Source organism: Candidatus Providencia siddallii (assembly GCF_964026685.1).
In the GTDB taxonomy this organism is placed as follows: domain Bacteria; phylum Pseudomonadota; class Gammaproteobacteria; order Enterobacterales; family Enterobacteriaceae; genus Providencia_A; species Providencia_A siddallii_A.
Window position 1 is genome coordinate 1 of sequence record NZ_OZ034688.1, and the last position, 57,671, is coordinate 57,671.

The 57,671-nt window shown below is 21.5% G+C and carries 34 protein-coding genes, 1 rRNA gene and 3 pseudogenes (1 of these 38 running past the window's edge); 22 read left to right on the top strand and 16 right to left on the bottom strand.

Annotated features, from left to right (window positions below):
* The first annotated feature begins 182 nt into the window (after positions 1-182).
* From mnmG to glmS, 3 genes are all read left to right on the top strand, one after another.
* Positions 183-2,072: a tRNA uridine-5-carboxymethylaminomethyl(34) synthesis enzyme MnmG gene (gene mnmG / locus AAGD61_RS00005; protein WP_341765005.1), complete on the top strand. Its 1,890-nt coding sequence runs from the start codon at positions 183-185 to the stop codon at positions 2,070-2,072.
* Positions 2,073-2,617: 545 nt separating this feature from the next.
* Positions 2,618-3,988: a bifunctional UDP-N-acetylglucosamine diphosphorylase/glucosamine-1-phosphate N-acetyltransferase GlmU gene (glmU, locus tag AAGD61_RS00010; RefSeq protein WP_341765006.1), complete on the top strand. Its 1,371-nt coding sequence runs from the start codon at positions 2,618-2,620 to the stop codon at positions 3,986-3,988.
* 105 nt (positions 3,989-4,093) lie between these two features.
* Positions 4,094-5,929 (top strand): glutamine--fructose-6-phosphate transaminase (isomerizing), encoded by a 1,836-nt coding sequence (gene glmS, locus AAGD61_RS00015; protein ID WP_341765007.1) that lies wholly within the window; start codon positions 4,094-4,096, stop codon positions 5,927-5,929.
* 42 nt (positions 5,930-5,971) lie between these two features.
* Here the strand turns inward: glmS and glyA are convergent, their stop codons facing one another.
* The 4 genes from glyA to tadA all read right to left on the bottom strand — a co-directional run bounded on the left by glyA (position 5,972) and on the right by tadA (position 13,690).
* Positions 5,972-7,228 (bottom strand): serine hydroxymethyltransferase, encoded by a 1,257-nt coding sequence (glyA, locus tag AAGD61_RS00020; protein ID WP_341765008.1) that lies wholly within the window; start codon positions 7,226-7,228, stop codon positions 5,972-5,974.
* 140 nt (positions 7,229-7,368) lie between these two features.
* Positions 7,369-8,988 carry an NAD+ synthase gene (locus AAGD61_RS00025; RefSeq protein WP_341765009.1) on the bottom strand — a complete coding sequence of 540 codons (1,620 nt, stop codon included), beginning with the start codon at positions 8,986-8,988 and terminating at the stop codon, positions 7,369-7,371.
* 114 nt (positions 8,989-9,102) lie between these two features.
* Entirely contained in the window at positions 9,103-12,984 is a 3,882-nt protein-coding gene (gene purL, locus AAGD61_RS00030) for a phosphoribosylformylglycinamidine synthase (protein ID WP_341765010.1), read from the bottom strand.
* A gap of 220 nt (positions 12,985-13,204) precedes the next feature.
* Positions 13,205-13,690, bottom strand: a complete 486-nt coding sequence (gene tadA / locus AAGD61_RS00035; protein ID WP_431307846.1) for a tRNA adenosine(34) deaminase TadA — start codon at positions 13,688-13,690, stop codon at positions 13,205-13,207.
* A gap of 610 nt (positions 13,691-14,300) precedes the next feature.
* Between tadA and AAGD61_RS00040 the strand changes: the two genes are divergently transcribed.
* Entirely contained in the window at positions 14,301-15,629 is a 1,329-nt protein-coding gene (locus AAGD61_RS00040) for a TerC family protein (RefSeq protein ID WP_341765012.1), read from the top strand.
* Positions 15,630-15,821: 192 nt separating this feature from the next.
* Here AAGD61_RS00040 and dcd read toward each other — a convergent pair.
* Positions 15,822-16,386, bottom strand: a pseudogene (gene dcd, locus AAGD61_RS00045) (dCTP deaminase).
* A gap of 376 nt (positions 16,387-16,762) precedes the next feature.
* On the opposite strand from dcd, the pseudogene metG reads away from it, so the two are divergent.
* The 4 genes and pseudogenes from metG to bioH form a co-directional block, all read left to right on the top strand.
* Positions 16,763-18,400, top strand: a pseudogene (gene metG, locus AAGD61_RS00050) (methionine--tRNA ligase); the annotation flags it as partial.
* 584 nt (positions 18,401-18,984) lie between these two features.
* Positions 18,985-20,022, top strand: a complete 1,038-nt coding sequence (gene nlpD, locus AAGD61_RS00055) for a murein hydrolase activator NlpD (protein ID WP_341765013.1) — start codon at positions 18,985-18,987, stop codon at positions 20,020-20,022.
* A gap of 365 nt (positions 20,023-20,387) precedes the next feature.
* A complete protein-coding gene (gene recB / locus AAGD61_RS00060) occupies positions 20,388-23,939 on the top strand; it encodes an exodeoxyribonuclease V subunit beta (protein ID WP_341765014.1) in 3,552 nt (1,183 codons plus the stop codon).
* Positions 23,940-24,188: 249 nt separating this feature from the next.
* Positions 24,189-24,950 carry a pimeloyl-ACP methyl ester esterase BioH gene (gene bioH / locus AAGD61_RS00065; RefSeq protein WP_341765015.1) on the top strand — a complete coding sequence of 254 codons (762 nt, stop codon included), beginning with the start codon at positions 24,189-24,191 and terminating at the stop codon, positions 24,948-24,950.
* 150 nt (positions 24,951-25,100) lie between these two features.
* Here bioH and rplY read toward each other — a convergent pair whose 3' ends face one another.
* The 3 genes from rplY to purH form a co-directional block, all read right to left on the bottom strand.
* Positions 25,101-25,385: a 50S ribosomal protein L25 gene (gene rplY, locus AAGD61_RS00070; RefSeq protein ID WP_341765016.1), complete on the bottom strand. Its 285-nt coding sequence runs from the start codon at positions 25,383-25,385 to the stop codon at positions 25,101-25,103.
* Between the two features lie 258 nt (positions 25,386-25,643).
* Positions 25,644-26,915: a phosphoribosylamine--glycine ligase gene (purD, locus tag AAGD61_RS00075; protein WP_341765017.1), complete on the bottom strand. Its 1,272-nt coding sequence runs from the start codon at positions 26,913-26,915 to the stop codon at positions 25,644-25,646.
* Positions 26,916-26,934: 19 nt separating this feature from the next.
* The gene (purH, locus tag AAGD61_RS00080; RefSeq protein WP_341765018.1) at positions 26,935-28,527 is read right to left on the bottom strand and encodes a bifunctional phosphoribosylaminoimidazolecarboxamide formyltransferase/IMP cyclohydrolase; all 1,593 of its coding nucleotides are present in this window, start codon (positions 28,525-28,527) and stop codon (positions 26,935-26,937) included.
* A 542-nt stretch (positions 28,528-29,069) separates the two neighbouring features.
* Here purH and ftsB point away from each other — a divergent pair.
* The 6 genes from ftsB to asd all read left to right on the top strand — a co-directional run bounded on the left by ftsB (position 29,070) and on the right by asd (position 36,692).
* A complete protein-coding gene (ftsB, locus tag AAGD61_RS00085; RefSeq protein ID WP_341765310.1) occupies positions 29,070-29,372 on the top strand; it encodes a cell division protein FtsB in 303 nt (100 codons plus the stop codon).
* Positions 29,365-30,084, top strand: coding sequence for a 2-C-methyl-D-erythritol 4-phosphate cytidylyltransferase (ispD, locus tag AAGD61_RS00090; RefSeq protein WP_341765019.1), 720 nt, complete (start codon positions 29,365-29,367; stop codon positions 30,082-30,084). The genes ftsB and ispD overlap by 8 nt, the downstream gene beginning before the upstream one ends.
* A complete protein-coding gene (ispF, locus tag AAGD61_RS00095) occupies positions 30,075-30,557 on the top strand; it encodes a 2-C-methyl-D-erythritol 2,4-cyclodiphosphate synthase (RefSeq protein WP_341765020.1) in 483 nt (160 codons plus the stop codon). Before ispD ends, ispF begins: the two co-directional genes overlap by 10 nt.
* A gap of 675 nt (positions 30,558-31,232) precedes the next feature.
* Positions 31,233-33,188 (top strand): DNA helicase II, encoded by a 1,956-nt coding sequence (uvrD, locus tag AAGD61_RS00100; protein WP_341765021.1) that lies wholly within the window; start codon positions 31,233-31,235, stop codon positions 33,186-33,188.
* 373 nt (positions 33,189-33,561) lie between these two features.
* Positions 33,562-35,096, top strand: a 16S ribosomal RNA gene (locus AAGD61_RS00105).
* Positions 35,097-35,579: 483 nt separating this feature from the next.
* The gene (gene asd / locus AAGD61_RS00110; protein ID WP_341765022.1) at positions 35,580-36,692 is read left to right on the top strand and encodes an aspartate-semialdehyde dehydrogenase; all 1,113 of its coding nucleotides are present in this window, start codon (positions 35,580-35,582) and stop codon (positions 36,690-36,692) included.
* 123 nt (positions 36,693-36,815) lie between these two features.
* Here the strand turns inward: asd and gyrB are convergent, their stop codons facing one another.
* The 3 genes from gyrB to dnaA form a co-directional block, all read right to left on the bottom strand.
* Positions 36,816-39,224: a DNA topoisomerase (ATP-hydrolyzing) subunit B gene (gene gyrB / locus AAGD61_RS00115; protein ID WP_341765023.1), complete on the bottom strand. Its 2,409-nt coding sequence runs from the start codon at positions 39,222-39,224 to the stop codon at positions 36,816-36,818.
* A 164-nt stretch (positions 39,225-39,388) separates the two neighbouring features.
* Complete coding sequence (dnaN, locus tag AAGD61_RS00120) at positions 39,389-40,489, bottom strand: DNA polymerase III subunit beta (protein WP_341765024.1); 1,101 nt, start codon at positions 40,487-40,489, stop codon at positions 39,389-39,391.
* Positions 40,490-40,493: 4 nt separating this feature from the next.
* Positions 40,494-41,876: a chromosomal replication initiator protein DnaA gene (dnaA, locus tag AAGD61_RS00125; RefSeq protein WP_341765025.1), complete on the bottom strand. Its 1,383-nt coding sequence runs from the start codon at positions 41,874-41,876 to the stop codon at positions 40,494-40,496.
* Between the two features lie 415 nt (positions 41,877-42,291).
* Here dnaA and rpmH point away from each other — a divergent pair, with 415 nt between their 5' ends.
* From rpmH to mnmE, 5 genes and pseudogenes are all read left to right on the top strand, one after another.
* Positions 42,292-42,435 (top strand): 50S ribosomal protein L34, encoded by a 144-nt coding sequence (gene rpmH / locus AAGD61_RS00130; protein ID WP_341765026.1) that lies wholly within the window; start codon positions 42,292-42,294, stop codon positions 42,433-42,435.
* Between the two features lie 12 nt (positions 42,436-42,447).
* Positions 42,448-42,797: pseudogene (gene rnpA / locus AAGD61_RS00135) on the top strand (ribonuclease P protein component).
* On the top strand, positions 42,770-43,024 hold the full coding sequence (gene yidD, locus AAGD61_RS00140; protein ID WP_341765027.1) for a membrane protein insertion efficiency factor YidD: 255 nt from the start codon (positions 42,770-42,772) through the stop codon (positions 43,022-43,024). Before rnpA ends, yidD begins: the two are co-directional and overlap by 28 nt.
* A 5-nt stretch (positions 43,025-43,029) precedes the next feature.
* The gene (gene yidC / locus AAGD61_RS00145; protein WP_341765028.1) at positions 43,030-44,661 is read left to right on the top strand and encodes a membrane protein insertase YidC; all 1,632 of its coding nucleotides are present in this window, start codon (positions 43,030-43,032) and stop codon (positions 44,659-44,661) included.
* A complete protein-coding gene (gene mnmE / locus AAGD61_RS00150) occupies positions 44,642-46,045 on the top strand; it encodes a tRNA uridine-5-carboxymethylaminomethyl(34) synthesis GTPase MnmE (RefSeq protein ID WP_341765029.1) in 1,404 nt (467 codons plus the stop codon). Before yidC ends, mnmE begins: the two co-directional genes overlap by 20 nt.
* A 243-nt stretch (positions 46,046-46,288) precedes the next feature.
* Here the strand turns inward: mnmE and AAGD61_RS00155 are convergent, their stop codons facing one another.
* From AAGD61_RS00155 to hldE, 3 genes are all read right to left on the bottom strand, one after another.
* Positions 46,289-49,345, bottom strand: coding sequence for an inverse autotransporter beta domain-containing protein (locus AAGD61_RS00155; protein ID WP_341765030.1), 3,057 nt, complete (start codon positions 49,343-49,345; stop codon positions 46,289-46,291).
* 457 nt (positions 49,346-49,802) lie between these two features.
* Entirely contained in the window at positions 49,803-50,453 is a 651-nt protein-coding gene (ribB, locus tag AAGD61_RS00160; RefSeq protein WP_341765031.1) for a 3,4-dihydroxy-2-butanone-4-phosphate synthase, read from the bottom strand.
* A 217-nt stretch (positions 50,454-50,670) separates the two neighbouring features.
* Positions 50,671-52,104, bottom strand: a complete 1,434-nt coding sequence (gene hldE / locus AAGD61_RS00165; RefSeq protein WP_341765032.1) for a bifunctional D-glycero-beta-D-manno-heptose-7-phosphate kinase/D-glycero-beta-D-manno-heptose 1-phosphate adenylyltransferase HldE — start codon at positions 52,102-52,104, stop codon at positions 50,671-50,673.
* A 772-nt stretch (positions 52,105-52,876) separates the two neighbouring features.
* Between hldE and AAGD61_RS00170 the strand changes: the two genes are divergently transcribed.
* A complete protein-coding gene (locus tag AAGD61_RS00170; protein WP_341765033.1) occupies positions 52,877-53,146 on the top strand; it encodes an accessory factor UbiK family protein in 270 nt (89 codons plus the stop codon).
* 623 nt (positions 53,147-53,769) lie between these two features.
* Complete coding sequence (locus AAGD61_RS00175; RefSeq protein ID WP_341765034.1) at positions 53,770-55,005, top strand: multifunctional CCA addition/repair protein; 1,236 nt, start codon at positions 53,770-53,772, stop codon at positions 55,003-55,005.
* Between the two features lie 161 nt (positions 55,006-55,166).
* Here AAGD61_RS00175 and AAGD61_RS00180 read toward each other — a convergent pair whose 3' ends face one another.
* On the bottom strand, positions 55,167-55,898 hold the full coding sequence (locus AAGD61_RS00180) for a 1-acylglycerol-3-phosphate O-acyltransferase (RefSeq protein ID WP_341765035.1): 732 nt from the start codon (positions 55,896-55,898) through the stop codon (positions 55,167-55,169).
* A gap of 753 nt (positions 55,899-56,651) precedes the next feature.
* Here AAGD61_RS00180 and pyrE point away from each other — a divergent pair.
* Positions 56,652-57,299 (top strand): orotate phosphoribosyltransferase, encoded by a 648-nt coding sequence (gene pyrE, locus AAGD61_RS00185; protein WP_341765036.1) that lies wholly within the window; start codon positions 56,652-56,654, stop codon positions 57,297-57,299.
* Between the two features lie 40 nt (positions 57,300-57,339).
* Here pyrE and dut read toward each other — a convergent pair whose 3' ends face one another.
* On the bottom strand, positions 57,340-57,671 hold the 3' portion of the coding sequence (dut, locus tag AAGD61_RS00190) for a dUTP diphosphatase (RefSeq protein ID WP_341765037.1). 121 nt of this gene lie beyond the right edge of the window; the window shows 332 of its 453 coding nt (coding positions 122-453); its start codon lies off the right edge, out of view — the gene reads right to left on this strand; it ends in the stop codon at positions 57,340-57,342.

Consider the following 57,671-nt stretch of genomic DNA (forward strand, 5'->3'; position numbering starts at 1 on the left):
TTATACTCAATTATATAACTAATAATTAACAATATATAATTAACTATATAATTATGATATTTATCATTAAGATTTACTTATCCACAAAAAAAATACAAATAATAAAAATAATATAAATAAATATTAATTAATATTATTAATATATATAATAAAAACATAAATTTAATTTTTAAAGGTTAGATATGTTTCATTATCAATACTTCGATGTCATAGTAGTAGGCGGCGGGCATGCTGGGATAGAAGCATCAGCAGCTGCAGCAAGAATTGGATGTAAAACTTTATTATTAACTAATAATATAGATACAATAGGACATATGCCTTGTAATCCAGCAATTGGTGGTATTGGTAAAGGACATTTAGTTAAAGAAATTGACGCTCTTGGTGGATTAATGGGGATAGCAGCAGATAAATCCGGAATACAATTTAGAACATTAAATTCAAGTAAAGGTTATGCTGTTAGATCAACTCGTGTGCAAATAGATCGTTTTATATATAAACAATCTATTAGAGAACTATTAGCAAAACAATCTAATTTAACAATTTTTCAACAAATTGTTGATGATTTAATTATTAAAAATGATTCTATAGTAGGAGTAAAAACTAAAATTGGAATAAAATTTAAATGTAAATCAATTATCCTAACTGTAGGAACATATCTTAATGGTTTAATTTATATTGGTTTGAAAACTTATAAAGGGGCTAGAATAAATGATGTATTATTAAATTCTTTATCACGTAATTTAAAAAAATTACCTTTACGTGTTAATAGATTTAAAACAGGTACGCCACCAAGAATTGATATAAAAACTATTGATTTTCATAAATTAACAAAACAATTTGGTGATAACCCTATACCTTTTTTTTCGTTTTTAAATTTTAAAAATAAACACTTACAACAATTACCATGTTTTATTACAAATACAAATGAAAAAACACATGAAATAATTATAAAAAATATTAAATATAGTCCAGTGTATACTGGTATCATCGAAGGAATAGGACCTCGTTATTGTCCATCAATTGAAGATAAAATAATACGATTTTCTAATAAAAAATCTCATCAAATTTTTTTAGAACCTGAAGGTTTAATAAACAATGAAATTTATCCAAATGGGATTTCAACAAGTTTACCTTTAAATATACAATTTCAAATTGTTCAATCTATAAAAGGTATGGAAAATGCAAAAATTACTCGTCCTGGATATGCAGTAGAATATGATTTTTTTAATCCATGTGATTTAAAACAAACTCTTGAAAATAAATTTATAAAAGGTCTTTTTTTAGCTGGACAAATTAATGGTACAACTGGTTATGAAGAAGCAGGAGCTCAGGGTTTATTAGCAGGGATTAATTCTGCTCAATATGTAAAAAATTTAAAAAGTTGGTTTCCAACTAGAGATCAAGCATATATAGGAGTTTTAGTAGATGATCTTTGTACGATTGGAACTAAAGAACCATATCGTATGTTTACTTCTCGTGCTGAATATAGGTTAATGTTAAGAGAAGATAATGCTGATATACGTTTATCAGAAAAAGCATATCAACTTGGATTAATTGATGATTTACGTTGGAAACGTTTTAATCGTAAAATTGAATTGATTGAAAAAGAATGTAAACGTCTAAAAAATACTATTATACCTAAAAATATAGACGATTTAAATAAAATTAATAAAATTTTAAATATAAAATTATCTAAAAAAACAAATGCAAAAGATTTACTGCGACGTCCTGAAATAAATTATCAACTTTTAACAACTTTAAAATGTTTTGAATCAAAAATTAAAAATTTTCAAATAGCTCAACAAATTGAGATTCAAATAAAATATGAAGGTTATATTCTTCGACAAAAAATTGAAATTGAAAAAAATAAAAATAATGAAAATATATTTTTACCTATTAATATTGATTATAAAATAATTAAAGGTTTATCAAATGAAGTAGTTACAAAATTAAATGATCATAAACCAATATCAATAGGTCAAGCTTCGCGTATACCTGGTATTACTGCAGCAGCAATTTCAATTTTATTAATATGGTTAAAAAAAAATAAAATATTTTATTTAAATCAATAAATTAATTTTTAATTAATTTAAAAAATAACATAAATACTTTATATAACTTGTATTATTTTTTTAAAAAAATATTTTTAAAAAAACATATTTTTATAAGAGATATGTTAATTATATTAGTATATTATTTTTTTTAAAAATTAATATTTATTCTATAAATATTAATTTTTTAATAATTTAAATAATTATAAATATATATTTGTTATTTATAAAATTTTATATAATTATTTAATTAATCACATAGTTTTAATTTATTTGCTAATATACAAAATGTAAATCTTAAATATTAGTATTTTTTTATATAATATTTTATATAAAATAAATTAAAAATATTTATATAATTAAATATAAATTAACAAAATTATTAACAAAAATATTTAATTTTATATAAATTTTATATATTATATTAACTTTTAGTTAAATTTAAAAATATAAAAAATTTTAAATTATTTATTTTTTAAAATATTTTTTTAAAAAAAATAAATAATCAATTTTTAATAATTTAACATTAATTTAAAACTATAATAATTTAGTTCATTTTAAAAAATATGATTTCACAAAAAAAAAGCGTTGTTATTTTAGCCGCAGGTATCGGTATAAGAATGCGTTCAAAAATACCAAAAGTATTTCATTTTTTAGCTGGAAAACCAATCATTCAATATGTTATTGAAACTGCTAAATCTATAGTTACATCAAAAATTTATTTAGTACATGGACTTAATGGAGATTTTTTTAAGAAAAAATTAAAAAATGAAACTTTAAATTGGATTTTACAAAAAAAACAACTTGGAACAGGGCATGCTATGCAACAAGTTGCTCAAAATTTTCAAGATGATGAAGATATAATCATATTATATGGTGATGTTCCTTTAATTACAAAAGAAATTTTAGAGCGTTTGATTAAAATAAAACCTAATGGTGGTATAGGTTTATTAACTGTTATATTAGATAATCCTACTGGTTATGGTAGAATTATTAGAAAAAACAATAATGTTATTAGTATAATAGAACAATCAGACATAACAGAAGAATATTGTAATATAAAAGAAGTTAATACAGGAATCATGGTTGCTAATGGAAAAGATTTAAAACGTTGGTTAAAAAAAATAAACAACAATAATTTTCAAAAAGAATATTATCTTACTGATATAATAAATATATCTTATAGAGAAGGTAATAAAATAATGACTATTCATCCTAATAATATTAGTGAAACTTACGGAGTAAATAGCAAATTAGATCTTACTATATTAGAACGTATTTATCAAAAAGAACAAGCTGAAAAATTATTATTAAATGGGGTTATGTTAATTGATCCTAATCGAGTAGAAATCCGTGGTAAATTAACACATGGAATAGATGTTACTATTGATATTAATGTTATTATAGAAGGTAATGTTATTTTAGGAAATAATGTTTATATTCAACTCGGGTGCATTTTAAAAAATTGTATTATTGGTGATAATACAATAATAAAACCATATACAATAATAGATTCTTCTGAATTATCTGAAGAATGTGTTGTAGGTCCTTTTGCACAGTTACGTCCTGGTACTAAATTAGCTGCTAAATCATATATTGGGAATTTTGTTGAAATAAAAAATTCTTCACTTGGTTTATCTTCAAAAATAGGACATTTAAGTTATATAGGAGATGCACAAATTGGTAACAATGTAAATATAGGAGCAGGTACAATAACTTGTAATTTTGATGGGGTGAATAAACATAAAACTATAATAGGTGATAATGTATTTATTGGATCAGATAGTCAATTAATTGCTCCAATTTCAATTTCAAAAGGAGCAACAATTGGTGCTGGTACAACTGTTGTTTGTGATGTAAATAATCCAGAATTAATTTTAAGTAGAACAAAACAAATACATATAAAAAATTGGAGACGTCCAATTAAAAAAAAATAATTTTATATAAAAATATTTAGTAATTGATAAATTGTAATCTATGTTTTTTATAAAACTTTAAAAATTAATTTAAAAATATTGATGTTATTTTGGAAAATTTAAATTATGTGTGGAATTATTGGTGCAGTTGCACAACGTGATATTGCAGAAATCTTAATAGAAGGACTTAGACGTTTAGAATATCGTGGTTATGATTCGTCTGGTATGGCAGTTATTGATAATAATGGTTCTTTAAAAAGATTACGTGAAGTAGGAAAAGTTCAAATACTTGCAGAAAAAGTAAAAGAAAAATATATTCCAGGTGGGACTGGAATAGCTCATACAAGATGGGCTACACATGGCGTTCCATGTAAACGCAATGCACATCCTCATATATCAGATCATATAGCAATAGTACATAATGGTATAATTGAAAATTATTTAGAAATAAAATCTGAACTTAAACAATTAGGATATATTTTCAATTCTGACACGGATACAGAAGTTATTGCTCATCTTACTAATTATGAATTTAAAAAATGTAATAATTTAATTATCGTTATTCAACGTGTAATTAATAAATTACGCGGTGTTTATAGTGCAGTTATTATGAGTAGTAAATTTTCAGAATTGTTAATTGCTGTTTGTTCTGGTAATTCATTAGTTATTGGTTTAGGTGTTGGTGAAAATTTTTTATCATCAGATCAATTAGCATTATTACCTGTAACAAGACGTTTTATATATCTTAAAGATGGAGATATTGCAAAAGTTACTCGTCGTTCTGTACAAATTTTTGATAAAAATGGAGAAATTGTAACACGAAAATATATAGAATCAAATATTAATTTTGATATTTTTAACAAAGGTATTTATAGACATTATATGCAAAAAGAAATATATGAACAACCTATAGCTATAAAGAAAGCTTTTGAAGGACGTTTTAATAAAGATGGTTTAATTGATTTTACAGAAGATTTAGGTATAAAAGCAATACAAATTTTATATCAAGTTGAACATATACAAATTGTAGCATGTGGCACTTCTTATAATGCAGGAATGATAGCAAGTTATTGGTTTGAATCATTCTCTAATATTCCTTGTAATGTAGAAATTGCTTCTGAATATCGTTATCGTAAACATGCATATCGTAAAAATAGTTTGATAATTACTATTTCCCAATCTGGTGAAACCGCAGATACATTAGCTGCTTTACGTTTGTCTAATACATTAAAATATTTAACTTCTTTAACAATATGTAATGTTTCAGAATCTTCTTTAGTTCGTGAATCTAGATTTTCGTTAATAACAAAAGCTGGTATTGAAATTGGTGTTGCATCTACAAAAGCATTTACTACACAATTAACTGTATTATTAATGTTAGTTGCTTATATTGGACGTTTAAAAGGAAATAAAATATGTATTGAAAAACGTATAATTAATGCACTTTATAGATTACCATCTTATATTGATTGGATGTTATTACAAGATAAAGTAATTGAAAAATTAGCAGAAGATTTTTTAGATAAAGAACATTCTTTGTTTTTAGGTAGAGGAGTTCAATTTCCTGTTGCTATTGAAGGAGCTTTAAAATTAAAAGAAGTTTCATATATTCACGCAGAAGCATATGCTGCTGGAGAATTAAAACATGGTCCATTAGCTTTAATAAATTCTAATATACCAATAATAGTTATTGCTCCTAGTAATAAATTATTAGAAAAACTAAAATCTAATATAGAAGAAGTTAAGGCTCGAGGGGGGTTATTATATATTTTTACTGATAAAAATTCAGGCTTTGTTTCAAGTGAAAATATGAAAGTTATTTATTTACCATATATTGAAGAGTGTATATCACCTATTTTTTATATAATTCCATTACAATTATTATCATATCATGTTGCTTTATTAAAAGGAACAGATGTTGATCAACCTAGAAATCTTGCAAAATCTGTAACAGTTGAATAATATTTATTTTTAATAAAATATTTATTAAAAAATATTTTATTTTTAATTTTTATATACAGGATATTTTTTACACAATACTGCTACTTTTTCCTTTATATCATTAATAATTTTTTTATTATTAGGATTATCTAATATATCACATATGAATTTAGTTAATTCTGTCGTTTCTTTTTCTTTAAAGCCACGACGAGTAATTGCTGGAGTACCTATACGTATACCTGAAGTAATATATGGATTTTTTTGATCATTTGGTATACAATTTTTATTAACTATAATGTTTGCTTTACATAATAAATTTCCAGCTTCTTTACCAGTAATTTTTTTATTTATTAAATTTATTAAAAATAAATGATTTTCAGTTTTATTTGAAATAATTTTATAAGAATGTTGTTGAAAAATTTTTACCATATTTTTTGCATTATTAATAACTTGTATTTGATAACTTTTAAATTTTGGTTCAATTGCTTCTCTAAAAGAAATCGCTTTAGCTGCAATAACATGTAATAAAGGTCCGCCTTGTATTCCTGGAAAAACTGCTGAATCGATTTTTTTATATATTTCTTTATCTTGTCCTTTTGCTAAAATCATACCTCCACGTGGTCCACATAAGGTTTTATGTGTTGTTGTTGTTACAATATGTGCATATTGAATAGGATTTGGATATAAACCAGTAACAACTAAACCAGCTACATGAGCTATATCTGCTAATAAAAAAGCATTTACATTATCTGCAATTTCACGCATTTTTTTCCAATTAATTATACATGAATACGAAGAAAAACCACTAACAATCATTTTAGGTTTATATTTTTTTGTTTTATAAAAAATATCATTATAATCTATCTCATTATTTTCATTTAAACCATACGAAATTATATTATATAATTTACCAGAAAAATTCATTGGTGAACCATGTGTTAAATGTCCTCCACATGTTAAATTCATTCCTAATATTGTATCACCTGGTTTTAATAATGCCAAATAAACTGCAGCATTAGCTTGTGATCCTGAATGAGGTTGAACATTTGCATAATCTGCATTAAATAATTTTTTGGCTCTATCTATAGCAAGTTGTTCAATTAAATCAACATATTCACATCCATTGTAATAACGATTATTTGGATAGCCTTCAGCATATTTGTTTGTTAATTTAGATCCTTGAGCTTTCATGACTTCTAAGCTTGCATAGTTTTCAGATGCAATTAATTCAATACATTCTTCTTGACGTTGTTCTTCATTTTTTATGATATTCCATAATTCTAAATCGTAATTTAAATTTTTATCTTTGTTATATAGCATCTATTATTCCTTAATTTAAAATAAATAATATAATTATATATAATATTAATAATTTAAAATTATAAATAAACGAAAATTATTAACTAAAAATTAGTTTTTTAAAAAAATTGTTTTTAAAAAGATAATTATTTTTATATTTTTTATATTATTTTGTTCTTAAAACCTGAAGTAATTGGGTATCTTCTATCTTTACCAAAATTTCGTACGGTAATTTTAGGACCTATTGGTGATTGACGTCGTTTATATTCATTATTATCAATTAAATCTATAATTTTATAAACTATTTTTTTGTTAAAACCAAGTTTTATTAATTCATTTTTAGATAAGTTGTTTTCTATATATTCTTTTAATATTTTATCTAAAACACTATATGGTGGTAATGTGTCTTGATCTAATTGTCTAGGAGCTAATTCTGCTGATGGTGCTCTATTAATTATGTTTTTTGGTATAATTGTAGATATTGTGTTACGATATTTAGCTAATTTAAAAACTAATGTTTTTGATATATCTTTTAATATATTAAAACCACCTGCTAAATCACCGTATAAAGTAGAATAACCGACAGCAGATTCACTTTTGTTGCTTGTAGTTAATACTAATTTATTATATTTGTTTGATATAGCCATTAATATAATTGCGCGACAACGTGCTTGTATATTTTCTTCTACAACAGTATATTTTATATCTTTAATTATTGGTTTTATTAATTTTATAAATTCATCAAATATTGAATTTATATTTATAATATTAATTTTAATTCCTAATAATTTAGCTTGTATTTTTGCATTTAAAATGCTAATTTTTCTAGTATAACGAAAAGGCATCATTATAGCTTGTACTCGTTCTTTTCCAATTGCATCTACGGCAATTGTAACTGTTAAACTCGAATCTATTCCACCTGATAAACCTAAAATTGCTCCGTTAAAATTATTTTTATTAATATAATCATAAGTTGACATAACTAAAGCTTTGTAAGTTTGTTCAATGTATGATGTTTTTTTATTTTTTTTATTTTTATTTATTAATGTTAAATTTTTAAAATAAACTGTGGCTATTTGTTCTTTAAATTCATTTAACTGATAAATTTGTTTTCCTTTATTTGCTAATATTATTGAGTTACCATCAAATATTAATTCATCTTGTGCTCCAACTTGATTGAGATATATAATTGGAATATTAAATTTTTTACAATGATAAAATAATAAATTATTACGAATTTTTTGTTTATGTATTTCAAAAGGAGATGCATTGATTGTTAATAACATCTCTGCTCCAGCATTTTTTATTGAATTAATAATTTTATTATTCCAAATATCTTCACAAATTAATAATCCTAAACGATAATTTTTAAATTTAACTATACAATTTTTATGTACTGATGTAAAATAACGCAATTCGTCAAAAACACCATAATTTGGTAATGACTGTTTAAAATATCTAGAAATTAATTTTTCCTTGTAAAAAAATGACAATGCATTAAAAATTTTATTTTTTTCATACCATGGATGACCTAAAATAATTGCAGTATGTTTACTAGCTTTCTGTATTCGTTTTAATTGAATTAAGCAGTCTTTTTTAAAGTCTGAACGAAATATTAGATCTTCTGGGGGGTATCCAGTTAATGATAACTCTGAAAATATAATAATATCTGAATATTTATCATATTTTTTTACAATTTTTAAAATACGTTCAGAATTTCCTTTGATATCGCCAACTAATAAATTTAATTGTGCTATTGATATACTTAATGTTCGATTCATATTTTTATGTTATTAAAATATAAAATATAATTTTATATTTTATATTTATTTAATAATATATTGTTTATTTTTTATAAAAAATTTTTTAATTTGTAGTTAATTAACAATATAAGATTAATTTATTTGTTTTCTAGCATTATGAAAAATACGCATTCATGGACTATGTTCACCCCAATTTTTTGGATGCCAAGAATTATTTATAGTACGAAAAACTCGTTCTGGATGTGGCATCATAATTGTTGATCGTCCGTCTATTGATGTTACTGATGTAATTCCATTAACTGATCCGTTTGGGTTAGCTGGGTATTGTTCAGTGATTTTACCATAATTATTTACAAAACGCATTGTAACAAGATTATGAAATTCTAGTTGTTGTAATTGTTCTATAGAATGTATATCTACTCTTCCTTCAGCATGTGAAACAACAATCGGTATACGTGATCCTTCCATATCTTTTAAAAAAATAGATGGGCTTTTTTGGATTTCTACTAAACTAAATCTTGCTTCAAAACGTTCTGATTTATTTCGTGTAAAATATGGCCAGTAATTAGTACCAGGAATAAGCTCTCGTAAATTAGACATCATTTGACATCCATTACAAACTCCTAAAGATAATGTATCTGATTTATTAAAATAAGATGAAAATTTATCACGTACTTTATTATTTAATAAAATTGTTTTTGCCCATCCATTACCTGCACCTAATGTATCTCCATAAGAAAAACCACCACAAGCTACAAGAACTTTAAAATCATCGAGCAATATATTATCATTTAATAGATCAGTCATATGTACATCGACAGCATCAAAACCTGCATTGTAAAATGCTGCTGCCATTTCAGTATGAGAATTAATACCTTGTTCTCGTAATATTGCTACTTTTGGACGAATTTTTGATAAAATAAAAGGAGCTGCAATGTTTTCTTCTATATTAAATAATAAATGAACGTTTAATCCTGGATCATGTTTATCTTGTTTTGATTTATATTCTTGATCTGCACATATACAGTTATCTCGTATACGTTGTATTTGCCATGTTGTTTCACCCCACCATTTTCTTAATATGGTACGAGAATTTTTATAAATTATTTTATTATTTTTGTTTATTATTATTTCATCATTATATGTTGCAGTACCTAAATAATGAGTGTAATTACTTAGTCCTGCGTTAAATATGCATTTTTCAACATATTTTTTATCTTCATTGCGAATTTGTATTACAACACCAAGTTCTTCATTAAATAAAACTGATAATATATCGTCATTTAATGAATTTATATTTATATTGACTCCACAATGACCTGCAAATGCCATTTCTATTAATGTAACAAATAATCCTCCATCTGAACGATCATGATATGCTAGTATTTTTTGTTTAAAAATTAATTTTTGTATTACTTTAAAAAAATTAATTAATAAATTAACATCACGTATATCTGCTGATCTATCTCCAAGTTGTCTGTAAACTTGAGCTAATGCAGTTCCACCTAAAGCATTATTATTTTTTCCTAAATCAATTAAAAGTAATATATTATTGTAATTTTTTGTTAATTCAGGTGTAACAGTTAATCGTACATCTTCTACACGACCAAATGCGCTAATTACAACAGATAATGGTGATGTCATTATGTTTTTTTTATTATTTTTTTTCCAACATGTTTTCATTGACAGTGAATCTTTTCCTACTATAATTGCAAGATTTAATTTAGAACATAATGTAGTAATAGATTTTACAGCTTCATATAACCCAGCATCTTCTCCTTTGTGATTTGTTGCAACCATCCAATTTGCTGATAGTTTAATATGTTTTAAATCTTTCACATATGAACAGGATAAATTAGTTAATGCTTCTCCTACTGCCATGTTTGCAGATGAGCTAAAATTTATTAATGAAATAGGAGCTTTTTCGCCAATTGATATTGATTCACCATAATAATCATTAAAACTAGTAGTTGTTACAGCACAGTTTGAAATTGGTATTTGCCATGGTCCTACCATTTGATCACGAGAAACCATTCCTGTTATACTTCTATCACCTATTGTTATCAAAAATGTTTTTTCAGCTACAGCTGGAAATCTTAAAATTCGTTTGATTGCATCTTCTAAATTTATAATTGTTTTGTTTAATTTTTGAAGATTTTTATTAAATGTTTTTACATTTTTAAGTGTTTTTGGTGTATTATTTAAAAAAGTTTTTACAGGTAAGTTAATTGGTTTGTTTTTAAAATATGAATCATTTAAAATAAAATTAGGTTGTTTTATTATTTTTCCTATTATTGAAAATGGTGTTCGTTCACGTAAACATATAGATTCAAATAAAGTAAGTTGTTTTTGTTTAATTGCTAAAATATATCGTTCTTGTGATTCATTACACCATAATTCTAATGGAGTCATTTGTGGTTCATCATTAGGAATTTTTCGTAATTCAAAATAACCACCATATCCAGATTCATTAACTAATTCAAAGATTGCATTAGATAAACCACCTGCTCCAACATCATGAATAAATAAAATTGGATTATTTTCGTTTAATTGCCAGCATTTATTTATAACTTCTTGGCATCTTCTTTCCATTTCAGCATTTTCTCTTTGTACAGATTTAAAATCTAAATCTTTATTTAATTCACTTGATATAGATGAAGATGCTGTTCCTCCTCCTACTCCTATATTCATTGATGATCCGCCAATCACGATTATTTTTGTACCTATAGGTATTTTTTCTTTTTTTATATGTTTATGACAAATATTTCCTATACCGCCAGCTAACATTATTGGTTTATGATAACCTTTTAATTCTTTTTTATTATAAATATTGACGTTTTCTTCATATGTACGAAAATATCCTAATAAGGTAGGACGTCCAAATTCATTATTAAATGTTGCACTTCCTAGAGAACCATTTATTAAAATGTCAAGTGCACTAGCAATATGTTTTGGTTTACCAAAAAATTCTTCTCAAGGTTGTTTAAAATCTGGAATATGTAAATTAGATACTGAAAAACCAACAAAACCTACTTTTGGTTTTGCTCCACGACCAGTTGATCCTTCATCACGAATTTCACCGCCTGAACCTGTTGCAGCTCCTTGCCAAGGAGCAATTGCTGTTGGGTGATTATGAGTTTCTACTTTTATTACAGTATGTGTATTTATTTTATGATAACAATAACTTTTATTTTGTTTTGGAAAAAAACGATCAACTAAGTAACCTTTTATTATTGCTGCATTATCTTTGTATGCAGATAATACATGATCAGGAGTATTTTTAAATGTATTTTTAATCATATCAAACAATGATTTTGTTTGTTTTTTTTTATTAATAATCCAATTTGCATTGAAAATTTTATGACGACAGTGTTCTGAATTTATTTGAGCAAAAGAATATAATTCAACATCTGTTGGGTTTCGTTGTAGTTTTAAAAAAACGTTTAATAAATATGTTATTTCATCTTCTGAATATCCTAATCTTATTTTTTTATTAATATTTTCTAATTCAACACGGCCATTATTAATAACATTTATTGTTTTCATTGGTAGTGGTTTATGTTTTTTGAACATTAATTTTATTTCTTCAAAAGAAGTAAAAATATTTTCTGTCATTTTGTTATGTAAAATTATTTTTATATAATTTAATTCTGAAGATGATAATGATGTTGCTTTTATATAATATGCTATACCACGTTCAATACGGTTAATTTTTAAAAGATTGCAATTATAAGCAATATTTGTTGCTTTTGATGACCATGATGAAATAGTTCCTAATCTAGGAACAACTATTATTAGTTTTTCAATTATTTTTTGTTTTTTTAAGTTAAAATCATATTTTAATAATTCATTTAATTTGTTTTTTTCATTAGAGGTTAATGGTGATAATAAATCAATAAAATAGATATATTTTGTATAGATATTTTTTATATGAATATTTTTTTTTATAAAAATAGATAATAAATTATTAATACGAAAATCTGATAAAGCTTTTGGTCCATATAAAATTTGCATAATGATTTTCTCTTTTTATGTTTTTAATTAAATTTTAAAAACATTAATAAAAAAATTTTAATTTTTATTGTCACTATTAATTTTTATTTAAAATATTTATATTTTACAAAATATAAATATAATTAAAAAATAAATTTTTTAAAAAAAATATATTTTTATAAAATAAAAAATATACTTTTTATTTTTTTTGTAATTTTATTGTTAAAATTTTTTTATTATGTTATTTTATGTTTTTAATATTTTTTTTTCTTAATGTTTTAAAAAAAGTTTTTAATATTAAAGTACAATCTTTTTCTAAAACCCCACTTACAATATTTATATTACAATTTTCTATATTAATATATTTTTTAAATTTAATTAATGAATTATAAAAATTTGTTTTATTGTTTTTTGTACCATATACTAATCTGTTAATACGACTATGAATAATTGCGCTCATGCACATTATACAAGGTTCTAATGTAACATAAAGAGTAGTATTTGTTAAACGATAATTTTTTAAAATTTTACCTGCTTGTTGTAAAACAAGCATTTCTGCGTGTGCTATAGGGTTATGATCGATAATAGATCTATTTAATCCTGTTGAAATTAATTGATTATTTTTTATTAAAATTGCACCTACAGGTATTTCACCTAAATTTTTTGCTTTTAAAGCAAGTTTTATTGCTTTTTTCATTCAATATTTATCAATTTTTATTTGTGTCATTTTATTTAATATATATTAAAAATAATTCATTTTTTTTATATTTAATTTTCAATTTAAATAATATTTAAATAAAATAGTTTATAAAGTAAATATAAAAAATATATTTATATTATATTTATTTGTTTTTAATTATTTTTAATATATTTTATATTTTTATATATTAAATAATATTGATATTATTTAATATATGTGAAATATTTAGTTTTATCAATTTAATTAGTTTTTATATTATTTTTTTAGATTTTGATTTTTATACAAAAATATTATTTCTTAGTTAAGATGTTTTTATATATATTGTGGTTGAATATATTATAAATTTATTTTTTTGATAAAAATAAATATATAAAAATTTTTTAAGTTATATGTAATTTTTAAAAAAAATACATATAATATAAATATTAGTTATTTTGTTTTAAAAATAAATATTTTTTTAATATATAAATTTTTATTAAAAAATATTATAAATTTTAAATTTATTTATAATTAAACATGTAATTTTTTGTTTTTATTATATTAATAATATAATTATTAATATTTATAATAAATAAAAAATTTTAATTTTTTTATTAAAAGTATTAAATGATATATATAGGAGATTAAATTAAATTGTATGGCATGAATTATAGATCCTTCAATTTTAGTTGGATTTGTTACTCTTATTATTTTAGAAATTGTTCTTGGTATTGATAATATTGTTTTTATTACTATTCTATCTGATAGATTACCGTATAAAATACGAGAAAAAGCTCGTATTGCAGGTCTTATTCCTGCTTTGATAATGAGGATTATTTTATTATTTAGTTTATCATGGTTAATTACACTTACTAAACCTATTTTTATTTTATTTGGTCATAAATTTAGCGCTAGAGATTTAATTATTTTAATTGGTGGGGTTTTTTTGTTATTGAAAGCTATAATTGAACTTAATGATAGATTAGAAGGAAAAGATTTTTATAATAATACACAAAAAAAAACATCAAATTTTTGGGCTGTTGTAATACAAATTATTATTATTGATGCAGTTTTTTCAATAGATTCTTTGATTACTGCTGTTGGAATAGTTGATCATGTTGGTATTATGATTGCTTCTTTAATTATTTCTATGTTATTAATGATATGGGCAAGTAAATTTTTATCAGATTTTGTTAATAATCATCAAATTATTATTGTTTTATGTCTTAGTTTTTTACTTATGATAGGTTTTACATTAGTTGCTGAAGGTTTAGGTTATAAAATCCCGAAAGGATATTTATATGTTGCAATTGGTTTTTCTATAATGACTGAAACTTTAAATCAATTTATACAATTTAGTCGACGTAAGATACTTATGAATTCTAGATACTTAAAAAAGTGTACTTCTGAGATGGTATTACGTATTTTAAGTACTAAATATGAAAATTATGAATTAAATGATTATATATTTGATTTAATTAACGATCAATCAATTTTTAAGTTTCAAGAAAAGTTAATGATATCACGTATATTAGGATTAACTCATCGTAATGTAGGTAGTGTAATGACATCTCGATATAATATTGATTATTTAGATATTAATAAATCAACTAGTGAACTTTTGAAATTTATTGATAAAAAACCATATTCACGTTTAATTGTTATTGATAAAACTATAAATAATGAACCAATTGGTATTATTCATATGTTATGTTTAATTAAACAACAATTAAGCGGAAAAAGTTTAAATTTACGTTCTTTAATTACTAAACCATTAATTTTTTCTGAAGGGATATCGCTTTTAAAAGCTATTGAACAATTTAGAAATACACAAACACATTTTGCTTTTGTAGTGGATGAATTTGGTTTAGTTGAAGGTATTGTTACTTTAACTGATGTTATAAAAACAATTGCTGGAAATTTATTTGTATGTAATAAAAAAGAAGATTTTTGTTATGATATTCAAAAAATAAAAAATAATATTTAAATAGTAAATGGTGTTATGATATTAAAGGATCTTGTTTTTATTTATACTAATTGAATTAGATTAAAAATGTTAGTATGAAATAATTGTTGGATTATTAATGAAGTATTTTTAAATAGTTTTTAAAATTAAAGAATAAATTAAATATAATTATTTTATTTAATGAGGTTTTTTTTGATTTTAAAAAAATAAATTTTATTTTAAAATTTTATTTTGATTTTTATATTTAGCATTTTTTCTTTTGTTATATGGGCGAATAGCATATCCAGATAATATTTCAAAACTTAGAGCACCAATAATCATTCCTGGACGCAATGCTAAAGTAAGTTTACCTGAATTATAAAATTCTAAAACAATATGTCCATTTCAACCTGGATCTATGCGATGTGATGTAACGTGTACCATTAAACCTAATCTAGCTAATGATGATCTTCCATCTAACCATCCAACTAAATTATTAGGAATAGTTACTGATTCTAATGTAATAGCTAAAGCTAATTCATTTGGTTGTAAAAAAAAAAAAATTATTTTTATCTATATTGATTTCATCACTCATAATTGTATTCAGTAATTCATTGATTTTATCTTCAGTATTACTTAAATCAACAAAAGATGATTTATATCCTAAAAAAATTCTAAATTTATTTCCTAAACAAACATCAACAGTTACCCCATTTATTCGTTCAATAGGTGGTTTAGGATTAAATATTAATTTATTTTTATTCATTAATTTAATTATATCATTATCACATAAACGCATATTAATTCCTATTTACATTATAAATACTATTTATAATAATATATAAAATTATGTTTACAAGTTAATAAAAAAATAAGCATATCACTATATATTTAATATTTAATTTTTGTCAATATAATTAATAATTAAATTATTTTTTAATATAAGTAATTTTATTATTAATAATATTGATATTTTAAAAAAAATAATTTTATTTTTTATTTTTTAAAAAAATATTGCATATAATAAATGTTATAATTAATAAAATAATATATAAATTACATACAAAATTTTATTAAATAAAGTTTTCTTTTTAATAAAATTCTGTATATAATTTATATATTGTCTGATTAATTATAACGTTTTAAGTTAGTTTTAAAATGTTTTGCTAAATAAAATGTGCGAAATACCTGATAAATTATTAGTAACATGTGCTTTTCCATATGCTAACGGTCCAATACATCTTGGTCATATGCTCGAACATATTCAAGCAGATATTTGGGTTCGTTATCAACGAATGCGTAATAAAATTGTTTATTTTATATGCGCTGATGATGCTCATGGAACACCAATTATGATAAATGCTAGAAAATTAAATTGTAATCCTGAAGAAATAATAATAACTATTAATAATGAACATCAAAACGATTTTTCTAATTTTTTTATTAGTTATGATAATTATTATTCAACTCACAGCGAAGAAAATAAATTTTTTTTAGAATTAATTTATAATAAATTAAAAAAAAAAGGATTTATTAAAAAGCGTATAATTTCTCAATTTTTTGATTTAGAAAAAAATATTTTTTTACCAGATCGTTTTATAAAAGGAACTTGTCCAAAGTGTAAATCTAAGGATCAATATGGAGATAATTGTGAAGTTTGCGGTATAACTTATAATCCTACTGAACTTATTAATTTACGTTCTGTTATTTCTAATTCAATTCCTATTATTCGAAATTCAGAACATTTTTTCTTTGATTTACCTTTTTTTAGTAATATATTGTTATTATGAATTAATTCTGGTGTTATTCAAAAACAAGTAGTTAATAAAATAAAAGAATGGTTTGATTCTGGTTTGAAAGAATGGGATATTACACGTGATGCTCCATATTTTGGTTTTAAAATTCCTGATACCATTGATAAATTTTTTTATGTTTGGTTTGATGCATCAATAGGTTACATGTCTACATTTAAAAATTTATGTGATAAAAAGAATATAAATTTTGATGAATTTTGAAATAAAAATTCAAAGTTAGGAATTTATCATTTTATTGGTAAAGATATTGTATATTTTCATAGTTTATTTTTACCATCAATATTAGATGGAAGTGATTATCGCAAACCAACAAAATTATTTGTTCATGGTTATCTTACTATTAATGGTAAAAAAATGTCTAAATCACGTGGTACGTTTATTACTGCTAGTTTTTATTTAAAATATTTTGATCCTGATTGTTTACGTTATTATTTTGCAACAAAACTTTCTTCAAATATTGAAGATATTGATCTTAATTTCAATGAATTTATTTATCGTATAAATAGTGATATAGTAAACAAAGTCGTTAATCTTGCTTCTCGAACTGCTAATTTTATTTCAAAATATTTTAATGGTTTTTTATCTTCTAATTTAATTGATCCAGTTTTATATCAAGATTTTATTAATAAAGAAAAAATTATTGGTGAATATTATAGCAGTCGAAATTATAGTAAAGTAATTCGTGAAATAATAAATTTAACTGATATTTCTAATAATTATATTGATAAAAAATCTCCTTGGAAAATTTTAAAAGAAAAAGGAGAAGTTCAAGAATTACAAGATGTTTGTACAATGGGTATAAATTTTTTTCGTGTATTATCTACTTATTTAAAACCTGTTTTACCGGGTTTAAATAAACGTATTGAATTATTTTTAAATATAGAATTATTATGGGATGAAATTAATTTTCCATTATTAAATCATAAAATTAATAAATTTAAACCATTATTTAATAGAATTAATATTTTTCAAATAAATAAAATATTTAATACATCAAAAAATATATAAATATTTTTTGATTTTTAAAAAAATATTATGTTATTAATTTTTAATTTTTAAATTAATTATATTTTATATATTAAATATAATTAATTTATAATTTTTTTATAAAAAATAAAAAAATGTTTTTATTATATATAATATATTAAAGTTTGATTTTATTTTTTTTATATATATTAATTAATTTTATCAAAAAATTACAAATAAAATAAATATTATAGAATAATATTAAATAATTTTATTATTAAATAATTAAATTATTTAATAAAATAAATTTTAATATGTAATATATTTATATATAATTATTTTTTTATATATTATGTAAATTATTATATTTATTAATAAATATATTTTTAATTTATTCTTAATAATATATTATTATTTATTTTTAGTTATTATATATTAATGTTAACATATTAATTTTTCATGAATTAATTTATATTTAATAATTATTTTAATAATTATTTTATTTTTATAGTATATATGTTATTAATAAAATTTATTTTTTTAAATAAATAAAATTTTATTTTATTTTTTTTTTTTTTTTTTTTTTTTTTTTTTTTTTTTTTTTTTGGAGAAACAGCATGAAAATTGTTGATTCTATTAATAAGATTAATTTTATATTTATCTTTTTATGTTTATTTTTTTATGGATGTTCAACTGAATATTATTTTGATAATTCATTTTTTAATGCAAATGAAAAAAAAAATGAGATTAAAAAAAACGTTTTTAAAAAAAATAATATAGATTTATTATTAAATATAAATATGCCTTTTTTAAATCAGAATTCGTCTAAAAGTATACAATATTCATCAATAATATTTTTAAATAATAAAAAAGTAAAATTTACTCGTGATTATAAAAAAATTAATAAAGGTAGTTATGAAAAAAAATTTTACAAAGTAAAACATGGAGATACATTATTTTATATTTCTTATATAACTGGTACTGATTTTTATGATTTAGCTTATAAAAATAATATTTTAGCACCTTATAGAATAAATGTAGGTCAAATAATAAATGTTGATTGTTCACAAAAAAATAATAATAAATCGGTTGAAAAATTAATAAAATTAAATAAAAAAGATATTGAATCAAATTCATCAAATTTATTTATAGATACTAAGAATAATAATATTATTAATGATAATACAATAAATAATAAAAAATCACTTTTACAAGTTCAAACAGAAAAAACTAATAAAATTATAAAAGAAAATTCAAATGATATAGCTAATTCAAGTAATTTATTTATTAAATGGCAATGGCCTACTGATGGTAAGATTATTGAAAAATTTTCTAATACATCTGGTGGAAATAGAGGGATAGATATTTCTGGAATACGTGGACAACCAGTTTTAGCATCTGCTTCAGGAAAAATTGTTTATGCTGGAAATGGATTACGTGGATATGGAGAACTTATAATTATAAAACATAATAGTGAATATTTAAGTGCATATGCTCATAATGAAAAATTATTGATATCAGATCAACAAGATGTTATAAAAGGACAAAAAATAGCTATGATGGGAAGCACTGATACTAATTCTGTTAGATTGCATTTTGAAATTCGTTATAAAGGAAAACCAGTAAATCCATTAAACTATTTGCCTAATAAATAAATTTTTGTATAAATAAATATTTAATTTGATTAAAAAAATTTACGATATTTTGAATAATTTTAGTTAAAATATTTAAATTTAATATTTTTATTAATATTTATATTTATTATAATTTCGTATTATTAATTTTATTAATATAATTAATTATTTTATATATATCTAATAATATATAAAAATATTTGTTTATAATTTTTTATTAAATAACTTATATTTATTTAAATATAATATGATATATGTTTTTTATGATTTATTTGATAATGTAACATATATTAATTAATTATACATTTTTATAACATTTTAATTATTTAAAAAAAATTATTTTTTATAACTATAAAAAATAATTTAAAATTAAAGAAGAACATTTTATGTTTGATATTTTTTCTTTTCCCTTAAAAGGAATATCATTAATAGAAGCATCAGCTGGTACTGGTAAAACTTATACTATAGGAATTTTTTATTTACGTCTTTTATTGGGTTTATGTATAAAAAACGTAATATCAAAACCATTTAGCGTTAAAGAAATTTTAGTTGTTACATTCACTGAAGCTGCTACAAATGAGTTACGTAAACGTATTCGTCAACGAATACGTGAAATGTATTTAGTTTGTTTAAGAAATGGTATTGGTTTTGAATCTAAACAAGAATATATGATTTTATTTAATGAATTACGTAATACAAAAAATATAAATTTGGCTATAAATTTATTATCAATAGCAGAATATTCAATAAATGAAGCTTCTATATATACTATACATAGTTTTTGTAAACGAGTTTTAACAACTAATGCTTTTGAATTTGGTCTTTTATTTAAAAATTCTATAATTAAAAATGAATCAATAATTCAAAAACAGGCTGTTGAAGATTTTTGGCGTTGTAATTTTTATAAATTAAATTATTCGATAACAAAAGTTATATTTTCCAATTGGAAAAATCCTGATGATTTATTTCGTGAAATACATCCTTTTTTAAAAAATAATTTTAAAATAATTTTGAATTTGTATAAAAATAAAGAAACTTTAATAGAAAGACATAATCGTTTAATTTCTATTATTAAAAATATAAAAAAAATATGGATTTTAAATGTTTGTGATTTTGAAAAAGTTTTTATTAATTCAAATATAAATAAAAGAATATATAGTTCTAGGTTTTTACCTTTTTGGTTAAAAAAAATAACTAAATGGGCTAAAGAAAAAACTGAAGATTATTTTTTAGATAAAGATCTTATACGTTTTTCTCAAAACGAATTAGATAAAAAATCAAAAAGTAATTATGGACCTAAACATATAGTTTTTGAACAAATAGAAAAATTATTTCTTGAGTTGTTTACTATTAAAGATATAGTAATACCTATGGCAATAAAACAAGTAAAAAAAAATATTGATTATGAAAAATATAATAGATCTGAAATAGGTTTTGATGATTTAATATCTGTTTTATATAAAATTTTAAATGTTAATAATAATAAAATATTAGCAAAATTAATTAATAAAAATTTCCCAGTAGCTATGATTGATGAATTTCAAGATACTGATTTACAACAATATTATATTTTTCAAAAAATATATAAGGGATTTAACGATACAATATTAATTTTTATTGGTGATCCAAAGCAATCTATATATTCATTTAGAGGCGCAAATATTTTTACATATTTTAAAGTCAAAAAACAAGTAGGTAATTGTTATACGTTAGATACTAATTATAGATCATCAAAAGATATGGTTAAAGCTGTTAATTATATCTTTTTTCGTTGTGATACACCATTTATTTTTGAACAAATTCAATTTAAACCTATAAATTTTTCACAAAATAATATATATAAAAAATTAATACATAATGGAAAAGAAGTTAAAGCACTTACTTTTTGGTATCTTGATGTAAAATCTGTTTCAGTTGCTGAATATGAACAAGCTGTTATAAAAAAATGTACATCACAAATTGTTGAATATTTAATTGGTGGTTTTAAAGGGACAAGTTATTTTTTTGATAATAAAGAAAAAAAAACTTTTATTTCCGGATCAGATATAACAGTGTTAGTTAGAACTCAACGTGAAGCATTATTAATATATAATGCATTAAGTGAACTCAATGTTTGTTCAATATTTAAATCAAATCAAGAAAGTGTTTTTTCAACTAAAGAAGCAAAAGAATTATTAATATTATTAAAAGCGATAATAAATCCAGAAAAGCATAATATATTGCGTAATGCATTAGCAACTAGTATTTTAAATTTAAATTTTGAAGATATTGAAAAATTTAATAATAATAAAGATTTTTTAATAAAAATAGTTAATGAATTTTATAATTATGCAATTATTTGGGATAAATATGGTTTTATGTATATGTTTAATTCATTAATGATAAAAAGAAATATTGTACAAAATTTTTTATTTGATGTTTATGATAATAGACGATTAACTAATATAATGTATATTATTGAATTATTACAAGAAGAATCATTTCATTTTGAAAATAAACATTCACTTATACGATGGTTAACTAGACAAATTTATGATCAAAATAAACGATTAAATACAGAACAAATTTGTGTTGAAGATGATAAAAATTTAGTTAAAATTAATACTATTCATAATTCTAAAGGATTAGAATATAAAATAGTTTTAATCCCGTTTGCTAGTAATTTTTTATTTAGATCAAATGGATTCTATTATGATCGTAAAGATTTTACTGTAAAGTTAGATTTATATAAAAGCGAAAAAACTAATATTTTAGCTGATGAAGAACGTTTATCAGAAGATTTACGTTTATTATATGTAGCATTAACTCGTTCAATTTATCATTGTAGTATAGGTATTGCTCCATTAATTAAAAATAACAAAAAAAATAATAAAAATACAGATTTGCATTTATCTGCTTTAGGTTATTTAATACAAAAAAAACAAGTTGGTAATTTTGAGTTTTTAAAAAATTCATTATTAAATATTAAAAATAAAAATATAGATATTAGTTTTATTGATTTATTTGAACCTAAAAAAAAATTAATTATAAAAAATGATAAAAATAATTTTTCAAAAAAAATATTTAATTATAATTATTATGATAATTGAAAAGTTATAAGTTATTCAGATTTAAATAAAAATAATTTTAAAAAAAAATATGGTTTTATATCAAAAATTGATTTTATTGATTCAAGATTAAAAAAAAATATAAATTCTAAATTAAACATTAATTTTTTACAAAATTTTAAAACAATAAAAATACCTTATAATTTTCCAAAAGGAATTATATCTGGAATTTTTTTACATAAAATAATGGAAAAAATTAATTTTTCTAAAAAGATATCATTAAAATGGTTAATTGAAGAATTAAATTATTTTGGTTTTGATGATGAATTAGTTTTTGAATTACAAAAGTGGTTGTATATTATTACTAATGTTTCATTAAATAATAATGGTTTATCATTGTCTGTTTTAAATAAAAAAGATTATATAAAAGAATTGCGATTTTATTTATCTATTAAAAATAAAATAGAATCAAAAGATATAGATAAAATTACTCATAAATATGATGAGATTTCTAAGTGTTGTTGTAAATTAAATTTTGAAAAGATACATGGAATGTTAAAAGGTTTTATAGATTTAGTATTTTTTTGAAAAGGTAAATTTTATTTATTGGATTATAAAACTAATTATATAGGTGGAAATTCTTCTTTTTATTCATCTATATATATAAAAAAAACAATAGTTAATCATCGATATGATTTACAATATCAGTTATATTCTCTTGTATTGCATCGTTATTTAAAACAAAAATTAATTAATTATAATTATAATGTTCATTTTGGTGGTATTTATTATTTATTTTTAAGAGGTATTGATAATATTAATTCTAAAAACGGACTTTTTTTTTATTATCCTTCTTTTGATTTTATTAATGAATTGGAAAATTTATTTTAAAAAAATATTTTATATAATTTATTATTTAATATAAAAAATATTTATATTTTTTTATATAGTAAATATTTAATTGATTTTGATTGTATTTTTTTATAAAATATTTTATATATAATAATAAAGCTATTTTATATAAGAAATTAATTTTATTTTAAAGTATAATGTAATATTGCATATACGTTTTTTATTTTAATAATAATTAAGTATATTTTAAAATTTTTTTATAAATTTTGATATTTTAAATTGATAATTATGACAAATTTATATTGGCGAATTATTGGAAAAGGGAAACAAAATATTATTTTATTACATGGATGGGGGTTAAATTCACAAGTTTGGAATACAATTATTCCAAAAATATCATCTAGGTTTCGTATTTATCTTATTGATTTACCAGGTTATGGTGTAAATTATAATTTTTCTCCTATGAATGTATCATCTATAGCAAATATTATTTGGGAAAATGCTCCAAAAGATTCTATTTGGCTTGGTTGGTCATTTGGAGGCTTAGTTGCTAGTCGTATTGCAATTGATCATTATAAACATATTAAAGGATTGATAACAGTTGCTTCTTCGCCTTATTTTATTTCTGATAAAAATGGATGGCCTGGAATTTCTAAAGAAGTAATTTCAAATTTTGAAAATCAATTAATAATGAATTATAAACATACAATTGAACATTTTTTAATGTTGCAAACATTTGGAACATTAAATTCTCAAAAAGATATTTATATATTAAAAAATGCAATTATTGAACAACCCATACCAACTGTAGAAAATTTAAGTGCTGGTATAAAATCTTTACGTACTGAAGATTTAAGAAAAGAGTTAAAAAATATATCTGTTCCTTTTTTGAGAATTTATGGGTATTTAGATAGTTTAGTTCCACGAAAAGTATCTATATTATTAGATAATATGTATCCAAAATCATCATCTATAATTATGCGTGATAGTGCGCATGCACCATTTATTTCTCATCCTGATGAATTTAGTAAATATATTTGTAATTTTTAATTAAAATTAATTATTTAGTATTGTGTAATTTAAAATATATTATATTTTTTTTGATTATAATTAAAATAAAAATTTTTACTTAAAAATTTTAACAAAAAATAAAAAAATGTTAAATAAATTAATGTTTTTGTTTTATTTAAAAATTAAATTTTAATTAATTATGATAAAATCAATATGTACAAATTTATTTTTGAATGGATGATATTGAATATCTTGAATTTTTACTTTTATTTTTTTTTTATCTAATATTAAATTTAATATTGAGTAGAAATCTTTATTATTTTTTTTATTTATTATTTCATTTTGCATGATTATAATATGAATAGGTTTTATATTATTTCCATAAATAATTGCTGGAGTTTTATTATTTTTTCGTAGTTTTTTACTGCTACTTTTGCCACAGTTATGTCGTGTAATTGCATTTATAGTTATCATTTTTTATTTTCTCTAATAAATATAATTTTATTTATAATAAATAGTATAGTTTTTTGTGAAAAATTAATTTATAAAGTAAAATTATCTTAAGTATAACAAAAAAATTATATATAGCAATAGATATAATCTAATGATGATTAAAATATAAAATTATTGTTATTTTAATATAAAAATATAATTTTCTAAAATATTAGATATATTAAAAAATTAAATTTTTTTGAAATTTAATAAATTAAAATTATATTTTATAATTTATTATTATATAGCGTGAAACCCAATATCGTTTCTATAATAACTATTTTCCCATTTGATTTTTTTAATTATTTCATAAGCTTTTTCTTTTGCTTGTATTATATCATATCCTAAAGCAGTAACACATAATACACGACCACCAGATGTAACAATTTTATTATTATTTATTTTTGTGCCAGAATGAAATATTTTAAAATCACTTGTTTCTTTTATAGGTAAATTATGAATTATATCTCCTTTTTTATAATATTCAGGATATCCAATAGAAGATATTACTACACTTAAGGAAAATCTTTTATCCCATAATAACGGATTATTTATAAGATCAGAGTTTATGCAGGAAAGACATAGTTCTACTAAATCAGATTTTAATCTCATAATTATTGTTTGCGTTTCTGGATCTCCAAGTCTACAATTAAATTCAATAACTTTAGGATTTCCTAATTTATCTATTATTAATCCTGCGTATAAAAACCCTTTGTAATTGTTGTTTTCTTCTTTTAATCCTTTTATTGTTGGATTAATTATTTGATCCATTATTCGTTTATATATTGTATCATTAACAATTGTTACAGGAGAATAAGCACCCATTCCTCCTGTATTTAGACCTGTATCATTGTTTCCAATACGTTTATGATCTTGACATGTTACAATCGGTATCATATTTTTACCATCGATTATTACAGTAAAACTAATCTCTTCACCATAAAGAAATTCTTCAATTACAATTTTGCATCCTGCATTGCCAAATAAATTACCGTTAAGCATATTTTTTACGGTATTTTTAGCAAAATTTAAATTATTAGCTATGATTACACCTTTACCTGAAGCTAAACCATCTGCTTTTATTACAATTGGAATTTTAATTTGATCTAAATAATTTAAAGCTGGTTTTAATTCTTTAAAAACTTTATAATTTGCAGTTGGAATTTTATATTTTTTTAGAAAATTTTTTGCAAAGCTTTTTGATCCTTCAATTTGTGCTGCTTTTTTAGTTGGTCCTAAAATAGTCATATTAGCTTCTTTAAATATATCAACTATTCCAATAACAAGTGGGTATTCTGGTCCTACAATAGTTAAGTCAATATGTTTTTTTTTAGCAAATTTTAATAATCCATTAATATCTGTTTCTAAAATATTTACATTTTCTATTAATGGTTCTAATGCTGTTCCAGCATTGCCAGGTGCAACATAAATTTTTTTTATTAATGGAGATTTTGATATTTTCCATGCAATAGCATGTTCTCGTCCGCCTTTTCCTATAATTAATATATTCATTTATATTCCTTTTAAGCAACTAATGTTTTAAGTGACGTATTTTAGTAAATATCATTGCAATATTATATTTATTAGCAATATTGATTGTATCAATATCACGAATTGATCCTCCAGGTTGGATGATACAAGTTACACCTATATCTGCTGCTATTTTGATACTATCACAAAATGGTAAAAAAGCATCAGATGCCATTGTACATCCATTTGTTTTTAAATTTGAGTCTATTGCTTTTAAATTAGCGATCTTAGCTGAATACACACGACTCATTTGACCTGCTCCAATACCTATAGTCATATTATTTTTTGCATATACAATTGCATTAGATTTTACAAATTTAGCAACTTTCCAAGATAAATTTGCATCATTTAATTCATTTTCTGTTGGATATCTTTTAGTAACTATAAAAAAATTTTCATTTTTTATAATATCAATATCGCTATTTTGAACTAATAATCCACCATTTACGCTTTTAAAATCAAAATTACTAATTGGTTTATTTAAATTTCCACAAGTTAATAATCGTATATTTTGTTTTTTTATAAGAATTTGTGATATATCATTATCGATATATGGAGCAATAATTACTTCAACAAATTGATTATTAATAATTGTTTCTAAAGTTATTTTATCTAATTTACGGTTAAATGCTATTATTCCACCGAATGCTGAAATTGGATCACATTTGAATGCATTAATATAACTTTTTTTTATATTATTTGAAATTGACACACCACAAGGATTTGAATGTTTTACTATAACACAGGCTGGTTTATCAAATGTTCTTACACATTCAATTGCTGTATTTGCATCTAATATGTTATTATACGAAAGTGTTTTTCCATGAATTTGTTTAAAAGTAGATATAGAATTTTCTTTTTGTTTTTTTTTTGTATAAAATGATGCTTTTTGATGATAGTTTTCACCATATCGTAAATCTTGTTTTTTTATAAAATTTAAGTTTAATGTATGAGGAAAATTTATTATTGATTTTTTATTTTTTGTATTGTTGTGATTATTAAAAAATTTTCCTAAATAATTTGCTATTGAACTATCGTATTCTGCGCTATATTCAAAAGCTTTGATAGCTAGATTAAAACGTGTTGATAAACTTAATGAATTTTTGTTTATATCCATTTCTTTTATAATTGATTCATAGTCTTGTTTGTCAGTTACAATTGTTATATCTCTATAATTTTTAGCGGCAGCTCGAATCATTGTGTTTCCACCAATATCGATATTTGTAAATGCATCTTCAATAGTACAATTTTGTTTTTTTATAATTTTTTTAAATGGATACAAATTTACAATAACAATATCTATTGTTGGTATATTATATAATTTCATTATATCGTCATCGACTCCACGACGGCCTAAAATTCCACCATGTAATTTTAAGTGTAATGTTTTTATTCTGCCATCCATTATTTCAGGAAAATTTGTATATTCTGAAATTTTTATTACTTTAATATTTGATTGAATTAATAAATCAGCTGTTTTATTTGTAGATATTAAATCTACTCCTCGTTTAGAAAGTTCTTTTGCGAAATTAACAATTTCTTTTTTATCAGAAACACTTAATATAGCTCTACGAATAGGACGAAATAATTGCATATTTATTTTTCTTTTATTAAATAAAATTTAATTTGTTATTTATGTAAAAAAAATAAAATATTTTTTATTTTATTTTTTTTTTTTTTTTTTTTTAAAACACATTATAAAATATTTTTTTTAAAAAATATTTTATATAAAAATTTTAATTAAAATATTAATATAAAATAATTATTTTGTTTTTATATTATTTAAAAAAATATAAAAAAATATTTTTTTAATAATTTTAGTTTAAATTTATTTTTTTTGTTTAGTTTTTATTATTATTTAAATATAATATTAAATTGTTTTTTTTAATATATAAATATAAGTCTTAGATAAATAATACATTAAATATTAGATATTAATTTATTAATAAGCAATTTTTTAAAAAAAACAAAAAATATTTATTTTGATAAGTTTATCATAAAATTGATAATTAAAAGTAAATTTTATTAATATTTTATTATTTTTATATTTTTTATAATTTTATAGTTACTTTTTTATTTATTTTTTTATATTTAATTTTAATTAATTATAATATTTTTTTTATGTTTATTTTTAGAATTAATAAATTAACACTATTATTGCTATTAATAATAATTTGGTTGCAATATTCTTTGTTTTTAGGTAAAAATGGTATATATGATTATTTAAAAGTTAAAAATGAAATTAAAATTCAAAAAGAATTAATTTATATTTTTAAAGCTCGTAATAAACAGCTTTTTATAGAAAATAATGATTTATATAATGGCTTGGAAGCTATAGAAGAACGAGCTAGAAATGATTTAGGAATGAAAAAAAACGAAGAAATTTATTATCATATTATTAATAAAAAAGATAATTATAGTAAAAATATTAATGATTAATAAAAAAAAAAGTAGTAAAAAAATTGTAGCAATTGTTCCAGCCGCTGGAATTGGAATTCGTATGAATTCTGATTTACCAAAACAATATTTATTAGTTGCAGGTAAAACTATTATTGAACATACGATTTATACTTTATTATTAAATAAAAATATTAAATTTATTGTAGTAGTTTTAAATGTTAATGATAGAATATTTTGTAATCTTGATATAGTTAAAAATTCTAAAATTATAACAGTTATTGGAGGTAAAGAACGTTCTGATTCTATTTTAGCTGGGTTAAATTTTTTATTTAGTAATTTTTATGATTATTGGGTATTAATACATGATGCTGTTCGCCCATGTTTACATCAAGATGATTTAAATAAACTTTTTCGAATTACAGTAAATGGTAATTGTTGTGGTGGAATATTAGGTATCCCTGTACGTGATACAATTAAATGTAGTTTTAAAAATTATCAAAATATTAGATATACTATTGATCGCAAAAATCTTTGGTATTCATTAACACCTCAAATTTTTCCATTATCATTATTACGTTATTGTTTATTAAATCTTAAAAAAAAAATATTTACTGATGAATCTTCTGTTCTTGAATATTATGGATACAATCCTATTATTGTTATTGGTAGAACTGATAATTTAAAGGTAACCTATCCAGAAGATTTATTATTAGTTGAATTTTATTTATTAAAAATGAATATATGAAAATAGGACATGGTTTTGATGTACATAAGTTTTGTAAAAAACGACAATTAATTATTGGTGGGGTAAATATTTCTTATAAATACGGTTTATCATCTCATTCAGATGGAGATGTACTTTTGCATTCTCTTATAGATGCAATTTTAGGAGCATCTTCATTAGGAGATATTGGTAAGTGGTTTCCTGATACAAATCCTAATTATAAAAATATAAATAGCCGTTTATTATTAAAAAAAGTATTTTATAGTGTTTTAATAAATAAATTTAATATTGGTAATATTGATATAACTATTTTAGCTCAAGAACCAATACTTTTGCCTTATATTATGCAGATGCGTATTAATTTATCAACAGATCTTAAATGTAATTTAGATCTTATTAATATAAAATCTACAACAACTGATAAATTAGGGTTCATTGGTAGAAAAGAAGGTATCGCATGTTTTGCTGTTGTTTTTTTAATTAAAAAAGATGATAAATAGTAAAAAAATTTTTTATTTTATGCAAATTATTTTAAATATGTTTATTTTTTTTATCTTTTTTAATATTGTTTTAAAATTAAAATATTTACTATAATTTTATTATAATAATTAAAATATTTTTTATTTTATTTTATATATTTTATTTTAATAAATAATTGTTTTTTAATTTTTTTAATTTTTAATTAATTTATTATTTTTACTGTTGTAATTAGTTATAATTATATACATTTTATTAAATTAATAGTTATGAAAATTAATAATTAATTTTAATTATAAAAAATTGAAATTAATTAAATATATTTTTTTAAAATAATATTTTTAGAATAAATATATTAATTATTTTTAAATATTTTTTAAAAAAATAATAAAAAATATATTTTAAAAAAAATTACATTAATTTCTTTTTTTAAAAAAAATATATTTTAATATTTTAAATAATTTGAATAATTATTTTTTATTAAGTTTTAATATAAAATATAATTTTATTAAAAGATAATATTTAAATTAAATTTTTACGTTAAAACTATAATTATGTTATCTTATAAATTTAATTTGTATTATTTTTATATTATTTATATAATAATTATTTTTGGTATTTTATTTAAAAATATATATTTATAAACAAATATTTTAATTTTATAAATAAATTTATCTATTTTATTAATAAAACAAATTATGGATATATCTTTTTTATTAAAAAATTTAAATGAAAAACAACTTGAAGTTGTTTCTGCTCCAGATGATGTTAATTTATTAGTTCTTGCTGGAGCAGGAAGTGGTAAAACAAGTGTATTAGTTTATCGTATTATTTGGTTAATATCAGTTAAAAAAAAACCTCCTTTTTCTATATTAGCAGTAACATTTACTAATAAAGCAGCATTGGAAATGAAGCAACGTATTAATCAATTACTTATTATTAAAGAGGAAATTTGGATTGGTACGTTTCATAGTTTGGCATATCGTTTATTACGTAAACATTATATGTATGTAAATTTACCAAAAGATTTTCAAATATTAGATAATGATGATCAAATTTGTCTTATTCGTAGATTATTGAATGTTTTAAATTTAGATGAAAAAAAATGGTCTCCAAGTAATTGTTTAAAATATATTAATACTAAAAAGAATAATGGGATACGTCCTTATAATATTAAAATTTATGATGATAAAATAGAAGAAACATTTTTAAAAATATATCAAATATATCAAGATACTTGTGATAGATCTGGTTTAGTAGATTTTTCTGAATTATTATTAAGAGCTTATGAATTATGGTTGAATAAGCCTGATATATTACAGAATTATCGTAATAGATTTAAAAATGTTTTTATAGATGAATTTCAAGATACTAATACCATTCAATATATATGGTTTTCTAAACTTGTTGGCGACAAAGGAAATGTAATGATTGTTGGCGATGATGATCAATCAATTTATGGTTGGAGAGGAGCTGAAATAGAAAATATAAAACGTATTTTTAATGATTTTTCTAATTTAAAAATTATTCGTTTAGAACAAAATTATCGCTCTACAAATAATATTTTAAAAGCAGCAAATGCTTTAATATCCAATAATAGTATTCGTATGGGAAAAAATTTATGGACAAATTGTGATAATGGGGAACCTATTTTAATTTATTGTGCATTTAATGATTTAGATGAAGCTTTATATGTAGTAGAGCAAATAGAAAAAATATATAAAAATAATGGTATGTTAAAAAATTGTGCAATTTTATATCGTAGAAATATTCAATCTAGATTATTAGAAGAAGTTTTAATACAAAAAAGAATTCCATACAAAATATGTGGTGGAAAACGATTTTTTGAGCGAAAAGAAATTAAAGAAGTACTTTCTTATTTAAGATTAATTTTAAATAGTAATGATGATTCATCTTTTGAACGAATAATTAATATACCTCATAGGGATATTGGAAAAATGACATTAAGTATTATTCGTCAATTTTCATCTAAACAACAATTAACTTTATGGAAAACTTGTGAATATTTACTTTTTAAAAATATGTTTTCAAAAAGAGCAAATATTGCAATTAAACATTTTTTAGAATTAATAATGTTATTAAAAAATGAAATTCAAAATAATCCATTACATATTCAAGTATCTAAAGTAATTGAAATTTCAGGATTATTAGAAATGTACAAACAAGAAAAAAATGAAAAATCACAAAATCGTATTGATAATTTAAATGAACTTTTAAAATTAACTTTTAATTTTTCTGTTCAAGATGAATATCGAGATTTACATTTATTACAGGCATTTTTGTCTTATGTAGCATTAAATTCAAATGAAGAAAAAACAAATCTTGATCAAGATGCAGTACAATTAATGACATTACATTCTGCTAAAGGACTTGAATTTCCAATTGTTTTTATTATAGGAGCTGAAGAAGGTTTATTTCCAAGTCAAATGTCTATGTTAAAAAATAAACGTGTAGAAGAAGAAAGACGATTAGCTTATGTAGGAATTACTCGTGCTATGAAAAAACTTACAATTACATATGCAGAAACTCGTCGTTTATATGGTAAAAATATTTTTTTACGGCCATCTAGGTTTATTAAAGAATTACCTAAAGAATGTATTAAAAAAAGCATTTTTAGAGATAAAAAATTTTAAAATTATAAAAAATAATTTTATTATATATTATATTTATACGGAATAATATAAATTATAGTTTTTTATTATTTTTTATATTTTTATTATAAAATTGTTGATTTATAATTATTTTATATTTTTCTAAAAAAATATAAAATATTTTTTATAAAATATTGTTATTAAAAATGCAAATTATAATTAAAAAAGCTTGACATTAAGCTATATATATATATATTATTTAAGGGAAAAATGATTTATTAATGTTCTTTTACAATTTATCAAGAAATTTGTGTGGGCGCTTACAATTTTATTCAAAAAAATAGTATTTTGTTTTACTTCTTGAAGAATAATTAAGATATTTTAAAAATATTTATTTTTTAAGAAAAATGATTTTTAATCGAAGAGTTTGATCATGGCTCAGATTGAACGCTGGCGGCAAGCCTAACACATGCAAGTCGAGCGGTAACAGAATTTGCTGACGAGCGGCGGACGGGTGAGTAATGTATGGGGATCTGCCCAATAAAGGGGGATAACTATTGGAAACGATAGCTAATACCGCATAAACTCTAATGAGAAAAGCAGGGGAACTTAGGTCCTTGCGTTATTGGATGAACCCATATGGGATTAGCTAGTAGGTGTGGTAATGGCTCACCTAGGCTACGATCCCTAGCTGGTCTGAGAGGATGATCAGCCACACTGGAACTGAGACACGGTCCAGACTCCTACGGGAGGCAGCAGTGGGGAATATTGCACAATGGGCGAAAGCCTGATGCAGCTATGCCGCGTGTATGAAGAAGGCCTTAGGGTTGTAAAGTACTTTTAGTCGTGGAGAAAAACATCAATGCTAATATCATTGGTATTTGACATGATCGACAGAAAAAGCACCGGCTAACTCCGTGCCAGCAGCCGCGGTAATACGGAGGGTGCGAGCGTTAATCGGAATTACTGGGCGTAAAGAGCACGTAGGCGGTTAATCAAGTTAGATGTGAAAGCCCTAGGCTTAACTTAGGAATGGCATCTAAAACTAATTAGCTAGAGTTTTGTAGAGGGAGGTAGAATTCCATGTGTAGCGGTGAAATGCGTAGAGATATGGAGGAATACCAGTGGCGAAGGCGGCCTCCTGGACAAAAACTGACGCTAAGGTGCGAAAGCGTGGGGAGCAAACAGGATTAGATACCCTGGTAGTCCATGCTGTAAACGATGTCGATTTGAAAGTTGTTTCCTAGAGGAATGGCTTTCGGAGTTAACACGTTAAATCGACCGCCTGGGGAGTACGGCCGCAAGGTTAAAACTCAAATGAATTGACGGGGGCCCGCACAAGCGGTGGAGCATGTGGTTTAATTCGATGCAACGCGAAGAACCTTACCTACTCTTGACATCCAGAGTATTTTACAGAAATGTTTAAGTGCCTTCGGGAACTCTGAGACAGGTGCTGCATGGCTGTCGTCAGCTCGTGTTGTGAAATGTTGGGTTAAGTCCCGCAACGAGCGCAACCCTTATCCTTTGTTGCCAGCGATTTAAGTCGGGAACTCAAAGGAGACTGCCGGTGATAAACTGGAGGAAGGCGGGGACGACGTCAAGTCATCATGGCCCTTACGAGTAGGGCTACACACGTGCTACAATGGCATATACAAAAAGAAGCAAACTTGCAAAAGTAAGCGAAACTTATAAAGTATGTCGTAGTCCGGATTGGAGTCTGCAACTCGACTCCATAAAGTCGGAATCGCTAGTAATCGTAGATCAGAATGCTACGGTGAATACGTTCCCGGGCCTTGTACACACCGCCCGTCACACCATGGGAGTGGGTTGCAAAAGAAGTAAATAGCTTAACCTTTTTTTTGGAGGGCATTTACCACTTTGTGGTTCATGACTGGGGTGAAGTCGTAACAAGGTAACCGTAGGGGAACCTGCGGTTGGATCACCTCCTTACTATTGAATATTTTGTTAAGCGTTCACACAATTTTCTTGATATATCTAAAAGATGTTAATTTTTGTTTTTTTATGTTTACAACATTTTTTTTAAAATATTAAATATAAAAATATTTTTTTATAGATATGTTATTTTTATTTTAAATAAAATTTAAGTATAGAATATATGTTATGATTTTTTAAGTAATGTTTTGTTTTAAAATGTTTATTAAAATACTGACGTTTTATATATCATCAATTGTTTCTAATTATTTATTAAATATATTAAAATATTAATATTTTTTGTATTAAATATTTAATTTTATATTCGTTATTGAAAAACATTAAATTTTATTAATATTTAATATTATTATATTGTATATTTTTTAGAATTTTTTTTAAAAAAAATAAATTTTATATAATAATTTAATTTAATGTATAATTAAATTATTTTTTTTATTAATGATTTTATTTTTTAATAGTTAAAATTTTAGGAATAGTTGAATGAAAAATGTAGGTTTTATTGGATGGCGTGGTATGATAGGATCTGTTTTAATACAAAGGATGTTAGAGGAAGGTGATTTTAATACTATCAATTCTATATTTTTTTCAACATCACAATGTGGTCAAAAAGTTCCATTTAATAATAAATATAATAATATATTACAAGATGCTTTTAATATTGATCTATTAAAAGAATTAGATATTATTATTTCTTGTCAAGGTGCTGGTTACACTAGTAACATTTATTATAAACTTCGTAAGTGTGGTTGGGATGGATATTGGATAGATTCTTCGTCATTTTTGCGTATGAAAAATGATGCAATTATTATTTTGGACCCAATTAATTATAATAATATTAAAAATGGGTTAAATAATGGTATTAAAACATTTATAGGTGCTAATTGTGTAGTAAGTTTAATGCTAATGTCGTTAGGAGGATTATTCTTAAATAATTTAGTTGAATGGGTATCAGTATCAACATATCAAGCTGCTTCAGGTGCAGGTTCGAATTATATTCGTGAATTATTATTGCAAATGGGTATTTTGTATGATCAAGTATCTAAAGAGTTATTTAATAAGCCTTCTATTATTTTAGATATTGAAAAAAAAATAACTAATTTTATGCGTTGTGATAAAATGTTAACTGATGCTTTTAGTGTACCTTTAGCTTGTAGTTTTATTCCTTGAATTGATAAAGAAACAAAAAATGGACAAAGTTTTGAAGAATGGAAGTGTCAAGCAGAAATAAATAAAATATTATTAACCAATAATAATATTATTTATGTAGATGGAATATGTGTTCGTATTGCTTCATTACGTTGTCATGGTCAAGCTTTTACGTTAAAATTAAAAAAAAATTTATCTTTAAAAGAAATTGAACATATTATTATTTCTAATAATTCTTGGGTAAAATTAATACCTAATAATTATAAAAATACAATTTATGAATTAACCCCAACTGCTGTTACTGGTAAATTAACAGTTGCAATTGGACGGTTACGTAAATTAAATATAGGTTCTAAATATATATCAGCTTTTTCTGTTGGGGATCAGTTATTATGGGGCGGGGCTGAACCAATAAGGCGTATGTTAAAAATTTTATTATGATTTTAGTAAAATATATTTTTTTATTAATTTGTTCTAGAATAAAATTATTTTAAAAATATATATTTAATTTTGCTTAAATATTAGTTATAATATATTAATGTTATTATTTTTAGTATTGTTTAAAACATATTAAAAATCAATATGTTTTGCTTTTAATGCATTTTCTTCGATAAATGCACGACGAGGTTCAACTGAATCACCCATTAGTTTTGTAAATAACAAATCAGTTGAAATTGCATTTTTTATAGTAATACGTATCATATTACGTGTAAGAGGATTCATTGTTGTTTCCCAAAGTTGAATAGGATTCATTTCACCTAATCCTTTATAGCGTTGAATAGATAACCCACGACGTGATTCTAAGTTAAGCCAATCAACTGCTTCTTTTAAATTGTTTATATTTTTATAATTTTCTCCGCGTTTTATATAAGCGTTTTTTTTGATTATATTTGAGATTGAATTATTGAAATTTATTATATTTTTATATTCGTTAGAATTAAAAAAATTATAATTAAAATTGTAGCTATTATTAGTTCCATTGTGGTTTATTAAAATTGTAAATTCATATAATTTTGATTCATTATTTTTAGTAATAGTATATTTAAAATTATCATTAAATTTTTTATTGTTTTCTAATTTATTAATAAGTTGTTTTATCCATTTATTTATTTTTTTTATATTTCTAAAATCATTTTCTGTTGGTGATTTTTGGTAAAATAAATTATTTAAAAAATATTTTGGATATAAATATTCAAATTGTTGTGTTATTTGATTTATTGAATTAAATTCAATAATTAATTTTTTTAATTTTTCTTTATTTATTGCTGGTAATTTTGTATCTAAAAAAAGCTCTGCTCCATCAAGAGCTATAGAAAATAAAAACTCGTCTAATTCTTCGTTATTTTTAATATAATATTCTTTTTTTCCTTTTTTTATTCTATATAAAGGTGGTTGAGCTATATACAAATGTCCTCGTTCAATTATTTCAGGTAGTTGACGATAAAAAAAAGTTAAAAGTAATGTTCGTATATGAGAACCATCAACGTCAGCATCAGTCATTATTATTATGCTATGATAACGTAATTTATCTGGATTATATTTTTCATTTCCAATTCCACAATCAAGTGCTGTAATAAGTGTGGCTATCTCTTGAGAAGATAACATTTTATCGAAACGAGCTTTTTCAACATTTAGTATTTTACCTTTTAAAGGTAAAATAGCTTGATTTTTTCTATTACGACCTTGTTTTGCTGATCCTCCAGCAGAATCTCCTTCTACAAGATAAAGTTCAGATAAAGCTGGATTTCGTTCTTGACAATCCGCTAATTTTCCAGGTAAAGAAAATAAATCTAATACGCTTTTACGTGTAATTTCTCTTGATTTACGAGCTGCTTCACGAATGCGTGCTGCATTTATTATTTTATTAACTATTATTTTTGCATCATTGGGATTTTCTAGTAAATATTCATTAAAATGTTCATTCATTATTGTTTCAACAGCAGTTTTAACTTCCGTTGATATAATTTTTTCTTTGGTTTGAGACGAGAATTTAGGATTAAAAACTTTTACAGATATAATTGCAATTAAACCTTCTCTCATATCTTCTCCTGTTACATTGATTTTAGATTTTTTTTGATAACCTTCTTTATCCATATAATTATTTAAAGTACGAGTTATAGCAGTTCTAAAACCAGCAAGATGGGTTCCGCCATCACGTTGTGGGATATTGTTAGTATAACAATAAACATTTTCTTGAAAATCATTGTTCCATTGCATTGCAATTTCAACGTTAATTTTATTTTTTTCTTTTAATATATAAAATATTGAATTATGAATAGTAGTTTTATTACCACGTAAAAATTCAATAAAAGATTTTATTCCTCCTGTGTATCGGAAATGTTCTTTTTTATTACTACGTTGATCAAAAAGCTTAATAGAAAGTTTTGAATTAAGAAAAGATAATTCTCGTAAACGTTTTTCTAAAATATTGTAATCAAATTTTGTTATAATTTTAAATATATCCATGCTTGGCCAAAAACGTATAAATGTACCAGTTAAAATAGTTTTTCCAATTATTATTAATTTATCTTGTGGTATCCCATTTTTATAAATTTGTTTATGAATTTTACCGTTTCGATTAATTATTAATTCTAATTTTTTAGATAATGCATTAACAACAGATATTCCTACTCCATGTAACCCGCCTGAAATTTTGTATGAATTGTTATCAAATTTACCACCTGCATGTAAAATTGTCATGATAACTTCTGCAGCAGATACACCTTCTTCATGAATTTCTGTTGGAATTCCACGTCCGTCATCTTGAATTGAAATTGAATTATCAGAATAAATTGTTATAATTATATTTTTGCAGTAGCCAGCTAAAAATTCGTCTACAGCATTATCTATAACTTCAAAAACCATATGATGAAGACCTGTTCCATCATCTGTATTTCCAATATACATTCCTGGACGTGTACGTACTGCATCTAATCCTTTTAATATTTTTATACTTGAAGAATCATATATGTTAGACATTAAAATTCCTATTTTTTTAAGTTTAATGTATTTATTTTATTTTTAAATATATTATTTAATAAAATATATTTTTGTAATTAATAATACTTATTTTACATAATTTTTATATAAAATAATATTTTGTATTTTTTTTTAAAAATATCAATTTTTTATTATTTTTTATTTTATAAACGTATAGGCATTACAATATAAATTAAATTGTTATTTTCTGGATTTTTTATTAGTACACTGGAATATGCATCATTAAACAGAAATTGAATTTTTTTACTTTTTATTGTATTTAATATATCTAAAATATAATTTATATTAAGATGAATTTCTGTATCTACATCATTATATATAATATCAATAATTTCTTCTGCTATTTCTTGCTCTATGTTGTTTGAAGTTATTTTTAATTGATTTTTAGAAAAAAATAATTTAGTTACTAATAATTTTTTATTTGATAAAATAGCAGTACGTAAAAATGCTTGTTTTAATAATTCACAGGGTGCTTCTAAAGTTTTTTTATAATTTTTATATAAAATTTGTTTATAATTTGGAAAATTTCCATCAATTAGTTTTGATGTAAATATAATATTATTTAAAATTATACGAATGTTATTATTGCCAATTTGTAATTCTATTAAAGTTTCACTATTGTCTAATAATCGTAATAATTCAATTACCCCTTTTCTTGGTAAAATCATAAAATGATGTGGTAATAGTTCATTAATTTTAACAGAACAAATTGAAAGTCTATGTCCATCTGTTGAAACAGATCTTATGGTTTTTTCTTTTATTTCAAATAATATCCCATTGAGATAATAACGAATATCTTGTTGAGCCATAGAAAATTTAGTTGTTTCAATTAAATATTTTAATGTTGCTTGTGATATAAAAAAATTTATTTTAGTTTTCCAAATATTTATGTTTGGAAAATTAATGGATGGTAATGTTGATATTGAAAAATAACTTTTATTAGATTTTATAATTAATTTATTATCATAAAATTCTAATTTTAGAATAGAGTTATCTGGTAAATTACGGCATATATCGTAAAATTTACGAGCTGGGATTGTTATTGATTCAATTTTATATTTTTGATTTAAGTAAATGTTAGTAATTATTTCAATTTCTAAATCAGTTGCAGTAAATTGCAATACATAATCTTTTATATTTAATAATAAATTATTTAAAATCGGTAAAGATGGTTTATTACTTATAATATTGTTAATTTGATGCAATTCTTTTAATAATTTCTCGCGTTTTATAATTAATTTCACAATTTTATAATGATAGTATTTTGATTAAGTTAGAAAAATCTTCTTTTATATTATGATTTTTTTTTAATAATTCTTTAATTGTACGACAAGCATGTAAAACTGTAGTATGATCTCTTCCTCCAAATGATTGTCCTATTTCGTGCAAACTGTGATTTGTTAATTTTTTTGATAACGCCATAGCTATTTGACGAGGACGTGAGATATAACGAGATCGACGCTTAGATAATAAATCTGTAATTTTTATTTTATAATATTTTGATATTGTTTTTTGTATATTGTCAATAGTTATTAATTTTTTTTTTATTGTTAATAAATCACGTAATGTTTCTTTAACAAAATTAATTGTAATTTCATGTTTAGTAAGATTTGAATTAGCAATAACTAGATTAAGAGCTCCTTCTAATTCTCGAACGTTAGAACAAATTTGTTTTGCAATAAAACAAGCTACTTCATTAGAAATTGTTATTTTATTTTCATCGGCTTTTTTCATTAAAATAGCTATTCGTGTTTCTAAATCTGGTGGTTCTATTGCGATTGTTAAACCCCAACTTAAACGAGATTTTAATCTTTCTTCTATACCATTAATTTCTTTTGGATATCTATCAGAAGTTAAAATTATTTGTTGATTATGTTCAAATAATGTATTAAATGTATGAAAAAATTCTTCTTGAGAACGTTCTTTATTAGCAAAAAATTGAATATCATCTATAAGTAATGCATTTAAAGAACGATAATAATGTTTAAAATCTTCAATTACGTTGTTTTGTAATGCTTTAACCATATTTTGTACAAATTGTTCTGAATGTATATAAACAATACGAATATTTTTTTTATTTTGTATAATATTATTTGCTATAGCATGCAGTAAATGTGTTTTACCTAAACCAGTTTCACTGTATAAAAATAATGGATTATATTTTTTTCCTAAATTTTTTGCAATTTGTTTTGTTGCTGCAATTGCTAATTGATTTGATTTTCCTTCAATAAAATTATCAAAAATATGTTTTTTATTTATTTTAGGATAAAAATTAAATTTTAATTCATAAATATTTTTATTTTTTTCTATTGATTTTGATTTTGTAAAAATTTTATTTGTATTATTAATATTATTATTTTGTAAATTTTTTTGTATAATAACAATTGGTTTATTTCCTATTTTTAACTGAAGTTTTGGAACATTTGATCCATGAATATTATTTAATAATGTATTTATATTATTCATATATTTGTCTTTTACATATTTAAATACAAAACGATTTGGTGCATAAAGTATTAGTATATTATTATTTAGCTCAGCTTGTAATGGTCGTATCCACATACTGAATTCTGTAGTAGGTAATTCATGTTGTAATTGTTTAAGACATCGCTGCCAAAGCGAAAGTAACACGTTGAACTCCATAAATTATGTAAAATAATTTATTAAATGAATAGTTTTATGATCATATAGTAAAATTTTAATTAGATCTTTATTCTTTTATATAATTTTATAGATCTTAATTAATAAAAAATATTTTAAAATTAAAAAAAATTATTGATTAACTAAAATAGTTTATTGTGATTTTTATTATTATTTAATATTGATATCAAAATATTTTGAAGAAGGTTATTGTTTTTTTTATATCAGTAGTTATAATTGAAAAAAATATAAAAATAAAATATTTATTAATATAAAATAACATAAAAGTTAATATTTTAATAAAATAATAAATTATATAGAAGTAAATTTTAAATAATTTATTATAAAAATAATAATTTTAAAATAAAATGTTATTAAAATAATAAAAAATTTTGGATAAAGTTTTATGAAACGTACTTATCAACCATCTATAATAAAACGTAATCGTTCACATGGGTTTCGTGCACGTATGTCTAGTAAAAATGGTCGTTATATTTTATCTAGACGTCGTTCTAAAAAACGTACGCGTTTAACTGTTTCTTCTAGTTAAAGATAATTTAATATGAACAGTTTAATATTTTCTAAAAAAAATCGTTTATTAACTTATAAAAGTTTTAATAATGTTTTTAAGAAACATCAATTATCTAATTCAATAGAGGTAAAAATTTTTGGTTGTTTAAATGGGCTTGGATATCCTCGTATAGGTATAATTTTTGTAAAAAAAAAATTAAATACGCTCATGAACGAAATAGAATAAAACGAATAATTCGTGAGTATTTTCGTTTGCATCAGCATGAACTATATTCAATGGATTTTATTGTTTTAATAAAAAAAAATATAGTTAATTTTCATAAAGATAAAATAACACATTTATTAAATAAAATATGGCATTGTTACAATCATTTTGTATAAAAATTTTAATTATGTTATTGATTGCTTATCAAGCATTTATTAGTCCTTTATTAGGTAAAAATTGTAGATTTGATCCAACGTGTTCTAATTATGGAATTGAAGTATTATGTAGATTTGGTTTGTTTAAAGGTATCTTTTTAATGATAAAACGTATATTGAAATGTAATCCTTTGCATCCTGGAGGAAAAGATCCTGTTGTGTTTAAAAATATAGGTAATAGAGAATAAAATCAATGCATTTGAAAGGTAATTTTGTATTTATAGTTTTGTTGTTTATATTATTTTTATTTTGGCAAAATTTAGAAAATAAAAAAAATTTACAAAATTCTAAAAATGTTCAAAATGTAAAACAAATTGAAATTCCAAATTCTGGTTTTATTGATAATTTAGTAAAAAATGAAAAAATTACAGTAAAAACAGATGTTTTTAAGATGTTAATAAATATCTATGGTGATATTGATGAAGTAGATTTATTAGTTTATCCTAAGACTCTTTATTCTAAAATTCCATTTCGTTTATTAGAAACACAACGAGATTTTATTTATCAAGCACAAAGTGGTTTTGTCGGATATAATGGTCCGGATAATCCATTAAATAATAAAGGTGTTCGTCCTGTATATAAAATAGATAAAAAATTTTTTGAATTAAAAGAAAATCAAAATGTGTTAATTATTCCTATGATTTTTATTGATTCTAATAATATTATTTATAAAAAAACATATATTATAAAACGCGGAAAATATTCTATTGATATTAAGTATACAGTTCAAAACCCAACGCTTAATAATATTAGTGTTGCTATTTTTGGTCAACTAAAACAAAGTATTATTTTGCCTAAAGAACGAGATGTAAATAATAGTAATTTTGCTTTAAAAACGTATCGTGGCGCTGCATTTTCATCATATGAAAATAGTTATCAAAAATATAGTATTAGTGATATAGAAAATAAAAATTTAAATTTTAATACAAAAGGAGGTTGGATTGCTTTTTTGCAACAATATTTTGCAACAGCTTGGGTGCCACCAAATAATGAAAATAATACTTTTTATAGTATATATTTAGATAATAAATATATTATAGTTGGTTATAAAAGTGAATCAACAATAATTCCATCTAATAGTATTTTTGATTATTCATCAACGTTGTGGGTTGGTCCAGAAATTCAATCAGAAATGGCCAAAGTTGCGTCTCATTTAGATTTAACAGTAGATTATGGTTGGTTGTGGTTTATTTCTCAACCTATGTTTAAGTTGTTAAAAATAATTCAAAATTATGTAAGTAATTGGGGTATATCTATTATTATTATTACTTTTATAGTTAGAGGGGTTATGTATCCATTAACTAAAGCTCAATATATATCAATGGCAAAGATGAGATTATTACAACCGAAGATTATTGAGATACGTGAACGTTTCAGTAATGATAAACAACGTATAAGTCAAGAAATAATAGCTATGTATAAAATTGAAAAAGTAAACCCATTAGGAGGATGTTTACCTTTGATTATACAAATGCCAATTTTTCTTGCATTATATTATATGTTAATGGGTTCAGTTGAGTTGCGTCATGCATCTTTTTTTGGTTGGATTAATGATTTATCAGCACAAGATCCTTATTATATTTTACCTATGTTAATGGGTTTTACTATGTTTATTATTCAACGAATGTCTCCTGTAACCGTTACAGAACCAATGCAGAAAAAGATTGTAACGTATATGCCAATTATATTTATAATATTTTTTTTATGGTTTCCATCAGGACTTGTTTTATATTATATAATTAGTAATTTTGTTACAATTATTCAACAACAATTTATATATAGAAGTTTAGAAAAATCTGGATTACATGATTGTGGTAAAAAATAATTTAAATTTAAATAAAAAGCCATTAAAATATATTAATGATACTATTGTAGCACAAATAACACCAGTTAGTCGCGGAGGAGTTGGTATTATACGTGTATCTGGTTGTAAAGTTAAGACTGTTTCTAATAAAATTTTAAAAAAAATACCTAAACCACGTTATGCTGATTATATTCCATTTTTTGATGATAATGATATTGTAATAGATCATGGAATTGCAATTTATTTTCCTAGTCCTAATTCTTTTACTGGTGAAGATGTTTTAGAATTACATGGACATGGAGGCTTAATAGTTCTTAATTTAATTCTTAAAAGAATATTGGATATTAATGAAGTACGGATTGCTAATCCAGGAGAATTTTGTGAACGTGCGTTTTTAAATAAAAAAATTGATTTAATTCAAGCTGAAGCTATTTCTGATTTAATTGAAGCAAATTCAGAACAAGCTGTTCGTTCTGCAATAAAAAGTTTACAAGGAGTTTTTTCTAGTAATATTTATAAATTGGTAAATATGTTAAAAGAGTTACGCATATATATTGAGGGTTCAATTGATTTTTCAGAACAAGAAAATACTTATTTATTAAATAATGAAATAAAATATAAATTAAATAAAATTATTTTATTTTTAAAAAATATTTTATCACAAACAAAAAAAGGAATTTTATTACGTGAAGGGATAAATATAGTTATTGCTGGTTCACCAAATGCCGGTAAAAGTAGTTTGTTAAATACATTAGTTGGTAGTGATGTTGCTATTGTTACGGATATTGCTGGTACTACGAGAGATATATTATGTGAACATATTTATATTAATGGTATACAAATAAATATATTTGATAGTGCTGGATTATGTAATCCTAATAATGAAGTTGAACGTATAGGAGTTGAACGCGCATTAAATATAATAAAACGAGCAGATAGAATATTGTATGTTGTAGATTCTACTGTTACATCGAAAAATGAATTTCAGTTTTGTTCTGAATTTATTGATTGTTTGTCATATAAAATTCCTATTACTATAATTCGTAATAAGATAGATTTAACTGGTGAAGATGTTAAAATTGAAAATAAAGAGTATCCAACTATATATATGTCTGTTCGTGAATGTAATGGAATAAATATATTGTATGAACATCTTAAATCTATTGTAAGTTTTAATAATGATAATGAAGGTGTTTTTATTGCAAGAGAACGTCATTTACAAGCTCTTAAATCTGCATATATTTATTTATCTAATTGTTATGAGGAAATTATTACTAATAATTCATATGAATTAATTGCAGAAGAATTACGTTTAGCTCAAAATGAATTAAATAAGATTACTGGCAAATATACTTCTGATGATTTACTACATAGTATTTTTTCTAATTTTTGTATTGGAAAATAATTTTTGATTTTTTATATAAAACTTTTTAATAAAATTTAATTTTAATTTTTGAAATATATATTTAACTATATTGTATTATTTATTGTAAATAATACAATATAGTTAAATAATAAAATATTTATTTTTTTAAGAGATATGTATTTAATAAAAATATTTTAAACATATTTATTAATTTAATTAATAAATATGTTTAAAATATTTTTATTCCAGAATACATAAAATACAAAAATATAAAATTATATTTTATGGACAAATTGAAATTGAATTTATATCGTTAATTATCGCATTGTCTGTTGTAGTATCAAGTTCAAATACAATCCAACAATCTCTTGATTTAATAGGCATATTTGGGGATGCAAACGTTTTTGTTTGTCCATCATTTAAATTAATTGTAACATTTGCTTCTAAGTTATTAGAGCTTGTATACTCGTCACAGTTGTGAACAAAATATAAATATTTTCCTTTATTTAATTTTAATAGAGAAATTGTTTCTATTCCTGGGAAATGTTGTTTATCTATATCTAATATAGCATTTGATTCATTAGGTTGTTTTTGATCAAAAAATACTTCTACTCTATTTGTATTATTTTTAGTAGGAACATAAAGGTGTGCATCTAGATCATTTGGTTCTTTATTCCAATTTAAAATTATTCTTCCAGATATTTCATTAAGTGTTAATGACATCGGGAAAATATTTTCAATATTATTATTTACATAAATTTTTTTATTTAAATTTATAAAACCTTTTAAAGATAAATTAAATATATAATTATCAATTTCTAAAATAGTTTTAAATTCACCATTGTTATCAGAATAAATTGTATCTATTAGATTTGTTTCATTATTTTTATAAATATTTATTTTGACATTATTTAGTGGTTTATCATTTGTAGCATTTATAACATATCCTTTTATATTTACTAAATTAAATGAAACTTTTTTGTCCGCATTAACAATTATTTTTGATGTGTTTAATTTTGCTCCAACTGTAATATCACTTACAGGTATATTATTGTTTGTTAGTATTATTATAGATTCTCCGTTTTCATTTGTTTTAGATTTTACTTCTAAAAAAACATTTTTTTTATCTGCATATGGTATAATTGTAATATTTTTAATTGGTTTTTCGTTAATATCAACTACTTTTACTGTGTAAGAAAAACTAGATGTGTTTTTTAATATTTTTTTTGTATTTATATCATTTAATTTTACTGATTCTATTATTGATGTATTAATATCTTGGATGAATTTTGTTGATATATTTTTTTGAATATTTGAATCAGTTATCGTTAAAATAGATTCACCTGAGTTTGTATTTGTAAATAATATAAAAATTTGTCCATTATTATCTGTTGTTTGTATATTTTTTGTAATTTTTGCTTTATTTGATGCACTAATATTTAGTATTTTATTTTTTATTGGGTTTTTATGTTCATCTAATACTGTTGCTATAACAATGTTTTCATCAATTCCATTCGCTATTGCTTTATCTTTTTTTAATGTTAAATTTATTGTGTGATTTAAATTTTCTGTTTGTTTGAATGTTATTTTTTTATTAATAAAATTTTTATTTTCTATAATTGCTTTTAAAGTACCTTCTCCAGATATTTTACTTGTTATTAAAATTGATGCTTTACCATTTTTATCCGTTTTTGTAGTTATTTTTTGTTCGGTTTTATTACTTAAATTATTTAATGTTATTTTGGTATTATCCAAAAAATTTTCTATTAGAAAAGTTATATTTTTATTTGATAATGGTTCTTTTTTTTCGTTTTGAATATTAATTGTTGCTGTATATTCATCTTTATCGTTTGCTAATAAAATTTTATTAGGTGATATATTTAAATCACAAATAATATTTTGTGATTTTATCAAATTTATTAGCATAATTGCTGTGTTTGATTTATTGTTGTTATTGTCGATTCCAATTGCATATAAATAATATTGTTTTATTTTATTTTGTGTTGTTTTAAATGCATTTTTTGGTAAAATTAATTTTATACTATTTAATGATGTTTTTTGAATTTTACCACCTTCTGTTATTATTTTTGGAGCAGACCATAAAATATTTTTTAATCCATATTTGAAGTTATTGATTACAGCTGTTATTTGTATGTTTTCATCATTTTCTATTGTAATAGATTTAGGAAGCGATATATTTAAAAAATTTTGTTTTTTATATTGCATAATTATATTATAATTACGATCTATAAAATCGTATCTATTTCCGTATAGTTTTCGTGTTATGTTTATATTATTTGGAATTATTTGTTGTTTTAGTGGTAATAAAAAGTTATAAGTTAATTTTATTTCTATATGATTATCATTAAATTTTCCTTTAGATGTTTTTCCTTTAAAAGTTATAAATGGTAATGGGTTATAAATGATTCCAATTGTTGATCTGTTTTGTTTTGGAGTTTTTAATAAAAGTGTATTATCATTTATATAATTGTTTATGTATTTTTCATATTTAACAAACATGCCAAATTGCGTATAAAATGGTAAATAGTATTCTGTATTAAAATCAAAACCATTAGCAGGTCGTTCGTCATATTCTTTTAAATTATGTGAGTTAGATTTATGCCAATTTGTTAAACGAAAATAATTATTTGCTGAAAACTTTATGTAATCTAACCATAGTTCATATCCAATACTAAACCTAGAATTTTTTCCTGTAATATCATAATCATAAAAACTATTTATACCAAACATTAAATTTTTTAAGTATTGACGATAACCTAAACCAGTGTTTGTTATTTTTTTATTATTTATTTTTCTTAATCCTAATTGAGCAAATAAAAAATCATTTTGTTTATTTAAAAATGGTAATAATATATCTATATTTTTTGTTTTATTAATATTTATCTGTATTTTTGCTTTACAATATTTATTTAATAAATTTGTTATATATTCATTAATAAGATTTTCACTTAAATTATAAACATAATTTATTGAATTATTATATTTATTTTTATTGTTCAAAATATAACCAATTTGAGTGCTATGTTTAGCTATTTTAGTTTTAAGATCTATATTATTTTGATTAAAAACATTTGTTGTTTTATATAATGGAATATCTGGAATATTATGTTTATTAAGTGTATTTTGTGTTGGTTTTGATGATAAATAGGAATAATTTTCAGAATTTGTTTTTTGTGTGTTAATAATTATTTTGTTTATAGTATTTTTATTTATTATCGGTTCTGTTGCATAAATAAATTTTGAAAAAAATGATTGTATTAAAAATATATATATGATTAATTGTTTTATTCTTAAAAAAAATAAATACAATATATACATTGTTGTTTTCTTATAGTTAATCGTTTTATATATAATTTAATATAAAAAAAATATAAGTAAATATTTTTTTAAAAATTATTTGTTTTTTATTTCTAAAAAAATATTTTTTGTAAGAAATTATATTTTTTTAAGTTAATTAATATATAATTTTATATTATGATTTAATTAATATGTAATTATATTATTAATTTTTTAAAATTATAAAAAAATAAAAATAGTTTTTGAATTATATTAATTTTAAAATTAACATATATTATTTTATATTTTTTTTAAGTATAAAAGTATTATTTAAATATTAAAATATTTTTTAAAATTATTAAAAATATCAATATATATTGATAAGTTTAATAGAATATTTATAATGAATAGTTATATCTTTATAAAATAGAAGTATAGAATAATTTATTTGAAATATAATTTTTATAAAAAATATTAAAATTACAAATTGATTTTTAACTTAAAGTAATTGATATTTTTTTAATCTATATTTTACTAAATCATCAATAGTCATTACTGTCATTTTGTGTTTTTTTGCAAATTTTATAACATCATGTGTTCTAGCCATTGTACCGTCATTATTTGTTAGTTCGCATAAAACACCAGCTGGTTTAAAGCCAGCTATAGTAGCAAGATCAATTGATGCTTCAGTATGACCGCGACGATTTAATACACCATTTTTACAACCTAATAAAGGAAAAACGTGTCCTGGATGATTAATATCTGATGGGTTAGCATTATCTGCTATTGCAGTATGAATTGTTTTGACTCTGTCGGCAGCTGATACACCAGTTGTTATACCATTTGCTGCTTCGATGCTTACTGTGAATGCTGTTTGGTTTTTACTAGTATTATTTTTTACCATCATTGGAATATTTAATTGTTTTCGTCTATTTTCTGTTATACAAAGACATATAATCCCGCTGCTATAGTTGATAGCAAAAGCCATTTGTTTTATAGTAATTGTTTCTGCGGCAAAAATTATATCTCCTTCATTTTCACGATTTTCATCATCAATTACTAAAACACCCTTTTTTTTTTGTAAATCTATAATAGCGTTTTCAACTCGTTCTTTTGAATTTCCGAAATCAAAAAGTAAATCACATTCCATTTTATATCCTCTATTATTTGTAAAGTATTTTTTTAAAGAAATTTTTTAATATATATAAAATATTTTATTTTATTTTAAATAAAATTTATAATAATTATTATACTATAACTTTAATAATTATCTATAATAATAATTATTAAAGTTATAGTATAATTTTATATTAAAAAATATTTTTATATAAAAGTAATATTTTTTAAAAAATTAATATAATTTATTTTTAATTATTTTTTAATTTTATTATGTTGTTTATAGTATTTGTTGTAGAAAAACCATCTATAAATTTAAGTATTTTAACTTGTCCTCCTGCAGCTAACACTTCTTTGCTTCCTTCAATTTCTTTTATATTATAATCTCCACCTTTTACTAATATATCAGGTAGAATACTTATAATTAGACGTTTTGGTGTATCGTCATCAAATGATACAATCCAATCAATTGAATTTAATGCGTTTAGTATATTCATTCGTTGTTTAATTTTATTTATAGGACGATTTATTCCTTTTAAACGGCGAATTGATGAATCACTATTGACAGCAACAATTAATCTATCTCCTAATTTTCGTGCATTTTTAAGGTAAGATATATGACCTGTATGTAAAATATCAAAACATCCATTTGTCATAACTATGCGTTCTCCACGCATTTTTGCGTAAAAAACTACTTTTTTTAATTTTTTTTCACTTATAATCCCGAAATCATTTTTTGAATATTTATATATTGATTTTTTTAATTCAGTTAAAGATACAGTTGATGCTCCAAATTTTTTTACTACTATTCCTGCAGATATATTTGCTAATATACATGATTCATGTAATGAACAACCTGATGCAATAGAAGCTGCTAAAACTCCTATAACTGTATCACCCGCCCCAGTTACATCAAAAACTTTTTTTGCTTGAGTTTTTAAATGTAATGGCATTTTGTTTTTACAAATTAAACTCATTCCTTGTTCAGATCGTGTTATTAGTAATGCGGTTAATTTTAATTTTTGAATTAAATTTTTACCTTTTTTTTCTATTTCGTCATTATTTTTACATGGTCCAACTATTGATTCAAATTCATGTAAATTCGGTGTTAATAAAGTTGCATATTTATAACATTCAAAATTATTTTTTTTAGGATCAATTATTATAGGTATACCAGCTTCATTAGCTAAATTAATTGTTTTTTCAATTTTTGTTAATGTTCCTTTAGAATAATCAGAAATAACTATTGTATTAATATTTGGTAATATTTGTTTTATTCGTTTTATTATATTTTTTTGATTAATATTTTTAAAATCATTTTCAAAATCAAGGCGAATAAGTTGTTGATTTTGAGATAAAATTCGTATTTTTTTTATTGTTTTATGAATAGGGCTTGTTATAAAATCACATCGAACATTAGAATAATTTAAGATTTTTGTTAATATTTTTGAAGTATTATCTATTCCTGTTAATCCAATAAGATGAGAATATGCTCCTAATGATGCAATATTCATTGCAACATTAGCTGCACCTCCAGGTTTATCTTCAGATTTAGTTATTGAAGCAATTGGAACTGGTGCTTCTGGAGAAATTTTATTAACAGAACCGTGCCAGTAACGATCTAACATAATATCACCGATAACTAAGACACAAGCTTGTTTGTAATTAGGAATTTTTATTTTCATGAATTTTTCAATTTACTAATATCCTATTATTAAATAAATTTAATAATAAAAAAAATTTATGTTTTTAATTAAAGTTTTTATTGCATTTAGTTTTTTATTATTTATTTCGTTATATGTCAAAGTATTTTTACTTTAAAATCAAAAAAATGTAATGTAGTATTCTATAATTAATTAGTAAATATAAAAAATTTTTATTTTAATTTTATTAAGTTTAGTTACTTTATAAAAAAGTAATTATATAATGTTATAATATTATTTTTTTAAAAGTATTTATAAATGTATTTTTTTATAAAATTATAAATTTTATAAAAATTATTGATTATATATTTTTTATTTTTTTAAAAATATTAATTTTTTAATTTTTTTATGTAATTGTTTTAATATAATTTTATTATTTTAATATAAAAAAATATATTTATATTAAAATTAATATAATTTAACAATATTATAAAGTTATTAAATTTTTAATGTATTTATTTTTTTTATATTTAGTTAAATTAATTTTTTTATTTATATTTTACATATTTAATTTTTATAATGTTTTATATAAATTATATATTAAAAATTAATATATAATTTATATATTATATTATTAATATATTGTATAAAATATATGTTGTTTTTTATAAAAAATAATTTATTTTGTTTTTAAAATAAAATTATTTACTTGAATTTTATCTATTTTTATTTAAAATAAAATGAAATATTTGTTTTTTGTTAAAAATTGTATTTTTAAAAAAATAAAATAAATTATAATCAAAGGAATTATAAAATGTTTAACGCAAAAAAAATAGAACAAATAGCACGTAAGATATATTCTATATTATTACAAACTATTAATAATTTAAAAAAATTTTTTAATAAAAAAATAAAATATATTATGCAATCTAAAGTTACTAAATTTAATTTAGTTTCTAAAGAAGAATTTGAGATTCAAAAAAAAACGATAATAATTCTTAATGAAAAAATATTAAAAATAGAACAACGTATTAATAATATTGAAAAAAATTCTTTAAAAGAAAAAAATAATTTATCGCAATAATTTTATTTTTTTTGTTTAAAAAATTATTAATTTTATTAAATTATAGTTAATTTATATTAATAAAAAAAATAATTTTATTATTTATTATATAATAAAGTTATTAATTTAAAATATTAATAAGTGTTATATATATTTTATGAAAAATATTTTTTATATAAAAAAATAAATTAAAATATTTAAATAATTAAAATTGTTAATTATATTTTGTAATATAATATAAATGTTTTTTTATTTTTTAATTAAAGTTATCTTATATTTTTATTAAATTTTAAATATATTTGTATTATTATTTATTAAAAATATTATATGAAGATGATAAATATAAATATATTAAAATAATTTTATATAATTTTAATTAAGTTATTATATATATTTGTTTTTTCATAATATTATTTTTATAATAAAATATTTAATATATTTAATATAATTTATTTAATTTTTAATATGTCTTATATAAAATAATATTAAAAGAAATAGTTTTTTAAATAAATTAAAAATTAAATAAATATTTTTAATTTAGTTTTATTATCATTTAACAATAAAATATTATTTTTTGTAAAAACATAGTTTTTATTTTTTTAATATTTATTATATATAATATTTTATTATATAGGATAATTATTATGAGGATATATTTAGTTGGTGGAGCTGTTAGAGATCAATTGCTTGGTTTGCCTATTTCAGATAAAGATTTTGTTGTTGTTGGTTCCACTCCTAAAGAAATGATAAAAAATGGTTTTAAACAAGTTGGTAGTGATTTTCCTGTTTTTATACATCCAAAGACAAATGAGGAATATGCTTTAGCAAGAACTGAACGAAAAATTGCTTTAGGTTATAATGGATTTTTTTGTAATAATAATAAAAATATAACTATAGAAGATGATTTATTACGTCGTGATCTTACTATCAATGCAATAGCTCAAGATGAAAATGGTAAAATAGTTGATCCTTATCATGGATATGATGATATAAAAAAACGAATTTTACGTCATGTATCGCCTGCTTTTGTTGAAGATTCATTACGAGTATTACGTGTTGCTAGATTTGCAGCGCGTTTTTATCAAAAAGGATTTACTGTTGCACCAGAAACTATTGCATTAATGCAATCTAAAAGTGTTTTAAATGAATTATTATATTTAAAACCTGAAAGAATATGGTTAGAAACTGAAAAAGCATTAAAATCAGATTCTCCAGAAATTTATATAAAAATTTTACGTAAGTGTGGCGCACTTGCGATTATTTTTCCTGAAATTGAAAAATTATTTGATGTGTCAGGTTTTAAACAATGTAAACAAGAAATTGATATTGGTAATCATACTATGATGGTTATGAAAATTGTATCAAAATTAACAAGTAATATTAACGTTCGTTTTGCTGCTTTATGTCATGATTTTGGTGAAATATTAACATCAAAAAAAATATTATTAAGTCATTCTAATCATGTAGAAAATGGTATTCAAATAATTAATGGATTTTGTAAAAGGATAAAAGTACCTACAGATATATGTGATTTTGCTTGTCTTGCGGCAAGGTTTCACGATAAAATTCATATTATTAATAAACTTACAGCAATAGAAATAGTTAATATTTTTAATATAATGGATGCATGGCGTAAATCATGTAGAATTGAATATTTAAGTATAGTAAGTGAAGCAGATGCTAAAGGGAGAAATGGTTGTTTATATGAATTATACCCTCAAGGTGATTTTTTTCGTCAAGCTTTTGATATAGCTAAATCTATAAGTGTAAAATCAATTATAAAACAAGGTTTTAAAGATTTTAAAATACGTGAAGAATTAACTAAACAACGTATTAAAGGTATTTTTGATTGGAAAAAACATCAAAAATTATTTAATTAATATTTAAGAGAATTTTATAATAATATCTATTATATATTTTTATAATTTATAGTTTTTTAAAATTAACAATAATTGTTTATTTTTGTAATAAAGATTTTATTTTTTTTGTATATGAATTTATTTATTTTTATATATATTTTTTATATATTGAAATATATAAATTATTTTTTTTCATTTAACTTTAAAATTTCATTGTCTAATTTAGATATTTTGTTTTTTATTATTTTGTAACAATAATTTGATAATATACGTATATTTTTACTATTATATTTAGATGTATCTATTGGTTCTAATATTTCAATGATAACATAACCATTGTTCCAACGATTTAATTTTATTTTATTGTGTATTGTTGATAAACAAATTGGAATAATTGGTACTTTTGCTTTTATTGCAGTATAAAAAGCTCCTGATTTAAATGGAAGAAGACCTTTACCGCGACTACGTGTACCTTCTGGAAAAATCCAAACAGAAATGTTTTTCATTTTAATTTGTTTTACAATTTGTATAATTGTATTGTGTGCTTTTAAGTTGTTGTTCCTATTAATTAGAATATTTCCTGTTATCCAATATAAAAAACCAAAAAAAGGTATTAATAATAAACTTTTTTTTCCTACAGTAACAGTATTTGATTGTATAGCATTTGATATCGTAATCATATCAAAAATATTTTGATGATTACTAATATAAATTGCTTTATCAAAATTTTTTGATTTTAAAGAAATTCTTTTTATTATTTTTATACCAAAAATTTTTGATAATTTTCCAAAAATTCTTCCAAAAATCATAACATGTTTTGGATTTCTTGGGCTATATAAACAATAAATTATTCCAATAATATAAAGACATATAATAAAAATTATTGTAAAAATTATTCTGATCAGTGCTAACATTTTATTTTTTTTTATATTAATTTATTTTATGTAAAAATATTTTTTAAAGATTTTATATATTTTGTTTTTATATTATATTAATTTTTGTTTTTAAAAACAATTATATTTGTTTATATAAAATTAGTATTTTTAAAAAAAATATTAAAACTAAAAAAAATATAATTAATATTATTTTATATTATTTATAAAAATTTTTACAAAAATATGAATTTAATAATTGAAAAACTAATAAAAAAATAAATAATATTTTATATATTATTTATTTTTTTATTAGTTAATTATATTAAATTTATTTTAATTTTTATTGATATTATTTATTTTAATAAAAAACTAATATTTTTTTAATATTTTTATTTTTTTTTTAATTTTTTTTATTTAGAATAAGTTAATTTTATTTAAAAAATTTGGTTTTTAATTTTTATTAAAATTGATGAAATTTATTTTTTTATTTTTATAAAAAATATTCAATTAGTATAAATATTTTATAAATTTTAGTTTTGCGATATATTATTTTTTTATTATTTAGTATATTAGTTTAATAGTATTATTAATTATAAAATAATTTAATTATAAAAATAAATTTAATTTAAAATATTTTTATAATTAAATTATTTTATAAAAAAATTATATTTTTAAAAAATTTTTACATAATATTATATGTTTTAAATTAATTTTATTTATATTTTAAATTTTATAAATTTATTTAATTGTATAAAATTGTTTAATTAATTTTATTTTTTAGGAAAATAATTAATGAAAAAATATAAAGTTGAATTTATTGAACTTGCGTTAAAAAGAAAAGCTATAAAGTTCGGTGATTTTATTTTAAAATCAGGACGTAAAAGTCCATTTTTTTTTAATTTTGGATCATTTAATACTGGATATGATTTATCTCTTGTAGGACGTTATTATGCGGAAGCTTTAAAAGATAATGAAATAGATTGTGATGTTGTTTTAGGTATTGCTTATAAAGGGATTCCAATAGTTGTTTCAATGGTTATAGCGCTTTCTGAATATTATAATATTAATATGTCATATTCTTTTAATCGTAAAGAATTTAAAAAATATGGAGAAAAAGGTAGTTTAATTGGAAGTTCTTTAAAAGGTCGTGTTTTAATAGTAGATGATGTAATTACTTCTGGTGCATCTATTTATGAATCTATAAAATTTATTGAACAAAAAAAAGCTATAATAAGTGGTGTTTTATTATGTCTTGATCGTCAAGAAGTAGGAAAAAATAAAATGCTTGCAACAAAAGAAATAGAACGTAAATATTGTAATGTTTATTCAATAATAACTATTAATGATTTAATAAATTATTTATCAAATTTCAGTTGTATGAAAGATCATTTATTTTCTTTAAGAGTTTATCATGATCGTTATAAAGAAAATATAAAATAAAAGTAATTAAAAGTATTATATATTATTAATATTTTAAATATTAAAATCCAGAATGACCAAATCCATTTATTCCACGTTTTGTTTTTTTAAAATTATTTACAATATTAAATTGAATTTGAAATATTGGAATAAAAATTAATTGTGCAATTCTATTTCCAGGTTTTATATAGAATTTTTTGTTACTGTGGTTTAGGATTGATATCATAATTTCTCCTTGATAATCAGAATCTATTAATCCAATTGAGTTATTTAAAATTATTCCATGTTTATGTGCTAAGCCTGAACGAGGTAAAATTATTGCTGCAATTTGTTTATTAGCTATATAAATAGCTAATCCAGTCGATATTAATTTTGATTCGTTTGAATTTAATA